At 60.9% G+C, this 56,999-nt stretch carries 53 protein-coding genes and 1 tRNA gene (1 of these 54 running past the window's edge); 34 read left to right on the forward strand and 20 right to left on the reverse strand.

Translation table 11 applies throughout. The annotated features are described in order from the left end of the window. Positions 1-92 precede the first annotated feature (92 nt). Both AC1DUB_RS10490 and AC1DUB_RS10495 read right to left on the reverse strand, forming a co-directional pair. Complete coding sequence (locus AC1DUB_RS10490) at positions 93-1,103, reverse strand: Bug family tripartite tricarboxylate transporter substrate binding protein (RefSeq protein ID WP_477729486.1); 1,011 nt, start codon at positions 1,101-1,103, stop codon at positions 93-95. Between the two features lie 26 nt (positions 1,104-1,129). Then, complete coding sequence (locus AC1DUB_RS10495; protein WP_477716987.1) at positions 1,130-2,323, reverse strand: 3-hydroxybenzoate 6-monooxygenase; 1,194 nt, start codon at positions 2,321-2,323, stop codon at positions 1,130-1,132. A gap of 138 nt (positions 2,324-2,461) precedes the next feature. Between AC1DUB_RS10495 and AC1DUB_RS10500 the strand changes: the two genes are divergently transcribed. Beyond that, positions 2,462-2,908 (forward strand): MarR family winged helix-turn-helix transcriptional regulator, encoded by a 447-nt coding sequence (locus tag AC1DUB_RS10500; protein ID WP_477716986.1) that lies wholly within the window; start codon positions 2,462-2,464, stop codon positions 2,906-2,908. A 107-nt stretch (positions 2,909-3,015) separates the two neighbouring features. Here AC1DUB_RS10500 and AC1DUB_RS10505 read toward each other — a convergent pair whose 3' ends face one another. Then, positions 3,016-3,318 (reverse strand): antibiotic biosynthesis monooxygenase family protein, encoded by a 303-nt coding sequence (locus tag AC1DUB_RS10505; protein WP_477716985.1) that lies wholly within the window; start codon positions 3,316-3,318, stop codon positions 3,016-3,018. Between the two features lie 105 nt (positions 3,319-3,423). Further along, positions 3,424-4,266, reverse strand: coding sequence for an aspartate dehydrogenase (locus AC1DUB_RS10510; RefSeq protein ID WP_477729487.1), 843 nt, complete (start codon positions 4,264-4,266; stop codon positions 3,424-3,426). Positions 4,267-4,459: 193 nt separating this feature from the next. On the opposite strand from AC1DUB_RS10510, the gene AC1DUB_RS10515 reads away from it, so the two are divergent. Continuing rightward, positions 4,460-5,440, forward strand: a complete 981-nt coding sequence (locus AC1DUB_RS10515) for a LysR family transcriptional regulator (protein WP_477729488.1) — start codon at positions 4,460-4,462, stop codon at positions 5,438-5,440. A 61-nt stretch (positions 5,441-5,501) separates the two neighbouring features. On the opposite strand, the gene AC1DUB_RS10520 is transcribed toward AC1DUB_RS10515, so the two are convergent. Next, on the reverse strand, positions 5,502-6,536 hold the full coding sequence (locus AC1DUB_RS10520; RefSeq protein WP_477729489.1) for an NADP-dependent oxidoreductase: 1,035 nt from the start codon (positions 6,534-6,536) through the stop codon (positions 5,502-5,504). A 180-nt stretch (positions 6,537-6,716) separates the two neighbouring features. Between AC1DUB_RS10520 and maiA the strand changes: the two genes are divergently transcribed. Further along, positions 6,717-7,355: a maleylacetoacetate isomerase gene (gene maiA / locus AC1DUB_RS10525; protein WP_477716982.1), complete on the forward strand. Its 639-nt coding sequence runs from the start codon at positions 6,717-6,719 to the stop codon at positions 7,353-7,355. A 190-nt stretch (positions 7,356-7,545) separates the two neighbouring features. Continuing rightward, complete coding sequence (gene pgeF / locus AC1DUB_RS10530; RefSeq protein WP_477729490.1) at positions 7,546-8,358, forward strand: peptidoglycan editing factor PgeF; 813 nt, start codon at positions 7,546-7,548, stop codon at positions 8,356-8,358. On the opposite strand, the gene AC1DUB_RS10535 is transcribed toward pgeF, so the two are convergent. Next, complete coding sequence (locus AC1DUB_RS10535) at positions 8,266-8,628, reverse strand: hypothetical protein (RefSeq protein WP_477729491.1); 363 nt, start codon at positions 8,626-8,628, stop codon at positions 8,266-8,268. The genes pgeF and AC1DUB_RS10535 overlap by 93 nt on opposite strands. 111 nt (positions 8,629-8,739) lie before the next feature. Between AC1DUB_RS10535 and AC1DUB_RS10540 the strand changes: the two genes are divergently transcribed. From AC1DUB_RS10540 to phbB, 3 genes are all read left to right on the forward strand, one after another. After that, positions 8,740-10,479 (forward strand): PHA/PHB synthase family protein, encoded by a 1,740-nt coding sequence (locus tag AC1DUB_RS10540; protein ID WP_477729492.1) that lies wholly within the window; start codon positions 8,740-8,742, stop codon positions 10,477-10,479. A 172-nt stretch (positions 10,480-10,651) separates the two neighbouring features. Beyond that, complete coding sequence (locus tag AC1DUB_RS10545; RefSeq protein WP_477729493.1) at positions 10,652-11,830, forward strand: acetyl-CoA C-acetyltransferase; 1,179 nt, start codon at positions 10,652-10,654, stop codon at positions 11,828-11,830. A gap of 166 nt (positions 11,831-11,996) precedes the next feature. Further along, positions 11,997-12,734, forward strand: a complete 738-nt coding sequence (gene phbB / locus AC1DUB_RS10550; protein WP_477729494.1) for an acetoacetyl-CoA reductase — start codon at positions 11,997-11,999, stop codon at positions 12,732-12,734. Positions 12,735-12,841: 107 nt separating this feature from the next. Here phbB and AC1DUB_RS10555 read toward each other — a convergent pair whose 3' ends face one another. After that, a complete protein-coding gene (locus AC1DUB_RS10555) occupies positions 12,842-13,324 on the reverse strand; it encodes a Bug family tripartite tricarboxylate transporter substrate binding protein (RefSeq protein ID WP_477729495.1) in 483 nt (160 codons plus the stop codon). 25 nt (positions 13,325-13,349) lie between these two features. On the opposite strand from AC1DUB_RS10555, the gene AC1DUB_RS10560 reads away from it, so the two are divergent. Next, positions 13,350-14,258: a LysR substrate-binding domain-containing protein gene (locus AC1DUB_RS10560; RefSeq protein WP_477729585.1), complete on the forward strand. Its 909-nt coding sequence runs from the start codon at positions 13,350-13,352 to the stop codon at positions 14,256-14,258. Between the two features lie 168 nt (positions 14,259-14,426). Continuing rightward, complete coding sequence (locus AC1DUB_RS10565; RefSeq protein ID WP_477729496.1) at positions 14,427-16,130, forward strand: cation:proton antiporter domain-containing protein; 1,704 nt, start codon at positions 14,427-14,429, stop codon at positions 16,128-16,130. A gap of 83 nt (positions 16,131-16,213) precedes the next feature. Here the strand turns inward: AC1DUB_RS10565 and AC1DUB_RS10570 are convergent, their stop codons facing one another. From AC1DUB_RS10570 to AC1DUB_RS10580, 3 genes are all read right to left on the reverse strand, one after another. After that, positions 16,214-16,777 (reverse strand): cupin domain-containing protein, encoded by a 564-nt coding sequence (locus AC1DUB_RS10570; protein ID WP_477729497.1) that lies wholly within the window; start codon positions 16,775-16,777, stop codon positions 16,214-16,216. Between the two features lie 73 nt (positions 16,778-16,850). Beyond that, positions 16,851-17,246, reverse strand: a complete 396-nt coding sequence (locus tag AC1DUB_RS10575) for an RNA-binding protein (protein WP_477729498.1) — start codon at positions 17,244-17,246, stop codon at positions 16,851-16,853. 146 nt (positions 17,247-17,392) lie between these two features. Further along, on the reverse strand, positions 17,393-19,258 hold the full coding sequence (locus AC1DUB_RS10580) for a M14 family metallopeptidase (protein WP_477729499.1): 1,866 nt from the start codon (positions 19,256-19,258) through the stop codon (positions 17,393-17,395). A 148-nt stretch (positions 19,259-19,406) separates the two neighbouring features. Between AC1DUB_RS10580 and dusA the strand changes: the two genes are divergently transcribed. Continuing rightward, positions 19,407-20,441 carry a tRNA dihydrouridine(20/20a) synthase DusA gene (gene dusA, locus AC1DUB_RS10585; protein WP_477729500.1) on the forward strand — a complete coding sequence of 345 codons (1,035 nt, stop codon included), beginning with the start codon at positions 19,407-19,409 and terminating at the stop codon, positions 20,439-20,441. Between the two features lie 223 nt (positions 20,442-20,664). On the opposite strand, the gene AC1DUB_RS10590 is transcribed toward dusA, so the two are convergent. After that, entirely contained in the window at positions 20,665-21,129 is a 465-nt protein-coding gene (locus tag AC1DUB_RS10590) for an Lrp/AsnC family transcriptional regulator (RefSeq protein ID WP_477716969.1), read from the reverse strand. A 232-nt stretch (positions 21,130-21,361) separates the two neighbouring features. Here AC1DUB_RS10590 and AC1DUB_RS10595 point away from each other — a divergent pair, with 232 nt between their 5' ends. From AC1DUB_RS10595 to AC1DUB_RS10610, 4 genes are all read left to right on the forward strand, one after another. Then, positions 21,362-22,465: a saccharopine dehydrogenase family protein gene (locus tag AC1DUB_RS10595; RefSeq protein ID WP_477729501.1), complete on the forward strand. Its 1,104-nt coding sequence runs from the start codon at positions 21,362-21,364 to the stop codon at positions 22,463-22,465. Positions 22,466-22,875: 410 nt separating this feature from the next. Further along, positions 22,876-24,798: a PrkA family serine protein kinase gene (locus AC1DUB_RS10600; protein ID WP_477716967.1), complete on the forward strand. Its 1,923-nt coding sequence runs from the start codon at positions 22,876-22,878 to the stop codon at positions 24,796-24,798. Between the two features lie 47 nt (positions 24,799-24,845). Beyond that, positions 24,846-26,123, forward strand: a complete 1,278-nt coding sequence (locus AC1DUB_RS10605) for a YeaH/YhbH family protein (RefSeq protein WP_477729586.1) — start codon at positions 24,846-24,848, stop codon at positions 26,121-26,123. Positions 26,124-26,152: 29 nt separating this feature from the next. Further along, positions 26,153-27,682, forward strand: coding sequence for a SpoVR family protein (locus AC1DUB_RS10610; protein ID WP_477729587.1), 1,530 nt, complete (start codon positions 26,153-26,155; stop codon positions 27,680-27,682). A gap of 56 nt (positions 27,683-27,738) precedes the next feature. On the opposite strand, the gene AC1DUB_RS10615 is transcribed toward AC1DUB_RS10610, so the two are convergent. Continuing rightward, positions 27,739-28,374, reverse strand: coding sequence for a GntR family transcriptional regulator (locus tag AC1DUB_RS10615; protein WP_477729502.1), 636 nt, complete (start codon positions 28,372-28,374; stop codon positions 27,739-27,741). A gap of 179 nt (positions 28,375-28,553) precedes the next feature. On the opposite strand from AC1DUB_RS10615, the gene scpA reads away from it, so the two are divergent. The 9 genes from scpA (at position 28,554) to cuyA (ending at position 38,714) form a co-directional block, all read left to right on the forward strand. Beyond that, entirely contained in the window at positions 28,554-30,725 is a 2,172-nt protein-coding gene (gene scpA, locus AC1DUB_RS10620; RefSeq protein ID WP_477729503.1) for a methylmalonyl-CoA mutase, read from the forward strand. After that, complete coding sequence (locus AC1DUB_RS10625; RefSeq protein WP_477729504.1) at positions 30,722-31,195, forward strand: GNAT family N-acetyltransferase; 474 nt, start codon at positions 30,722-30,724, stop codon at positions 31,193-31,195. The genes scpA and AC1DUB_RS10625 overlap by 4 nt, the downstream gene beginning before the upstream one ends. Beyond that, positions 31,192-32,220 (forward strand): methylmalonyl Co-A mutase-associated GTPase MeaB, encoded by a 1,029-nt coding sequence (gene meaB / locus AC1DUB_RS10630; RefSeq protein ID WP_477729505.1) that lies wholly within the window; start codon positions 31,192-31,194, stop codon positions 32,218-32,220. The genes AC1DUB_RS10625 and meaB overlap by 4 nt, the downstream gene beginning before the upstream one ends. A 31-nt stretch (positions 32,221-32,251) precedes the next feature. Then, positions 32,252-33,784, forward strand: a complete 1,533-nt coding sequence (locus AC1DUB_RS10635; RefSeq protein WP_477729506.1) for an acyl-CoA carboxylase subunit beta — start codon at positions 32,252-32,254, stop codon at positions 33,782-33,784. A 34-nt stretch (positions 33,785-33,818) separates the two neighbouring features. After that, positions 33,819-34,721, forward strand: a complete 903-nt coding sequence (locus AC1DUB_RS10640) for an alpha/beta fold hydrolase (protein ID WP_477729507.1) — start codon at positions 33,819-33,821, stop codon at positions 34,719-34,721. A 24-nt stretch (positions 34,722-34,745) separates the two neighbouring features. After that, a complete protein-coding gene (locus AC1DUB_RS10645) occupies positions 34,746-35,042 on the forward strand; it encodes a helix-hairpin-helix domain-containing protein (RefSeq protein WP_477716960.1) in 297 nt (98 codons plus the stop codon). A 2-nt stretch (positions 35,043-35,044) separates the two neighbouring features. Then, entirely contained in the window at positions 35,045-37,093 is a 2,049-nt protein-coding gene (locus tag AC1DUB_RS10650) for an acetyl-CoA carboxylase biotin carboxylase subunit (protein WP_477716959.1), read from the forward strand. Next, positions 37,090-37,590, forward strand: coding sequence for a VOC family protein (locus AC1DUB_RS10655; RefSeq protein WP_477729508.1), 501 nt, complete (start codon positions 37,090-37,092; stop codon positions 37,588-37,590). The genes AC1DUB_RS10650 and AC1DUB_RS10655 overlap by 4 nt, the downstream gene beginning before the upstream one ends. A gap of 86 nt (positions 37,591-37,676) precedes the next feature. Further along, positions 37,677-38,714 (forward strand): D-cysteate sulfo-lyase, encoded by a 1,038-nt coding sequence (gene cuyA / locus AC1DUB_RS10660; protein ID WP_477716957.1) that lies wholly within the window; start codon positions 37,677-37,679, stop codon positions 38,712-38,714. 71 nt (positions 38,715-38,785) lie between these two features. Here the strand turns inward: cuyA and rsxB are convergent, their stop codons facing one another. The 4 genes from rsxB to AC1DUB_RS10680 all read right to left on the reverse strand — a co-directional run bounded on the left by rsxB (position 38,786) and on the right by AC1DUB_RS10680 (position 43,472). Further along, positions 38,786-39,451, reverse strand: coding sequence for an electron transport complex subunit RsxB (gene rsxB, locus AC1DUB_RS10665; protein WP_477729509.1), 666 nt, complete (start codon positions 39,449-39,451; stop codon positions 38,786-38,788). Positions 39,452-39,523: 72 nt separating this feature from the next. Beyond that, positions 39,524-40,114 carry a hypothetical protein gene (locus AC1DUB_RS10670; RefSeq protein WP_477729510.1) on the reverse strand — a complete coding sequence of 197 codons (591 nt, stop codon included), beginning with the start codon at positions 40,112-40,114 and terminating at the stop codon, positions 39,524-39,526. 29 nt (positions 40,115-40,143) lie between these two features. Next, entirely contained in the window at positions 40,144-41,781 is a 1,638-nt protein-coding gene (locus tag AC1DUB_RS10675; protein ID WP_477729511.1) for a hypothetical protein, read from the reverse strand. 221 nt (positions 41,782-42,002) lie between these two features. After that, positions 42,003-43,472: a polyhydroxyalkanoate depolymerase gene (locus AC1DUB_RS10680; RefSeq protein ID WP_477729512.1), complete on the reverse strand. Its 1,470-nt coding sequence runs from the start codon at positions 43,470-43,472 to the stop codon at positions 42,003-42,005. 340 nt (positions 43,473-43,812) lie between these two features. On the opposite strand from AC1DUB_RS10680, the gene ygiD reads away from it, so the two are divergent. Next, positions 43,813-44,667: a 4,5-DOPA-extradiol-dioxygenase gene (gene ygiD, locus AC1DUB_RS10685; protein WP_477729513.1), complete on the forward strand. Its 855-nt coding sequence runs from the start codon at positions 43,813-43,815 to the stop codon at positions 44,665-44,667. Between the two features lie 136 nt (positions 44,668-44,803). Here the strand turns inward: ygiD and AC1DUB_RS10690 are convergent, their stop codons facing one another. Together AC1DUB_RS10690 and AC1DUB_RS10695 are read right to left on the reverse strand one after the other, a co-directional pair. Further along, positions 44,804-45,403 (reverse strand): nucleotidyltransferase family protein, encoded by a 600-nt coding sequence (locus AC1DUB_RS10690; protein ID WP_477716951.1) that lies wholly within the window; start codon positions 45,401-45,403, stop codon positions 44,804-44,806. After that, positions 45,376-46,572, reverse strand: a complete 1,197-nt coding sequence (locus tag AC1DUB_RS10695) for an amino acid aminotransferase (RefSeq protein ID WP_477716950.1) — start codon at positions 46,570-46,572, stop codon at positions 45,376-45,378. Before AC1DUB_RS10695 ends, AC1DUB_RS10690 begins: the two co-directional genes overlap by 28 nt. 199 nt (positions 46,573-46,771) lie before the next feature. Between AC1DUB_RS10695 and uvrB the strand changes: the two genes are divergently transcribed. The 10 genes from uvrB to AC1DUB_RS10745 all read left to right on the forward strand — a co-directional run bounded on the left by uvrB (position 46,772) and on the right by AC1DUB_RS10745 (position 55,584). Beyond that, positions 46,772-48,892: an excinuclease ABC subunit UvrB gene (uvrB, locus tag AC1DUB_RS10700; RefSeq protein ID WP_477716949.1), complete on the forward strand. Its 2,121-nt coding sequence runs from the start codon at positions 46,772-46,774 to the stop codon at positions 48,890-48,892. Between the two features lie 278 nt (positions 48,893-49,170). Beyond that, complete coding sequence (gene iscR, locus AC1DUB_RS10705) at positions 49,171-49,707, forward strand: Fe-S cluster assembly transcriptional regulator IscR (protein WP_477717222.1); 537 nt, start codon at positions 49,171-49,173, stop codon at positions 49,705-49,707. 99 nt (positions 49,708-49,806) lie between these two features. Next, positions 49,807-51,024 carry an IscS subfamily cysteine desulfurase gene (locus tag AC1DUB_RS10710; protein WP_477729514.1) on the forward strand — a complete coding sequence of 406 codons (1,218 nt, stop codon included), beginning with the start codon at positions 49,807-49,809 and terminating at the stop codon, positions 51,022-51,024. A gap of 46 nt (positions 51,025-51,070) precedes the next feature. Then, entirely contained in the window at positions 51,071-51,457 is a 387-nt protein-coding gene (gene iscU, locus AC1DUB_RS10715) for a Fe-S cluster assembly scaffold IscU (RefSeq protein ID WP_477716947.1), read from the forward strand. Between the two features lie 29 nt (positions 51,458-51,486). Continuing rightward, positions 51,487-51,810 (forward strand): iron-sulfur cluster assembly protein IscA, encoded by a 324-nt coding sequence (gene iscA, locus AC1DUB_RS10720; protein ID WP_011483105.1) that lies wholly within the window; start codon positions 51,487-51,489, stop codon positions 51,808-51,810. A gap of 87 nt (positions 51,811-51,897) precedes the next feature. Next, the gene (gene hscB / locus AC1DUB_RS10725; RefSeq protein WP_477729515.1) at positions 51,898-52,416 is read left to right on the forward strand and encodes a Fe-S protein assembly co-chaperone HscB; all 519 of its coding nucleotides are present in this window, start codon (positions 51,898-51,900) and stop codon (positions 52,414-52,416) included. Between the two features lie 20 nt (positions 52,417-52,436). Continuing rightward, complete coding sequence (hscA, locus tag AC1DUB_RS10730; protein ID WP_477729516.1) at positions 52,437-54,299, forward strand: Fe-S protein assembly chaperone HscA; 1,863 nt, start codon at positions 52,437-52,439, stop codon at positions 54,297-54,299. Positions 54,300-54,340: 41 nt separating this feature from the next. Then, positions 54,341-54,679: an ISC system 2Fe-2S type ferredoxin gene (gene fdx, locus AC1DUB_RS10735; protein ID WP_477716944.1), complete on the forward strand. Its 339-nt coding sequence runs from the start codon at positions 54,341-54,343 to the stop codon at positions 54,677-54,679. 78 nt (positions 54,680-54,757) lie between these two features. Continuing rightward, positions 54,758-55,462, forward strand: coding sequence for a DNA polymerase III subunit epsilon (gene dnaQ, locus AC1DUB_RS10740; RefSeq protein ID WP_477729517.1), 705 nt, complete (start codon positions 54,758-54,760; stop codon positions 55,460-55,462). A gap of 47 nt (positions 55,463-55,509) precedes the next feature. Next, positions 55,510-55,584: transfer RNA gene (locus tag AC1DUB_RS10745), tRNA-Val, on the forward strand. Positions 55,585-55,721: 137 nt separating this feature from the next. Here the strand turns inward: AC1DUB_RS10745 and AC1DUB_RS10750 are convergent. Beyond that, positions 55,722-56,231 carry a CBS domain-containing protein gene (locus tag AC1DUB_RS10750; RefSeq protein ID WP_477729518.1) on the reverse strand — a complete coding sequence of 170 codons (510 nt, stop codon included), beginning with the start codon at positions 56,229-56,231 and terminating at the stop codon, positions 55,722-55,724. 327 nt (positions 56,232-56,558) lie between these two features. After that, positions 56,559-56,999, reverse strand: partial view of a PhoH family protein gene (locus AC1DUB_RS10755; RefSeq protein ID WP_477729519.1) — the 3' end only. It continues 1,248 nt past the right edge of the window; the window shows 441 of its 1,689 coding nt (coding positions 1,249-1,689); its start codon lies off the right edge, out of view — the gene reads right to left on this strand; it ends in the stop codon at positions 56,559-56,561.

Genomic DNA, 56,999 nt, shown 5'->3' on the forward strand with positions numbered 1-56,999 from the left:
GGGCCGCGGAACCGGCTTTGCCGGGCCGCAGGCGCAGCGGCCCCCTCGGGGGGCAGAGAGCTACACGCAGTGAGCGAACGTGGGGGCATCATTTATTCGATCCTGATGCCGCGCGTCTGGATGATGTTGCCCAAAATGGCAGCCTCATCCTTGACGCGGCTCTTCAAGCCGTCGGGCGAGGTGCCCACGGCTTGCCAGCCCTGGTTGAAGAGTTTTTGCCGCGTGTCCGCGTCGCGGATGATGCGTGGCACTTCCTGCGCCAGCCGCGCCTGGGCGGCTTTGGAAAGGCTGGCCGGGCCGATCAGTGCTGTCCAGACTTCCAGGTTGACATTCTGCAAGCCGGCCTCCGAGAGCGGGGGCACGTCGGGCACCAGCGAGGAGCGCCCACCCGCCAGACCAATGGCCCTGAGCTTGCCGGAACGCACATGCGGCATGGCCACACCCGGCGGGATCAGCGCCATCTGGATTTGCCCGCCCAGCATGGCGGTCACCACCTGCGGGTTGCCCGGAAACGGCACATGCACCGGCAGCACGCCCGGCGCACGGCTCTTGAGCAGTTCCATGCCCAGATGGGCGACCGAGCCGTTACCCACCGAGCCGTAGTTCCACTGCCCGCCACCCTCGCGGGCGGCTGTGAAGAATGCGGCTCCGCCAGGCTGGCCGGCCGGCGCTACCAGCACCAGCGGCGCGGTGGTCAGCAGCGAGATGGGCGCAAAGTCTTTGGCCGGGTCGTAGGGCAGCTTGGGGTACAGCAGCTTGGCCGAGGTCAGGTTGCCGTTGATGACAACGCCCAGCGTATGGTCGTCGGTGGCCTTGGCTACCTGGTCGGCGGCAATGTTGCCGGAGGCACCGGGTTTGTTTTCAACAATGACCGGCTGGCCCAGTACTTTGGACAAGGGCTCGGCCAGCGTGCGCGCGGCCATGTCGGGCGTCGAACCACCGGGAAAACCGACCAGAATACGGACCGGCCGGGTTGGCCAGGGGCTGGCAATCTCTGCTTTTTTTGAGCTATTTTGTGCTCCAACCCAGGCGGGAATGGTGCAGGCGGCTATCAAAAGTGTGGCGCGGATTGCGGCGTTGGAGAGCGCGGCAAGCGTTTTCATGGGATTCTCCGGAAACTGTAAAACTTTCATTGGAACAGTTTTGAGGGCTCGATTCCGTCGTACATCCACTTCAGCCCGGCAAACCCGGCACTCTCCGTTCCGCTCTGGAACAACTGGTTGCGCAGCTCGCGCTGCACCCCCGCCGCATGGTAAATGTCACCATAAAAGCGGGCTGTCAGCTGCACGCGGCCGGTGCGCAGGTAGCGGGCCTGCTGGTACTTCAAAAAGGCCTTCTGGATGTCGCCGCGGGTAAAGCGCAGTGCTTCGCGCAGCACCACGGCATCTTCGATGGCCTGGCCGGCGCCCTGGGCCAGGTACTGCATCATGGGGTGCGCCGCATCGCCGAGCAGCGTCACGCGCCGGTCCGTCCAGTTCTTCACGGGTTCACGGTCGCACAACACCCACATTTTCCAGGTTTCGATCTTGCCCAGCAGTTCCTTGACCTGCGGGCATGCCTCGGCAAAACGCTCGTTCAGCTCGGCCGTGTCGCCAAAGGTGTTCCAGCCTTCGTCGTACTTGTTGCTGTGGAACACCGCCACCAGGTTGAACAGCTCGCCCCGGCGAAGCGGGTAGTGCACCAGGTGTGTTTTTTCGCCGCCCCACAGCAGCACGTCGTCACTCCACAAATGGGCGGGCACGTCTTCGCGCTTGAGCACCGCGCGGTAGGCGATGTGGCCCGACACGCGCGGCTTGCCGTCACCCACAACGACTTCCCGTATCCTGCTCCAGAGGCCGTCGGCGCCAATCAACGCGCTGCCCTGCACGGTTTCGCCATCGGCCAGGCGAACGCTGACACCCCCTTCGGATTGGTCGAACGACTCGACCTTGGCATGGGTGCGCAAGGTTACATGGGGCTGCGCCCGGCAGGCATCCAGGAACACCTGATGCAGGTCGGCGCGGTAAATGACGCCATACGGAAAACCATAGGTGGCCCGGGCCATGTCGCCCAGCGCCACGCGAACGACTTTCTCGCCGGTACGCACATCGTTCATGCCCAGACCCGCCGGGAAAAATGCCACGCGATTAACGACTTCGGTCAACCCCAGATAGTCGAACATTCGGAAGATGTTGGGACCGAGCTGGATGCCGGCGCCGATTTCACCAAAAGCGGCGGCCTGCTCCAGCACGGTGACGGGATGGCCGTCCTGCGCCAGCACCAGGGCCGCCGCCAGGCCGCCAATGCCGCCGCCCGAGATGATGAGGGGAGATGTTTGTGCCATGATTTTTACAGGATGAAAATCGGGAAGGGTTCGGGAGAGGTTCGGGAATAGCCCGGGAAATACCAGGGCGCCCATAAATGATAAGTATACATATCATTTATTGACTTGGTACTTACCCTGAGCGTTTAAACTCCGCACATGGCAAAAAGCTTTAATTTCAGTGACGCTCCGGGGCACCTCATTCGCCGGGCACAACAGCTTGCAGTGGCGATCTTCATGGAGGAGACGGCGGGTTTTGACGCGACGCCGGTGCAGTTTGCCATCCTGAACGCGCTGATGGATGACCCTGGCGAAGATCAGATCACGCTGTCAGGGCGGGTGGCGTTCGACCCAGCCACTTTCGGTTCGGTGATCGGGCGGCTGGAGGCCAAAGGCTGGGTCAAGCGTGAGGCAGATCCGGGCGACAAGCGCCGCAAACTGCTCTGGATCACGCCGGAAGGGGAGAAGGTTGCGCTGCAGATGAAACGCGCGGTGAGCCGGGCCCAGCAGCGCATTGTGGGTCCGCTGGATCCTGACGAGCGGGCGCAACTGGGCGCGCTGCTCGGCAAGATGATCGCCGGGCACGAAAAAGCTGCCAGGCAATGATGGCATCTCAATGATGGCATCCTGAAGGCAGTAAATAAGAAAAACAAAGAAAAACAAAGAAAAGCGGGGCTAAAAAACCCCGCTTTTCTTTTGGTCGAACGGTTGGCTCAGGCCGATTTGGCCAGCAGGTCGAAATGCTCCACGGTGGGCGGGCCAGCAAAAAACGGCCCGACAATGGCGCGCCAATCGGCAAAGGCTGGTGACTGGCGGAAGTCCACGGTGTGATTTTCCAGCGTCTCCCAGAAGATTTGCAGGATGTAGCGCTCGGGGCTCTCAATGCCTTTGTTGACTTTGAAACCCTGAAATCCCTTGGCCTTGGAAATCACGGTGCTGACGCCACGCTGGATGGCTTCGTCAAAAGCGGCTTGCTGGCCGGGGTGGATGCGGATGTCGGCGAGTTCGAGAATCATGAACGGTCCTGTGTTGATGTTGCGCACTATCGGGGTCAATACTGCGTAGGGGGTAACTCTACTGCCAAACCATCGAGCGCTGCGGTCAGCCTGATCTGGCAGCTGTCAAATCACGACAGCCGCGCGCCGGTTCAGCAACGCGTTGGCCAGGCTGTAGGCTGTCACCATCGAGGTCTTCGGGTTGGTCGAAGAAGCTCGGCCGTCGATGCGGATAGAGATGCGCCCGCTCGCGCCATCGGCCTCGATTTCATGGACATTACCGTCCACCTGTGGGTCTGCGATCAGTTCGACCTGGGTTTCGTCGAAACCCAGGCCCGCCAGTGCAATGGTTGCTGCGACATTGGCATTTTTCGGATAGGCCAGCGCCGCCATGCGAGCGCTGCCGCTGAAGAACACCGTGGGCCCGGTCAGCGCGTCGAGGTCGATGCAGGATTCGGCGGCCGTGTCGCGCCAAGCGGCAGGGGGCTTGCGTGAGCGGTATTGGACGAAACTGAGTTCGGCCCGCCGCGCCGCGCCGAGGATGTCTATGCCGCCGACGGCACCAGAGGCCAGCAACAGCTGGCGGCCACTGTTCTCAGCGGCCCGACAGAGCCTGTTGTGGCGCGCGGCATCCGCCAATGAGCCGGCCGAAACCAGCAGCAAGTCGCATCCCGCGCGCAGGACCTGTTCACCGTAGGCATCCACGGCCTGGTGGCCCGCGCATTCAACAACGATATCCGGCGCGCTGTGCAGCAGGTCCGCAAGCGAGTTCCATCGCGATGGGCCGGGATCCGAGCCTGGAGGAGGGGTTTTGATGGCTGTGCTGCCCATGACCAGCGCGCCTTGCACATCGACCAGGTCCGGCGACGTTTGAAGCACCCGGCACAACTCGGCGCCGATCGCCCCAAAACCGATCAATGCGACCCGCAGGGGCGGCTTGGTGGACTTGGTGATGATTTCCTGTGACATGGTGATTTTTTGTGGCGCTGTTTCCGCTGATGCCGAATTAGAAGCGGGAGGCCTGTCTCCATACAAACGGATTTTTTTGCTGGATTGATCACCTGGCGTGCCGAATGTCAAAACTGCGGTTAACGGCTGCGTCGAATCCGAACGATCGGCTATCGTTGCCATCGGGTTTAACTGCGCGCAAATTCATATTCACATGGCCAACAACAAATCGGGGTTGATCGACAGCCTTTTTACAGCGTCGCCATTGGCACGGGCCAATGTGACCTTGAGACAGCTTCGCGCCTTTGTTGCCTTGGCGCAGGCCAAGAGCTTTACGGCTGCGGCGAAACAGATTCACATCACCCAGTCCGCGCTAAGCGCGCTGGTCCGGGAGCTCGAGGAGGAAGTCGGCTCTCGTCTGTTCGACCGGACCACACGCAGCGTCGAGTTCACGGCCGCCGGGTTGGAGTTGCTGCCTGTGGCACAACGCGTCCTCCACGACCTGAACGGCGGCCTGGAGGTGCTGCGTGATCTGAACCTCAAGCGCAGGGGCCGCGTCACAGTTGCCGTGACGCCGCTGCTGGCGGCCAGCTTCGTGCCATCGCTGTGCGCGGCGCTCGGCCGACGGTTCCCCGAACTGCGTGTGGTGGTTCACGACCGGCTGGCGGCGGACAACATCCATGGCGTACGCTCGGGCGAAGCCGACCTGGCGATAGGGAACTTCGGCCCGGTGAGTGACGACATCGCGCTGACATTGATTGAAGGCAGCCGGGTTGGCGTTGTCATTCCCCGCGGGCACCGCTTCGCCGCCCGGCGTGGCGTGAACTGGGCGCAGCTCGTCGGAGAGCCCTTGATCCTGTTGAACAAGGAGAGTGCCTTCCGCCAGGTGGTCGAGCAAGCCTTGTCGCGGGCCGAGGTGATGCAGGAGCCCGCCTACGAAGTGGCCTACATGGGCACAGCCATCGGCTTGGCGCAGGAGGGGCTGGGGATCGCCATCTGCCCCTTGCATGTTGCGCGGTCGCTTGACAGCACGCTGGCGCGGTTTGTTCCAATGGTCGGCCCTGCGGTCACCGATGGTGTTTACATCGCAACCCTGAAGGGGCGCTCGCTGTCCCCGGCCGCGCAGGCGTTCGTTGACCTCATCCTGGCCGGTCGGCCATGGGCTTCACTGACGGGTGTGAAAATCGGCAAATGAGCGCAAGCGCCCTTGTCCTTTGGGGACACCCCAGACGGATGGCAGTGTCAGCAAGACCGTTTCAGTCCTGGGCCACCTGCAGCACCAGTTTGCCAAAGTTTTCCCCGTTGAAAAGCTTGAGCAGCGTCTCGGGAAAGGTGTCCAGGCCGACCACCACGTCTTCCTTGCTTTTCATGGTGCCGGCCCTCAGGTAACCCGCCAGCTCAGCCACGGCCAGGTGGTAGCGGTCGGCGTAGTCAAACACGACAATCCCTTCCATGCGCGCCCGGTTCACCAATAGCGAGAGGTAGTTGGCCGGACCCTTGACGGGCGTGGTGTTGTTGTACTGGCTGATCGCGCCGCAGATGATGATGCGCGCGCCGCGTGCGAGTTTGGCCAGCACCAGGTCGAGAATCTCGCCGCCCACGTTGTCGAAGTAGATATCAACGCCTTTGGGACAGTGCTCCTTCAGGCCGGCCCGCACGTCGCCGTTCTTGTAGTCGATGCAGGCGTCGAAGCCCAACTCGTTAACCACCCAGTCGCACTTGGCCTTGCCACCGGCAATGCCGACCACGCGGCAGCCCTTGAGCCGGGCGAGTTGGCCCACGGTTTGCCCCACGGCCCCGGCCGCGCCAGAGACCACCACAGTCTCGCCCGCCTTGGGCTGGCCGACGTCCATCAGGCCAAAGTAGCCCGTCATGCCCGGCATGCCCAGCACATTGAGCCACTGGGTCAGCCCCAGGTGCGGATCGATCTTGAACATGCCGCTGCGCTTGACCTGGTCCGCCGGAATCAGGCAGTACTCCTGCACATTCAGCCCGGCATTGACATAGTCGCCCACGGCAAATGCCGGGTTTTGGGAGGCGATGACCTTGCCCACGCCGCCGGCGCGCATGACGGCGCCAAGCTCGACCGGCGGGATATAGCTTTTGGCATCGTTCATCCAGCCGCGCATGGCCGGATCCAGCGAGAGGTAAAGGGTTTTGACCAGCACGCCGCCTGGGCCGGGTTCCGCCACCGGTTCGGTGGTGAAGTCCCAGTTGGCGCGGGTGGGCAGGCCCGCCGGGCGGCTGGCCAGGCGGATCTGGTGGTTAACTAATTCGGTGATGGCGCTCATGAGGTGTCTCCATGGAGGGCAGGTTGCAGGTGACCGCTTTTTGCGGCCGCTGCGCATGGTAGCCGCGCCAGGCCCGGCAGTGAGTCGCGCAGGTGATTCGGCGGAACCTGTACAGGTCGGCAACACTTTTACAGGCTGTGCGGATAGCTGGTACCCAGCATTTCAGTTTATGCTTTCAGGATGAAGCTTCACAACTATTTCCGCTCCTCCGCCTCCTTCCGCGTCCGGATTGCGCTGGAACTCAAGGCCCTGGACTATGAGTACATTGCCGTGCACATTGCCCGGGGTGACCATAAAAAAGAACCCTATGCAGCCCTTTCTGCCGACACTTTGGTGCCGCTGCTGGAGGTGGACGGTGAAAAGCTGTCGCAGTCGATGGCCATCATCGAATACCTGGACGAGAAGCATCCGTTGCCACCACTCCTGCCCGCCGATGCGGCAGGCCGCGCCAAGGTGCGTGCGCTGGCCCAGTCGATTGCCTGCGAAATTCATCCGCTCAACAATCTGCGCGTGCTCAAGTATCTGGTGCGGGAGCTCAAGGTGGAGGAAGAGGCCAAAAACACCTGGTACCGCCACTGGTGCCGCGAAGGGCTGGAAGCCTTCGAGCGGCAGCTGGCCCAGTTGCCGGCCTCCACTTATTGCTACGGCAACACCCCCACGCTGGCCGACTGTTGCCTGGTGCCGCAGATTTTCAACGCCAAACGCTTCAATGTGAACTTCGACGGTTTGCCGCGCACCATGGCGGCGTATGACGCCTGCATGGCGCTCCCGGCGTTCCAGAAGGCCCAGCCTTCGGCCTGCCCCGATAACGAAGCCTGAAAATGTGGCCCCCACGCTCCCCACTCCGTGTGGTTCGCGAGGCCTTGCAGGCCGCGGCTCGCGGGACGCGTCGCCTCTGTCGCCTGTCCAAACCTGCTCAAGCAGGTTCGGAGCCGCAGGCTCCAGCCCCTCGGGGGCTAATTTTCCTAGGGGCGGCCCGTCGGAAAATTGCTCTGCAGACCAGGTCGCTATGGATGCACGCTGGCTGATTCCCGACTGGCCTGCGCCCAAAGGTGTTCGGGCTGTGTTCACAACCCGTTCAGGAGGCGTGTCTGCCGCGCCCTACGACAGCATGAATCTGGGCGACCATGTGGGCGACTTGCCTGAGCGCGTGGCCACCAACCGCTCGCTTTTGCAGGGTGCAACCGGCACCCGCTCCGTATTCCTCAAGCAGGTTCATGGCAGCGAGGTGCTGGAGCTTGGCCCGGACACCGCCGATGGCCAGCAGGCCGATGCCTGCGTCACGGTGCAGTCCGGGCTGGCCTGCACCATCATGGTCGCCGATTGCTTGCCTGTGCTGCTGGCCACTGAAGACGGGGCCGTGGTAGCCGCGGCGCATGCCGGCTGGCGGGGGCTGGCGGGTAGTGGAACTCAGGGTGGGCGAGGTGTTCTGGAGACGGTTTACAGCTCTTTTACCGCGCTCGCCAGGAAAAGGCGGGCGCAGGATACTATCAAAATAGTAGCCTGGCTGGGTCCGTGCATTGGGCCCTCGGCGTTTGAGGTGGGCCCTGAAGTCAAGGCGGCATTTGAAGCTGCACAGCCTGAAGCCGGTAGCCTGTTTGCGCCGGCCGGGGCAGGCAAGTACCTGGCCGATCTGCCCGCGCTGGCCCGCCTCCGGTTGCAGGCATTGGGCGTCACGCAAATTTATGGCAATGACGGCAGTGCTCCCTGGTGCACCGTGAGCAATCCCTCAAGGTTCTTTTCCCACCGGCGGGACGCGGGCGTTGGCGGCAACGGTTTCGGCACACCGGGGCGCATGGCTGCCTGCATCTGGATGGAATGACGGGGTTGCCGTGTCCGAGATCGCACCGGCGGCGTCAACATCATCACCTGCATCGGCGCGCGTTCGCTGCGCGAACTCTTCGGCCTCGCGTTTTTTGATCGCCCTGCTGCGTGCCGGGGCACCCATTAGGTAAACCACCAATGCCGCAGGACCCGCGCCATAGAGTACAAAGGTAATAAGCGCTCCCAACACCGTTCCGTTGCTGTTGGTGGCTTCAGCAACGCTCATCATGAGCACGACGTAGATCCAGGCGATGACAATCAAATACATATAAAACTCTGAGTTCGGTCAGAAATTTCGAAGAAAACCCTACGATACTGAAAGCCTGTGTAAAAAGGCGAAAAAAGGGTCTTCAGGACTCCATCTCATCAAGGAGGCAAGATGAATTCTGACGCACAGTGGTCCCAGGCGGCCCGACAGATGCAAGAAACTTTTGGCGCGGGCTTCCAGCAGGTGCTGGGCGCATTCGGAACAGCGAGCCCCCCAGCCGGTTTGCCGCAAATCGATCTGTCCACATTCCAGCAGGCTCTCCCGTCCCTCCGCTTCGATCCTGTCAAGCTGCAAGAACTGCAGCAGCAATACGTCCAAGACGCCTCAGCGCTCTGGAACCAGGGCGTTCAGGCCGGTACCGCCGCCGCCGTCTCTGACCGGCGCTTTTCCGGTGAAGCCTGGAATGCAAACCCTGTCTCCAGGTTCTCGGCCTCCGCCTACCTGCTCAATGCCCGCACCTTGATGGGACTGGCCGAGGCGGTGGAGGGCGATGAAAAAACCAAGGCGCGCCTCCGATTTGCCGTTGAGCAGTGGATGGCGGCAACGGCACCCAGCAATTTTCTGGCCCTGAACGCCGAAGCCCAGCAAAAAGCCATTGCCAGCAAGGGCGAGAGCATTGCCCGGGGTATCCAGAACCTGTTGCACGACATGAAGCAGGGCCATCTGTCAATGACGGACGAAAGTGTTTTCGAGGTGGGCAAAAATGTTGCCACGACCGAAGGCGCGGTGGTGTTTGAAAATGAATTCTTCCAGCTGCTGGAGTACAAACCACTGACGGCGAAGGTCTATGAAAAGCCCTTTCTGCTTGTTCCGCCCTGCATCAACAAGTTTTATATTCTGGATCTGCAGCCCGACAACTCGCTGATCCGCTATGCAGTCAGCCAGGGCCACCGGACTTTCGTGGTGAGCTGGCGCAACCCCGACGAGTCCATGTCCGGCAACACATGGGATGACTACATCGAGCACGCCGCCATCAAGGCCATCGAGGTGGTGCAGGAGATCACCGGCGCCAAGACCATCAATGCGCTGGGATTTTGCGTTGGTGGCACGATTTTGGGAACGGCGCTCGCCGTGCTCGCCGCGCGCGGCGAAAAGCCGGTAACCAGCGTCACGTTGCTGACCTCGCTTCTTGACTTCACCGACACCGGAATCCTGGATATTTTCATCGACGAAAATTCCGTCAAATACCGTGAGGCGGAGATGGGAAAAGGGGGCCTGCTCAAGGGGCAGGACCTGGCGGCTACTTTCAGCTTCCTGCGGCCCAATGACCTGGTCTGGAACTACGTGGTGGGCAACTACCTGAAAGGCGAAACGCCGCCGCCGTTTGACCTGCTGTACTGGAACAGCGACTCCACAAACCTGCCGGGCCCGTTTTACGCCTGGTACCTGCGCAACACCTATTTTGAGAACAACCTGATCAAGCCAGGCAAAACCGTGGTGTGCGGCCAAAAGGTCGATTTGGGCAAGCTCGACATGCCGGTTTATATCTACGGCTCGCGCGAGGACCATATCGTGCCAATTGGCGGGGCCTATGCGTCAACGCAGCAGCTGCCGGGCAAAAAGCGTTTTGTGATGGGCGCTTCGGGCCATATTGCTGGCGTGATCAATCCACCGGCCAAGAAAAAACGCAGTTACTGGACCAACGACAAGCTGCCGCAGGGCAAGTTTCCCGCGGAGCAGGCTGAGTGGCAGAAAAATGCCACGGAACACCCCGGCAGCTGGTGGACGGACTGGTCCGACTGGCTCAAGGGCCATGCCGGCAAGCAAATTGCCGCGCCCAAGGGCTACGGCGGTCGCCAGCACAAGAAGATCGAGCCCGCGCCGGGCCGGTACGTCAAGGTGAAGGCCTGAAGATGACCGTCTCAATCTTCATCTCAAACCTCCATAAAAACATGGAAAGTATCCAATAATTTACTGGGCTCAGGTATCAAAAAAGCCCATGGCAGACGTTCAACCGACGGGTACCTCCGGGAGAATGTCACGACAAGATTTGCAACACGACTTCACACCAAGGATAGACATCATGGAAGACATTGTTATCGTTTCAGCAGGCCGCACGGCCGTTGGAAAATTTGGCGGTTCCCTGGCGAAAACACCTGCAACCGAACTTGGCGCAGCCGTGATCAAGGCGGTGCTCGAGCGTTCAGGCTTGAGTTCCGAGCAGGTGGGCGAAGTCATCCTCGGCCAGGTTTTGACGGCTGGGGTGGGCCAGAATCCGGCGCGCCAAGCCGTGATCAAGGCGGGCTTCCCGAACGGCATTCCCGGACTGACCATCAATGCCGTTTGCGGCTCCGGCCTCAAGGCCGTCATGCTGGCGGCGCAGTCCGTGGCGACAGGCGACAGCGAAATTGTGATTGCCGGCGGTCAGGAGAACATGAGTGCGGCGCCGCACGTGCTGAACGGCTCGCGTGACGGCCAGCGCATGGGCGACTGGAAAATGATTGACTCGATGATTGTGGATGGCCTCTGGGACGTCTACAACCAGTACCACATGGGCATCACCGCCGAGAATGTCGCCAAAAAATACGGCATTGGCCGCGAGGCGCAAGACGCCCTGGCGCTGGCCAGTCAGACCAAGGCCGCCGCTGCTCAGGACGCCGGTAAATTCAAGGACGAGATTATTCCGATCTCCATTCCGCAGAAAAAAGGCGACCCGCTGGTGTTTGCGGCCGACGAGTTCATCAACCGAAAAACCAGTGCTGAGGGCCTGGCCGGCCTGCGCCCCGCGTTTGACAAGGCTGGTGGCGTCACTGCCGGCAATGCCTCGGGCCTGAACGATGGTGCGGCGGCGGTGATGGTCATGACGGCCAAAAAGGCTGCCGCGCTCGGCCTCAAGCCGCTGGCACGCATTGCAAGCTACGCCACGACCGGCCTGGACCCGGCCTACATGGGCATGGGCCCGGTTCCGGCATCGACCAAGGCGCTGCAACGCGCCGGCTGGAAGGCGCAGGATCTGGACTTGCTGGAGATCAATGAGGCTTTTGCCGCGCAGGCCTGCGCGGTGAACAAGGAAATGGGCTGGGACACCAGCAAGGTCAACGTCAATGGGGGCGCAATTGCCATCGGCCACCCGATTGGTGCGTCCGGTTGCCGCATCCTGGTGACGCTGCTGCACGAGATGGCGCGACGCGATGCCAAAAAAGGTATCGCCAGCCTGTGCATTGGCGGCGGCATGGGCGTGGCGCTCACGCTGGAGCGCTGACCCTCAGGTAAAACAGCCCGATGCCCGCGCAATTACCCCGCTGAAGGCTATTGAATAGATAGCCGATCGGAATGGAGCAGGGTAGATTAGGGCAAACAAGAGCAACGCAGAGTAACTCAGAGCAAAGCAGAACAATTTCGCAAAATTGCATATCAAGGAGAACGACATGACGAAGAAAGTAGCGTATGTGACCGGCGGCATGGGTGGTATTGGAACCGCCATTTGCCAGCGGCTGGCCAAAGATGGCTTCACGGTAATCGCGGGTTGCGGACCCACGCGTGATTTCACCAAATGGCTCGACGAACAGAAGGCGTTGGGCTACACCTTCTATGCATCGGTCGGCAATGTGGGCGACTGGGATTCCACGGTGGCCGCCTTTGACAAAGTCAAGGCCGAGCATGGCCCGGTGAGTGTGCTGGTGAACAATGCCGGCATCACGCGCGACGGCCAGTTCCGCAAGATGAGCAAGGGCGACTGGGATGCGGTGATTTCGACCAACCTCGACAGCATGTTCAATGTGACCAAGCAGGTCATTGAAGGCATGATTGAGGCAGGCTTCGGCCGCATTGTCAACATTTCATCGGTCAATGGCCAGAAAGGCCAGTTTGGCCAGGTGAACTACTCCACAGCCAAGGCCGGCCTGCACGGCTTTACCATGGCGCTGGCGCAAGAAGTGGCGAGCAAAGGCGTGACGGTGAACACCGTCAGCCCGGGCTATATCGGCACAGACATGGTCAAGGCCATACGCCCTGATGTGCTGGAGAAAATTGTGGCCGGTGTCCCCGCCAAGCGCCTGGGCCAGCCGGAAGAGATTGCCTCCATCATTGCCTGGATTGCGTCTGAAGAAGGTGGTTATGCCACCGGCGCGGACTTCTCGCTCAATGGCGGTTTGCACATGGGCTGAGTGCCCGCATGCAGGATAAAAAAACCCGCCTCGGCGGGTTTTTTTATTAGGCACTTGACTTGATGACTGCAGATCGTACCGGTCACGGCCAAATTTTTAGCGGAGGTTCAATCAGGCTTGATGCGCGCCTGCCGCACGATGTCCTTCCAGATGGCCTGTTCACCGCGAATGAAGGCTGCGAATTCTGCCGGCGGCTGCCCGCCAATGGTTGCGTTGTCGCCCGCAAAGCGCTCAGCCGTTGCGGGTGATTGCAGCGCCTTGGCCGACTCCTGCTGCAGGCGCTGGACAATCTCGACGGGTGTGCCGGCCGGGGCCAGAATGCCGTACCACTGCACCGACTCGAAGTTGCGGTAGCCCATCTCGGCCACGGTGGGGACGTYCGGCAGGGCTGGCAGTCTGGCCGGCGTGCCCACGGCAATCGCGCGCAGGCGGCCACTGCGGATGTGCGGCAGAAGCGCTGGTGTTCCGGCAGAGAAAACCTGCGTCCGCCCTGCMAGCAGGTCGGTCAGCGCCGGTCCGGTGCCGCGGTAGGGAATATGTGTCATGAAGGTGCCGGTGACCAGCAGGATCGACCGGCCATGTGGATCCATTTCGACTGTTCAGCAGGAGCCCATCATCGATTTACGCCGTCTTGAATATTTTGTGGCCGTTGCCGAGGCCGGCAGCTTCAGCACGGCTGCAGCGGTGCTGGTGATGTCGCAGCCCGCGCTTAGCCAGCAGGTGGCCCTGCTCGAACAGGAAATCGGTCAACGCCTGCTCAACCGCACAGGGCGTGGCGCCGAGCCTACCGACGCGGGGCTGGCGCTGCTGACGCATGCGCGGGCGATTTTTGAGCTGGCGGAACGGGCCCGGGCTGACATGCAGGAGCGCAAGCTCATCCCCAGCGGTCGCATCACCATCGGCCTGCCGCCGCGCGTCGCCCACGCCATGACGGCGGATCTGGTGGAGCGCTTTCGCGCCGAGTTCCCTGATGCCGCCATCAGCGTGGAAGAGGGGCTCAGCATTCGCCTGCGTGAATGGCTGGTGGCCGGCCGCCTCGATGTGGCGGTGCTGTTTGACCCGCCCGCGTCGCCGCTGCTGAACATCGAAACCCTGGCGCGCGAGCCGCTGGTGCTGATGGCCTCCACCCCGTTGCCCGCCCGCATTCGCCTCGCCGATGTGGCGGCGCTGCCGCTGGTGCTGCCCAGCCGGCCAAACTCGCTGCGCCAGCTGCTGGAGAGCGAGGTCAAGCCGCGCGGCTACCTGCTCAAGGTGGTGGCCGAGGTGGACTCCATCAAAACCGTGTTGTCGCTGGTGGCGCGCGGTGTGGCCGCAACCGTGCTGCCGGCCAGCGCCATACGGGAGTGGACGCATGACACACCGCCTTTCATGGCTGCCATCCATGCGCCGGTGATTCGCAACCGCCTGTGTATTGCGGTTCCCAAGGCGCGCCCGGCTACCCGCCTGAGCCGCTCTCTCGTGAACCTGACACGGGAGCTGTGCGAACAGTATTACGGCGATGCTGCGCGCCAGCGAAAGCCGTGAACCAGGTGCTTCAGAACGCGCACTATCTCGCACTGTCGCGGACGATCACGCACTATTTTTGCTTCGGCTTGTTTTCTTCTGACTGTAGTAAATTAGGTCGGCGCCGCCTTGCGCGGCTTTTGTTCGCGCCCGCCTCTCTCCGCCTCTTGTTGAAGGAACCCCTCCCGCATGCCCCATAGCGTCTCCCTTATCAGCACCATCGCCGCCGGCCTGGGTCTGGCTTTGATCTTTGGTTTTGCGGCTGCACGGCTTCGCTTGCCCGCCATCGTTGGCTATCTGCTGGCAGGCGTGATCATCGGGCCCTTCACGCCGGGCTTTGTGGCCGATGCCGGGATTGCCAGCCAGCTTGCCGAGATTGGCGTGATGCTGCTGATGTTTGGTGTCGGTCTGCATTTCTCGCTGGATGATTTGCTGGCGGTCCGCAAGATTGCCATACCGGGTGCTGTGGTGCAGATGGCCGTGGCGACCGCGCTGGGCATGGGGCTGGCGCACTGGTGGGGCTGGAACCTGGGTGGCGCGCTGGTGTTCGGGCTTTCACTGTCGGTGGCCAGTACGGTGGTGTTGCTCCGCGCGCTTGAGAGTCGGGGGATTCTTGATTCCGTCAACGGGCGCATTGCCGTGGGCTGGCTCGTGGTGGAAGACCTGGCCATGGTGCTGGTGCTGGTCTTGTTGCCGCCGCTGGGCAGCTGGCTATCTGGTAAAGCCGATGCTTCCGCCGATGTCAACATTCTGTGGAAAACGCTGGGCATGACGCTGTTGCAGGTCGGCGGCTTTGTCGCGCTGATGCTGGTCGTGGGGCGGCGGTTTTTTCCGTGGGTGCTGTGGCAGGTGCAGCGCACGGGTTCGCGTGAGCTCTTTACCTTGTGCGTGGTGGCGGCCGCCGTCAGCATCGCGTTTGGTGCGACAGCGCTGTTTGGCGTGTCGTTTGCGCTGGGCGCATTTTTTGCCGGCATGGTGATGCGCGAGTCCGAGTTCAGTCACCGTGCCGCAGAAGAGTCGCTGCCGCTGCGTGACGCTTTTGCGGTGCTGTTCTTTGTCTCGGTCGGCATGCTGTTTGACCCCTGGGTGCTTCTTGAGCGCCCGTTGCAGGTGCTGGCGGTGGTGGGCATCATCATTGTGGGCAAATCGCTGGCGGCCGGCCTGCTCGTCATGGCGTTTCGCTACCCGCTCAATACCGCGCTCACGGTGTCTGCCAGCCTGGCGCAGATCGGCGAATTTTCTTTCATCCTGGTAGCCCTGGGTGCGTCGCTTGGACTGTTGCCGCCGGAGGGGCAAAGCCTGGTGCTGGCCGGAGCGCTGATCTCGATTGCGCTGAACCAGCTGGTCTTCAAGGCTGTTGAACCTTTTCAGCAATGGATACTGGGCAAGTCCGCACTGGCTCGCAAACTGGAAGCACGTGACGACCCAATGGCCCAGCTGCCGGCCAGCACTGAAGCGAAGTATCTCTCGCACCATGTGGTGCTGGTCGGTTATGGGCGGGTAGGGCGGCGCATCGCGGAGGCGCTTGGGGCCCACCACATCCCTTTTGTCGTGGCCGAGCAAAACCGCGAGGCAGTTGAACGGCTGCGGGAGCAGGGTTTGCCCGCGGTGTCAGGTGATGCTTCGGAGCCTGATGTGCTGATTCAGGCGCATATTGCGCAGGCCCGCATGCTGGTGATTGCCACAGCCGACACGCTGGATGTGCGGCAGATGATTGCGACGGCCCGGGCGCTTAATCCGGCGATTGAAACCGTGGTGCGCACGCACAACGAGGCCGAGGCCAAGCTGCTGGAGCAGGAGAATGCCGGCAAGGTGTTTCTGGGGGAGCATGAGTTGGCGCAGGCGATGACGCGCCATGTGCTGGAGCGCTCCGCCGCCAGTGTTGCGCATTAGCGGAGGCTTTTAAGCCCGCACACGAACGAAGCGCGGCGGATCGTACCGCTAAACGCACCAGGTCCCTGCAGACGTGGGGTTGCTCATGGAGCAGCGTGTTCAATGAAGACCGAGAGGTGAGGGTGCTCACGCCTGATCAACTGGGCCTCGTGGCCGTCGGTATGCATCATCTGGAAATCGGAAAAATCGAATCCGGGGCCAACCATGCAGGCCACGAGGGTGAATCCGTCGGGATGACCGGCCAGGGGCCGGGCGGCTTGCCAGAGGCCCGCCGCAATGACGTGCTGGGGTTGATGCGAGAGTGGCCCGGCCATCTCCTCCGAGGCGCTGACGCGACCGAGCGGGATACAGCTTGCCTGGTGGCGGGTCGCATCCCACGCCCAGAGTTCAAGCGGCGCGCCTTCGAGGTATACCCAGACCTCATCTGAAAGCACCTTGTGCCAACGGGAATGCTGCCCGGCCTCCAGCAGGAAGTAAATGGACGTGAGGGCTTGGCGCGCCGGCCGCCCATCCGCAGGCTGTACCTGCAGGTCCGAGCGGAAGACTTCGCGGTACCAGCCGCCCTCGGGATGGGGCTGCAGTTGCAGGCAGGCAACCAGTTGCCGGGCACGCTGTTCACCGGTAAGGCGAGGCTGGGTCTGAGTCATGGGGCGCAGTTTGCCTCAAGTCCGATGATCTTTCACCCCAACTCAGAGAGGCCCCACGGGATGAGGCCAGAGGCTACTCCAGGTCCTCCATGGCCAGCGAGTGGTATCTCTGGGCATAGGAGAACGGCACCTTGCGCACCACCGCCATCACGCGCTCGGTGTCCTCCCCGGAGTGCACGGGAATCATCAGTCCATAGTGGCCTTCCCGTGCCAGATCGCCGAATTTATGGACGGTCGCCCCTTCGGTACCCACAGACGGCAGATGTACATCTGAATGTCCATCGGCCGGGCTGATTTCCTTGAGGATGGTTTCCGGGCTCAGAAGCATGACGCCGTCGTTGCCTGCCTCGAGTTCACTGGCAACCTTGCGGGCGTCTGCGGCATCCGGAAACATGATGACCGCGTAGCCCGTCGGGTAAAAAACACCGCCCATATTCAGCATTTTTTTGGTCAGTTCAAAGTTTTTCATGGCCTGTCCTTTTTGCATCAACCTGATCATTAAGGCGCGAAAATCCTCTGCGCCCGGTCAGCCATGACATCCTCTTCCTGTCAGACACAGGCGTCAAGACCATCGGCCACCGGTTGGTGGACCGCAGAACGGCTCAAGAGAATGGCTCAAGGCAAGTCTTCGAATTTGATGGCCGGCTCGGCCATCACGCGCACGGTGCTTTGCAGGCTGTCCACGATCTGGTTGGCAAAATAGCTGCTCTGTGTGTCGGGCTCCAGCGCGGCAAGCACGAGGTTGCCCAGAGGCTGGTTGAGCGGCACGTAGTAGCTTCCGCGCGGCACATCGACCACACCGCGCAGCAGGCTCACTTGCGTCTTGATGACCGGTGCGCCGCCTGCGATCGTGCCGCGCACGTCCTGCCGCTCGCCCGTCGTGCGCGAGCTTTCCCGGTAGCTGTCGCCCAGCAGGGAGCCGGGCTCTGCCACACGCAACACCTGTACGCCGTGCAGGCGCAGCCGGTCCACGGCCTTGCCCGAGTCTGCGGACAGCCAGTACCCGCAGGGACGTGCGCGCACCTTGACCTTGCGCAGCGCGAGCGCCGAGTCCCAGTCCACCGTGACGGCCTTGTCGGCACCGCTCACGGGATCCAGCATGAGCAGCTCGTACTGGGCGGGCGTAGCTGCCGCTTCCACAATGGCTTCGTCCTTGCAGGCCTGGGCGCTGACTTCCTTGTCGAGGTAGGGGCGGAGCTGGTTCAGGTCGCTGGCGCGCTGGGCGGTGCTGGCGAGCACGCTGGTGATGGCCGTCACGTGGGTATGCACGCGCCGCTGTATGTGCAGCCGCCCGATGCCCACACCGCGTGTTTCGATCAGCAGGCTCACGGCATTCTTCAGGCCGTTCACATTGCGGCCCGTATCAGGCTGTGTGCCGCCCATGGAGATCTTTTTATCGGCCAGGTCGGTGGATGTGGTGTAGTACCACTCGGTGCTCAGGCCCTGGGTTTTAAGGGCTGCCAGCAGGGGGCGGCGGTACCACTCCTCGGCGGCTTTGGTCAAAAACTCGGGGATATTGGCGGTGGTGGCGTATTGCAGCAGCGCGTCGAACTTCTGCACCGTGCCAAACTTTTGCTGGAAGCGGCCCAGCACGGTGTATTCGTGTGCATCCACGACCACCATGGGGCGGTAGTCACGCGTAAGCTGGGCCAGCGCCTGGGCTTCAGGCGTGTTGAGCAGCAAATGGTCGCGATTCATGTCCAGCCCACCGGTGGTCACCCGCTGGTCACTGGCCGAGCCATCGGGATTGGCACGCGGAACCATGACGACATTGATGTGTTCCAGCACAGGCCGTAAACGGCCCTGAGCAAGCTCCCTGGCAATGATCAGCAGCGCCTCGCTGCCGGCGGGTTCGTCGCCATGCTGCTGCCCCACCAGCAATACCGTGGGCCGGCCTGCCGCCTGGAGGGCGGACGGGTCTGTGTCGCCGGCATGGGTCAGGACCAGCGCCTCAAGGGCTTCGCCGCGCTGCGACCGGCCGATGGGCAAAACGGCAGCCGTGACGCCCGGCGCACGCGATGCGGCCATCGCCTGATCGCGCAGCCAGGCCTGGATTTCCGTCTGGGTGGTGAAACTGGTGCGGCCGGCTTGCAGGCCGGGTGTGTTGTAAATCACCGAGGGTGCCGGAAAGCGGGCAGCGACAGCGGCGCTGTACGGTGCTGGCGGATCGGCGGGCGCTGTGGACGGTGTTGCAGCAGCGGCGGCAGACGGCGATAGCGGCGAGGCTGGGGCGACCGGCGATATCTGCACGGCTGCAGGGGGCGCAGCCGGCCGTGGCACGGTGGCGGCAATGGGCCGGGGACTTGCCGGTGCACCTGCGACCGGGGCTGGCGAGGAAGGCGTCCAGGGTGGCAGGGGTACCGACGTGCACGCCGCCAGCAAGGCCAGCGGCACCGCCGCCAACCTGATTCGTCCGGCCCAGGGCCGATGGTCTGGCGACCGGGTGCCGGATGCATGGGGGGGGGGCGCGGGTCTGCTCATGCTGTCAATTCCTTCGTGTTGTGTGCCAGCCGTTTCAGGGCATGTTACCCGGCTTGGGGACGCGGCCTGCCTCGTTGGCGTGCCCCGTTTTGCCCAGAGACAAGGGGGATAACTGTAGGCTTTTTACTCTGCTGGGATAATTGGACCCATGTCAACGCCTGTTCCCGGCCTAGCCGATTCTTTGCCTTCAATTACCGACAGCCGCGCGCATTCGCCGTGGCGCTTGAGCGTTGCCCCGATGATGGACTGGACGGACCGGCATTGCCGCTACTTTCACCGCCTGCTGACGGGCCACGCCTTGCTGTACACCGAGATGGTGACAACGGGCGCCCTGGTTCATGGCGACGTGCCGCAGCATCTGCGGTTTGGCGTAGAGGAGCACCCGGTGGCCCTGCAACTGGGCGGCAGTGAGCCGGCCGAACTGGCCCAGTGCGCCACGCTGGGCGAGCAGTGGGGCTATGACGAGATCAACCTGAATTGCGGCTGCCCCAGCGAGCGGGTGCAGCGCGGCTCCTTCGGCGCCTGCCTGATGGCCGAGCCGCAACTGGTGGCCGATTGCGTCAAGGCCATGGTCGATGTGGTGTCCGTTCCCGTGACGGTGAAGCACCGTATTGGCATCGACAAGGGCGAAAGCTACGGTTTCGTGCGTGATTTTGTGGGGGCGGTCAGCGAGGCGGGGTGCAGCACCTTCATCGTCCATGCGCGCAATGCCTGGCTCAAGGGCCTTTCCCCGAAGGAAAACCGCGAAGTGCCGCCGCTGCGCTATGAACTGGTGCACCGGCTCAAGGCCGAGTTTCCGCAACTCACCATCGCCATCAACGGCGGCATCACCACCAGCACCCAGGTGGCCGAGCAGCTGCAGCAACTCGACGGGGTGATGATTGGCCGCGAGGCGTATCACAACCCCTGGTGGCTCAGCGTCTGGGATGCGGCGTTCTACGGTGCGACTGATGTCGAGCGGACGCGAGAATCCGTTGAAGCGCAGATGGTGGACTACATGGCACGCGAAGCCGCCGAGCACGGCACGCCCTGGAGCGGCATCGCACGCCATATGCTGGGCCTTCGCCATGGCCTGCCCGGTGCACGCCGCTGGCGGCAGGTATGGAGCGACCACAAGCTCAAGGCTCTGCATCCGCGCGATGTGATGGCGCTGGCGCATGGAGCTGTGCAGGAGGCTGCATAAGCCGGTTACCCCTTGTTTGAGACTAAATTGACCATTAGCCCTTGGTTAATGTAGGGCAATCAGCTATTAAAAATGTAGCAGTTGGCGCTGCCTGGAGCTGGTTGCAGCTTTTGGAAGCGCCGGGGAGGGTGGTCAGGATGGCCGGGAACGCCTGGTGCGCCGGGAGCAAATTGCTGATGCGGCGTGCGCAGCCTCCCTTGCTGCTGTACTCCCCTTGATTCCCTCAGGTCTGTGAGAGCCCGACGGCGCTGCGCCGGTCTATCTTGCGGCTGAGCACGATGGACGTCTGTGTGTGGTTGACGCCCTCAATCAGGCCGATGCGGTCCAGCAGCGTGTTGAGCTGCTCATGGGTTTCACAGCGCAGGAAAACCAGGTAGTCGAACTGTCCGCTGACGGCCGACACCTCTTCAATCTCGGGCATCTGCGCCAGTGCTTTGAGGACGGAGGCTGCTGTCTTGGGCAGGATGCTCAGACTGCAGTAGGCGCGCACAGCGGCACTGTCCAGTCTTTGGCCCAGTCGCACGCCGTACCCCGCCACCACGCCGTCGCGTTCAAGCCGTGCCAGGCGCGCCACCACCGTGGTCCGCGCGAGCTTCAGTTTGCGCGCCAGGGTGGCGGCAGGCTCGCGCGCATTCGCCTGCAGGAGGCTCAGCAAGCGCCGGTCAGTGTCATCCAGATGCATGCTCATACAAATTGACTGTTAATAAAGTCGTTATGACCAATATAAAACACGTTTTTGACGGAATTGTCAATACACATTGACAGTGATGAGTCGTACGATGAAGGTGAATGAGGCCTGGATGGAGCTTCGAGATGGAGCAGCGATGAAGTGGGCTGAAGCAGGTGTTTAGTCCTCCATAGCCGCAACAGTACGAGAACAGCACGAAAACAGCACGAAAAACAGCATGAAAGGAAAGGGTATGGCCACCACTGTCAAGCCCATCACCATACTGGGTGCCGGGCAAATCGGTTTTGCCATGGCCGTGTTGCTCAAGCAGGCCGGCGATTATGAGATTCTGGTGGCCGACCAGGACAGCAACCGGCTGAAACCGCTGGCCGCCCTGGGTGTTGATGTGATGGTGGTAAATGACGAGGCCTCGCTGGCCCGCGCCCTGTCTGGGCGCTACGCCACGCTGAACGCGCTGCCCTTTCATTGCGCCCTTACCGTTGCCGGCATGTGCGCCAAGGCGCGTGTCCATTACTTCGACCTGACCGAGGACGTAGGAAGTGCCCAGGCCATTCGCGCACTGGCGGCGGATGCCGCCAGCGTGCTGATGCCCCAGTGCGGGCTGGCACCAGGCTTCATTGGCGTCGTGGGGCATGATCTTGCGCGCCGGTTTGACCGTCTGCTGGACCTGCATCTGCGCGTCGGCGCGCTGCCGCGCTATTGCCTCAACGGGTTGCGCTACAACCTGACGTGGAGCACCGAGGGACTCATTAATGAATACTGCAATCCGTGCAACGCCATCGTGGATGGCGAGCCCACGCAGGTCACGGCACTTGAAGGTTACGAGACCTTTGTACTGGACGGCGTGGAATATGAGGCCTTCAATACATCGGGCGGGCTGGGTACCCTCGCGGAGACCCTTCGCGGAAAGGCGCGCAACGTCGACTACAAATCGGCCCGCTACCCCGGGCACTGCGCCGTCATGAAGTTATTGCTGAACGACTTGCGGCTGCGTGAACGCCGGGACTTGCTCAAGGATATTCTGGAGGCAGCGATCCCGGTGACGGGGCAGGATGTCATTGTGGTGTTTGCCTCCGCTTCTGGCTACCGCAATCAGCGTCTGGTTGAGGAGTCGTATTTCGCGCGCATGGTGGGTACCGAGATTGACGGGAACTCCCTGAGCGCCATACAGTTGACGACAGCCGCCGGAATTTGCACCGCGCTCGACCTGGTGGCGAAGGGCACCTTGCCTCAAGCCGGCTTTATCGGGCAGGAGCAGATAGCGCTCGACGAGTTTTTGCAGAACCGGTTTGGCCGCGCCTGCATCGAAAATTTTGCGGAGGCAAAACCCGTATGACGACCCGCTTCAAGCTCCGCATCGAGGCTCCCGTGTGGACATGCTACGGTAAATGCAGCATGCTGGCAGTCGTGTCAGGGTGGCGCTGTCTTGCTGTTGCGCTGCTGCTGGCGAAGCATCTTCGAGCGGCTCCGCGAAACAACGTGAAACTCTTTCCGAGGTGTTTTGCCGGAGGATGGCGCCATTTGGCCATTTGGCATTACGCTGGAGGTTCGGTGTGCGCGTCAACCGTTGCGTATTTGAAAAAAAGAAGGAGTGGCGTGCAATGCTCCTTTACCGGAACTTTTATCTGACCTTAAAATCTACCTAGCACCAAGACTTGAGGTATACATTCGAGTCATAAGCGGTAATTGAAGAGATTCTTTGCCACGGGTCGAGAACCTTCATTTGCCGCATACATAGGAGGCCCTATGGATGTCGTTCGCAATTTCCTGGCGCGGTATGAGCAAACGCGGGAGGAGGAGTTGTCCATCGAGGAATACCTCGAGGCGTGCAAGCACAACCCTCTTGTCTATGCAACGGCGGCTGAGCGAATTCTCGCAGCCGTTGGTGAACCTGAGCTGCTGGACACCCGGCATGATCAGCGGCTGTCACGCCTTTTCGGCAACAAGGTCATCAAGATCTACCCGGCATTCCGGGACTTCTACGGGCTGGAAGATCCGATCGAGCAAGTGGTGTCCTACTTCCGCCATGCCGCACAGGGCCTGGAGGAGAAAAAGCAGATCCTGTATTTGCTGGGGCCTGTGGGCGGCGGCAAATCGTCGATCGCCGAGCGGCTCAAACAACTGATGGAGCAAGTGCCTTTCTATGCATTGAAAGGCTCGCCCGTCAATGAGTCACCGCTCAGCCTGTTCAACAATGCCGAAGACGCCCCGGTGCTCGAATCCCAGTACGGCATTGCGCCGCGCTATCTGCAGCGGGTGATGTCGCCATGGGCGGTCAAACGGCTTGACGAGTACGGGGGGGACATYCGCCAGTTCCGTGTGGTCAAACGTTTCCCCTCCATCCTGAAGCAATGTGCCATTTCCAAGACCGAGCCTGGCGACGAAAACAACCAGGACATTTCTTCGCTGGTGGGCAAGATCGATATCCGCAAGCTGGAAACCTACGCCCAGGACGACCCGGATGCCTACAGCTATTCCGGTGGGCTGTGCCTGGCCAACCAGGGTCTGCTTGAATTTGTCGAGATGTTCAAGGCCCCCATCAAGGTGCTGCATCCGCTGCTCACTGCGACCCAGGAGGGCAACTTCAAGGGTACCGAGGGCTTTGGCGCCATCCCGTTCGATGGCATTGTGATGGCTCACTCCAACGAAAGCGAGTGGAAGGCTTTCAAAAACAACAAGAACAACGAAGCTTTCCTCGACCGCATCTACATCGTCAAGGTGCCGTACTGCCTGCGCGTGTCGGAAGAAGTCAAGATATACGAAAAGCTGATCCGCAACTCTTCCCTGATCAACGCGATCTGCGCCCCCGGAACGCTGAAGATGATGGCGCAGTTTGCGGTGCTGACGCGTCTGAAAGAGCCGGAAAACTCGAGCTTGTTCAGCAAGCTGCAGGTGTATGACGGTGAGAACCTGAAGGACACCGATCCCAAAGCCAAGAGCTACCAGGAATACCGCGACTACGCGGGTGTGGATGAGGGCATGAGCGGCATCTCGACGCGTTTTGCCTTCAAGATCCTGTCCAAGGTGTTCAATTTCGATTCCACCGAAATCGCAGCCAATCCGGTGCACCTGATGTACGTGCTGGAGCAGCAGATCGAGCGCGAACAGTTTTCGCCCGAGACCGAGCAGCAATACCTGGCCTACATCAAGGAAACCCTGGCGGTGCGTTATGCCGAGTTCATCGGCAAGGAAATTCAAACGGCCTATCTGGAGTCGTATTCGGAATATGGCCAGAACATTTTCGACCGCTACGTCACCTATGCCGACTTCTGGATTCAGGACCAGGAATACCGGGATACCGATACCGGGGAAATCTTCGACCGTTCTGCGCTCAATGCCGAGCTTGAGAAAATTGAAAAACCGGCAGGCATCAGCAACCCGAAGGATTTTCGCAACGAAATCGTCAACTTCGTGCTGCGCGCGCGGGCCAACAATGCGGGCAAGAACCCGATGTGGACAAGCTATGAGAAGCTGCGCAGCGTGATTGAGAAGAAGATGTTCTCGAACACCGAAGACCTGCTGCCCGTGATTTCATTCAATGCCAAGGCGAGTGCGGACGAGCAGCAAAAACACGAGGACTTTGTCAACCGGATGGTCGCCAAGGGGTATACCACCCGCCAGGTCCGGTTGTTGTGTGACTGGTACCTGCGCGTTCGCAAAAGCTCCTGAAGTTCGCAGCCTGTCGCACGGGCGCGCCATTTTGTATCAGACCGGAGATCACAGTGCTCCAGCAAGTCATTGATCGGCGGTTGTCGGGGAAGAACAAATCGATCGGCAACCGCGAACGCTTCCTGCGCCGCTTTCGCGCGCAGATCCGGGAAGCCGTTCGCCGTGCCGTGGCTGGCCGCAGTATTCACGACATAGAGCAGGGCGAGGACATCACACTGCCGCGGCGCGACGTGTCCGAGCCAGTGTTTGGACATGGATCCGGCGGCATTCGCGAGACCGTCCACCCCGGTAACCGTGACTATGTGCGCGGCGACCGGATCGAGCGTCCGTCGGGCGGTGGAGCCGGCGGGCCAGGTCCGGGTGCCAGCCAGGACGCCACCGGCGAAGACGACTTCGTGTTCCGCATCACGCGCGAAGAGTTCATGCAGTACTTCTTTGACGATCTTGCGCTGCCTCATCTGGTGCGGACCCAGCTCTTGCCCGATGCACCCGAGTGGAAGTTCCGGCGTGCGGGCTTCATTTCCGAGGGAACGCCGACCAACCTGCATGTGGTGCGTTCGATGCGGGTCGCGCTGAGCCGGCGTATTGCCTTGGGCGGGGATACCCGGCGGCGGCTGCTGGAGCTGGAAGCGCAGCTGGCAGAAGCCATGCGCCAGACGCCGGCATTGCCTGGAGAGATTCATGCGCTGACAGTGCAAATTGAGGCGCTACGCCGACGGATTGGGAAGATCCCGTTTTTTGATCCGTTTGACCTGCGTTACCGTAACCGGGTCAGGGTGCCTCTGYCGACTGCCAAGGCGGCGATGTTCTGTCTGATGGATGTTTCGGGCTCGATGGACGAGGCGCGCAAGGATATTGCCAAGCGTTTTTTTATCCTGCTGTACCTGTTCCTGAAACGCCATTACGAGAGGACCGACGTCATCTTCATTCGCCACCACACGCAGGCTACCGAGGTTTCCGAAGAAGAGTTCTTCCAGTCGACTGAAACCGGTGGCACGGTGGTGTCCAGTGCCTTGACGCTGATGCACCAGATTATCCAGGCCCGCTACCCGCCTGGCGAATGGAACATCTACGGGGCCCAGGCTTCGGACGGCGACAACTGGCATCAGGACTCGGCCAGGTGCCGCGAGTTGCTGATGGGCAAGCTGCTTCCGGTGTCGCGGTACTTCGCTTATGTGCAGGTGGGCGAGGAAGACCAGAACCTGTGGGAAGAGTACACCCAGGTGCAAGATACCAGCCAGAACTTCGCCATGCGCAAGATCAGCGATGCTGCGGAGATTTACCCGGTGTTCAGGGAACTGTTCAAGAAGGGCGCCAGCACATGAGCAGAACAAAGCCGCGCGTGCGCTCCGGAATGCCGCAGGCGGAACTGCCGGCTATCGAGCGCCGGCCTGAGCGCCTGCCCAGCCCGCCGGACTGGTCTTTTGAGCTGATAGAGACCTATCACACCGAGATCGCGCGGGCAGCCCGGAAGTTCGGCCTGGACACTTACCCGGTACAACTCGAGGTGATCACGGCCGAGCAGATGATCGACGCCTATGCATCCGTCGGCATGCCGGTGAATTACCGACACTGGTCGTTTGGGAAGCAGTTCATTGCCACCGAGAAAAATTACCGTCGGGGCCAGATGGGTCTGGCCTACGAAATCGTGATCAATTCCGACCCTTGCATCGCCTACCTGATGGAAGAAAACACCATGCCGATGCAGGCGCTGGTGATGGCTCACGCCTGCTATGGCCACAACTCCTTCTTCAAGGGCAACTACCTGTTCCGCATGTGGACGGACGCCAGCTCGATCATTGACTACCTCGTGTATGCCCGTAGCTACATCGCCGAGTGCGAGGAACACCATGGGTGGGAAGCGGTTGAGGAACTGCTGGACTCCTGCCATGCCCTGATGAGCCACGGTGTGGACCGTTACCGGCGTTCACAGAAGCTCTCGCTGGCGGAGGAGGAGGCGCGGCGCAAGGACCGCGAGGCCTATTTGCAGCAGCAGCTCAATGATCTGTGGCGCACCGTGCCCAAGTCAGCGGACAAGCAGGTTGAAAAAACCAGCCGCCGCTTTCCGGTAGAGCCGGAAGAAAATATTCTTTATTTCATCGAGAAGAACGCGCCGCTGCTGGAGCCCTGGCAGCGCGAGGTGGTTCGTATCGTGCGCAAGATCGGTCAGTATTTTTACCCGCAGCGGCAGACCCAGATCATGAATGAAGGCTGGGCCACGTTCTGGCACTACACGCTGCTCAATTCCCTGTACGACGAGGGCTTGCTCACCGATGGCTTCATGATCGAGTGCCTGCGGTCGCACACCAACGTCATTTACCAGCCGCCGGTCACACACCCGGCCTACAGCGGGATCAACCCCTATGCGCTGGGCTTTGCCATGTTCAGCGACCTCAAGCGAATTTGCGTTGCGCCGACCGAGGAAGACCGTCAATGGTTCCCCGACATCGCGGGAACCGACTGGCTCAAGACGCTGGATCACGCCATGCGGCACTTCCGGGATGAAAGTTTCATCGGGCAATACCTCTCGCCTCATTTAATGCGCGAGTTCCGGCTTTTCTCCATATTGGACGATGCCGCCGAGACAGAGCTGGAAGTTGCGGCGATCCACGACGAAGCGGGTTACCGGCGGGTGCGTGAAGCGCTGTCGCGCCAGCACGACCTGAATCACCGCGAGCCCAACATACAGGTCTGGAACGTGGACGTTCGTGGCGACCGCTCCCTCACCTTGCGCCATTCGCGCAACAATGACCGTCCGCTTATTGACGAAGCCCAGGAAGTGTTGAAGCATGTGGCCCGCCTGTGGGGTTTTCGGGTGCTGCTCGAGAGTGTGGACAAGCACGGGAAGGTGCTGCAGCACTGGGAGGCGCTGCCACACGTCTGAACGACTGGGACTGTGTGGTCGGGAGCGAGAGGCCGCCCGGCAGGGCTTGCTCTTTCCTAAGCTGCCGCTTCCAGTCCATTCCTGAAATGTTCGCGCATGCGCTGCGCCGTGCCCTCGGCGTCGCGCGCCGCCAGCGCCTGCATGATGGCCCGGTGCTCCTGCAGCGATTCTTCAATGCGCCCGGTTTTGAGCAGGGAATTGTGGCGATTGAGCTTCATCACCTTGCGCAGGTCGGCGACCATCTGATCGCGCCAGCGGTTGTTGGCAATTTCGAGCAGGCGCATGTGAAACGCTTCGTTGATCTGAAAAAAGCGTTCGCGGTCGACCGCTGCTTTTTCCAGTTCCTGGTGCAGGCCCTGCAATTCCTTGAGCTGGGCCGCAGTGGCGGTTTCGGCCACGACGCCAGCGGCATCGCTTTCCAGCAGTGCCAGCAGGTGGTAGACGTCCTCGAGGTCACGCTCGGAGACCTCGGTGACGTAGGCGCCGCGCCGCACTTTCATGGTGACCAGCCCTTCGGTGGCCAGCACCTTCAGGGCTTCGCGCAGGGGCGTGCGGCTGATGCCGTATTCCTCCGCCAGTTTGAGCTCGTCAATCCAGCTGCCCGGGGCCAGTTCGCGGTTGAAAATACGCTGACGCAAAAGTTCGGCGACTTCCTCGTAGAGCGCTCGGGGGGTCAGGGACGTTGCGGCCATAGGGGTGACTGGTTGGATGCTGGCGTGACGCCTGGTGGCGTCGGATGTTGTATTTTACGTCAAACTGAATTTTGCATCAATAATTATAAATAATGTAAACTTGCTGAATTGTTAAAACGCAAGGTAAACAGGTAAAGTGGTTCGATAGAGTGCTTCGATCCTCTTGCCGCACACCCGTCATGAGCTCCAAAAAACCTTTCCCCCAGCCCGATTTCAATCCCGCCAGCCTCGAAGCATGGGCCAAATCGGCAGCCAAATCAGCGCCTGGCGGTGATGTGAGTGCGCTGAACTGGCAAACACCTGATGGCATCAGCGTCAAGCCGCTTTACACCGCCGAGGACATTGAGGGCCTGACCTACACCAACACCTTGCCGGGCTTTGAGCCCTTCATCCGTGGTCCGCAGGCCACCATGTATGCCGTGCGTCCCTGGACGATCCGCCAGTACGCCGGGTTTTCCACGGCGGAAGAATCCAATGCGTTCTACCGCAAGGCGCTCGCTGCCGGCGGGCAGGGGGTCTCGGTCGCCTTCGACCTGGCCACGCACCGCGGCTATGACAGTGACCATCCGCGGGTGACCGGCGATGTCGGCAAGGCCGGCGTGGCGATCGACAGCGTGGAGGACATGAAGATCCTGTTCGACCATATCCCGCTGGACAAGGTCAGTGTCTCGATGACGATGAACGGCGCGGTGCTGCCGGTGCTGGCCGGCTATGTGGTGGCCGCTGAAGAGCAGGGCGTCTCGCAGGACAAATTGAGCGGAACCATCCAGAACGACATCCTCAAGGAGTTCATGGTCCGCAATACCTATATCTACCCGCCTCAGCCCAGCATCCGCATCATCGGCGACATCATCGAGTACACGGCACAGAACATGCCGAAGTTCAATTCGATTTCAATCTCGGGCTACCACATGCAGGAAGCCGGCGCCAACCAGGCGCTGGAGCTGGCCTTCACGCTGGCCGACGGCAAGGAGTATGTGAAGACCGCGCTGGGCAAGGGCCTGGACGTGGATGACTTCGCCGGGCGCCTGAGCTTCTTCTGGGCCATCGGCATGAACTTCTACCTGGAAGTCGCCAAGATGCGGGCCGCGCGCCTGCTGTGGTGCCGCATCATGAAGGGCTTCAACGCCAAAAGCCCCAAATCGCTCATGCTGCGCACGCACTGCCAGACCTCCGGCTGGAGCCTGACCGAGCAGGACCCCTACAACAACGTCGTACGCACCACCATCGAGGCCATGGCCGCCGTGTTTGGCGGCACGCAGAGCCTGCACACCAATTCGTTTGACGAAGCGATTGCGCTGCCGACCGAGTTCAGTGCCCGTATCGCCCGCAATACCCAGCTCATCATCCAGGAAGAAACCCACATTCCGCACGTGATCGACCCCTGGGCCGGCAGCTACATGATGGAAAAACTCACCCAGGACATGGCTGATGCGGCCTGGGCCATCATTGAGGAAGTCGAAGCCATGGGCGGCATGACCAAGGCGGTGGACAGCGGCTGGGCCAAACTCAAGATTGAGGCGGCTGCGGCTGAGAAGCAGGCGCGCATCGACAGCGGCAAGGACGTGATCGTCGGCGTCAACAAATACAAACTCAAAACCGAAGACGCGATTGAGTCGCGCGACATCGACAACGTGGCTGTGCGCGACGGGCAGATTGAACGCCTGAAGGCCATCAAGGCCGGGCGCGACGGGGCCGCCGTGCAGGCCGCGCTGGACGCATTGACCGCTGCGGCTGAAAATAACCACGGCAACCTCCTGGACCTGAGCATCAAGGCCGTACGTCTGCGCGCCACTGTGGGCGAGGTCAGTGATGCACTGGAGAAGGTTTACGGGCGCCACCGCGCCGATACGCAAAAGGTGACCGGTGTGTATGCAGCTGCCTATGACTCGGCCGAAGGCTGGGAAACCCTCAAATCTGAAATCAACGCCTTTGCCGAGGCACAAGGCCGCCGGCCCCGCGTGATGATCTCAAAACTGGGCCAGGACGGCCACGACCGCGGCGCCAAGGTGGTGGCTACGGCCTTTGCCGACCTGGGTTTTGACGTCGATATGGGGCCGCTGTTCCAGACGCCCGAGGAATGTGCCCGCCAGGCGATTGAAAACGACGTGCACGCGGTGGGCGTCTCGACGCTGGCCGCCGGACACAAGACGCTGGTGCCGGCCATCATCGCCGAACTCAAAAAGCAGGGCGCTGACGACATCATCGTGTTTGTCGGCGGCGTGATTCCGCGGCAGGACTACGAGATGCTTTACGAGGCAGGCGTCAAGGGCATTTACGGCCCGGGTACACCGATTCCGGCCAGTGCCAAGGATGTGCTGGAGCAGATCAAGGCTGCGGTGAAGGCTTGATCCAGGTCATGCTCTCTCTTGCCCCCGTTGCTGCCTGCGATTTCGAGGAGATGCTGGCAATTCGCATGGAGACCCTGCGCGAAAGTCTTGAGCGCTTGGGGCGCTTTGATCCGGCCCGTGCGCGCGAGCGCCTGGAGGCTGGATTTGCGCCGGAATACATGCGACACATTGTGCAGGGTGACCAGCGTGTGGGCTACATCACGCTGCGTCCGGCATCCGGGCAGGTGCCGCGCACTTTGCAGCTGGATCACTTGTACATCCGGCCCATTTTCCAAAGCGGAGGCATAGGCGCATGGGCGCTGGATTGGGCCAAGGCGCAGGCTGTCCTGCAAGACTGTGACATTACATTGTCTGCACTGAAACAAAGCGCAGCCAATCGCTTTTATCTACGCCACGGATTCATTCAGGTTGGCGAAAGCGAGTTTGATCTTGATTACCGCTGGTTCCAATCACGCGGAGTGCCGGCGTGAGTACGCTTGAATCGATCATTCACGGCGCGGCGCTGGCCCAGCGCCGCGCCATCGCCAAAGCTATTACCTTGCTGGAGTCGACGCGCGCCGACCACCGCGCCCAGGCCGATGAGTTGCTCACCAGTCTGCTGCCCTACACCGGCAAGTCGTTCCGCCTTGGCATCAGCGGCGTGCCAGGCGTTGGCAAGTCCACCTTTATTGAGGTGCTGGGCCTGTATTTGATAGCGCAGGGCCACCGCGTCGCCGTACTCACCATCGATCCGTCTTCTACCGTCTCCGGCGGCTCCATCCTCGGCGACAAGACCCGCATGGAAAAACTGTCGGTCCACGAGCGCGCCTACATCCGCCCCAGTCCGTCCAGCGGCACGCTGGGCGGCGTGGCCGAGAAGACGCGCGAGGCCATGCTGGTCTGCGAAGCGGCTGGCTATGACGTGGTGATTGTTGAAACCGTGGGTGTCGGCCAAAGCGAAACCGCCGTCGCCAACATGACCGACATGTTCGTGCTGATGCAACTGCCCAATGCCGGCGATGACCTGCAGGCCATCAAGAAGGGCGTGATGGAGCTGGCCGACCTGGTGATCATCAACAAAGCCGACCTAGATGCCGACGCCGCCATGCGTGCCGAGGCGCAAATCACCTCGGCCATGCGCCTGTTTGGCCTGGTCAACAATGCCATGGGAAGCGCACAGGCCGGTGAGTTTGACAAACACTGGCATGCCCGCGTCGTCCAGCTCAGTGCGCTGCACAACAAGGGCGTCGACGCCTTCTGGGCAGCGGTGACGCAATTCAAGAACCTGCAAACCAGCGATGGCAGGCTCGCGGAGCGCCGCCGCCACCAGTCGCTGTCGTGGATGTGGGAGCGCATCGATGCCGGGCTCAAACAGGCTTTCAGGCACGACCCGGCCGTCAGCGCGATGCTGCCCGCACTGGTGGCCCAGGTGGAGAGCGGCAGCATCCCCGCCTCAACCGCAGCACGAAATCTGCTTGCAGCCCAATTGGGACGTGCGTCGGCAGCCATCAAATAAAGAGCATCTCAAAAGGTATAGAAAGTAAACCATGCAAGACATCCTCGAACAACTCGAAAAAAAACGCGCAGCAGCCCGCCTCGGCGGCGGCCAGAAGCGCATTGACGCCCAGCATGGCAAGGGCAAGCTCACCGCGCGTGAGCGCCTGGAGCTGCTGCTCGACGAAGGCACCTTTGAAGAATGGGACATGTTTGTCGAGCACCGCTGCACCGACTTCGGCATGGCCGACAACAAGGTTCCCGGCGACGGCGTGGTCACCGGCTACGGGATGATCAACGGTCGGCTGGTGTTTGTCTTCAGCCAGGACTTCACGGTATTTGGCGGCGCACTCAGCGAAGCCCATGCCGAGAAAATCTGCAAGGTGATGGACCAGGCCATGAAGGTCGGCGCGCCGGTGATTGGCCTGAACGACTCGGGCGGCGCGCGCATCCAGGAAGGCGTAGCCTCGTTGGGCGGCTATGCCGACGTGTTCCAGCGCAACGTGATGGCCAGCGGCGTGATCCCGCAGATCAGCATGATCATGGGCCCCAGTGCGGGCGGCGCGGTGTACTCGCCGGCCATGACCGACTTCATCTTCATGGTCAAGGACAGCGCCTATATGTTCGTCACCGGCCCCGAGGTGGTGAAGACCGTCACGCACGAAGAGGTGAGCGCCGAGGAACTGGGCGGTGCCATCACGCACACCACGCGCAGTGGCGTGGCCGACCTGGCCTTCGAGAACGATGTCGAAGCGCTGTTGATGCTGCGCCGCCTTTACAACTACCTGCCGCTGAACAACCGCGAGAAGGCCCCGGTGCGCCCCAGCGCCGACCCGGCCGGGCGGATGGACCTGAGCCTGGACACGCTGGTGCCCGAGAACCCCAACAAGCCCTACGACATGAAGGAGCTGATCGTCAAGACKGTGGACGATGGCGACTTCTTCGAGATCCAGCCCGAGTACGCCAAAAATATCGTCATCGGCTTTGCGCGCATGGAGGGCCAGTCGGTCGGCATCGTGGCCAACCAGCCGCTTGTGCTGGCAGGCTGCCTGGATATCAAGAGCTCGATCAAGGCCGCGCGCTTTGTGCGGTTTTGCGATGCCTTCAACATTCCGGTCATTACGTTTGTCGACGTGCCAGGTTTCATGCCCGGCACCAGCCAGGAATACGGCGGCATCATCAAGCATGGCGCCAAGCTGCTTTACGCCTATGCTGAGTGCACCGTGCCCAAGATCACGGTCATCACCCGCAAGGCCTACGGCGGTGCCTACGACGTGATGAGTTCCAAGCATTTGCGCGGCGACGTGAACTTTGCCTGGCCCAACGCCGAGATCGCCGTGATGGGCGCCAAGGGCGCGGTGGAAATCATTTTTCGCGAAGACAAGGGCGACCCGGCCAAGCTGGCGGCCAAAGAGGCGGAATACAAAGCCCGCTTTGCCAATCCGTTTGTCGCCGGCGCACGCGGCTTTATCGACGACGTGATCCTGCCGCACGAAACGCGCAAACGCATTTGCCGTTCGCTGGTCATGTTGCGTGACAAGAAGATCGAGAACCCGTGGCGCAAGCACGGGAATATTCCGCTGTGATGCAAATCGCCAAACCCATGAGCGTTCCTTTGACATGGCCAGCCTGAGCATCTGGCTTGACGCCAAACTGGCCGCAGGGTCCGTCAAGCAACATCGTCAAATTCAATCACCTGCGCTCAACACGCGGTGGCTGCAGACACCCGCCGGCACGATGCGCGTATTTGACTCTGGGGGTGACAAGCCTTGCGTTGTCATGGCCCCCGACGGCCCGAACGTGCTTGAGCATTACCAGGGCTTGTTCGCCTTGTTGGCGCCGCAGGTGCGCGTGGTGTGTTTTGACATGCCGGGCTTTGGATTTTCAGCGCCGAGTGCAGCGTATGACCACTCGCTGGAACAAGGCGCAGCGGCCATCCTCTCGGTTCTGGATCAGCTGAATATCGCCAAAGCGACGCTGGCTTTGAGCTGCGCCAATGGGTTCTACGCAATGCGGGTGGCACAGCGCGCGCCGCATCGCGTCGCCAGTCTTTTGCTGTCACAAACGCCATCGGTCGAGGCCATGCACCGCTGGACCGAGCGGGTCGTGCCACGGCCTTTGACGGTGCCCGTGCTGGGGCAGCTGGTGAGTCGGGTATTTCGGCAAAAAATGGCGGTGTCCTGGTACCGCATTGCATTGCCCAAGACGACCGACGGCGCGCCATTTCAACAAACAGCACGCCACGCCTTGCGCTGCGGCGGCTGCTTCAGTCTGGCTGGTGTGGTGCAAGGTTTGATACGCGAGTCCGTCGATGCCACCCAAGGTATCGGCACACCCTGCACCGTGCTGTGGGGCAGTCAAGACCGCTCGCATCGGCTGACCGACCCGCTGGCTATCCTGCGCGATGTCCCGCATGCCGAGGTCGTCCGGTTTGACGATTGCGGTCATTTCCCTGATCTGGAAAACCCGCAACTGTTCGTTCAGACGCTCTTGTCACAGATGGCCCGCTACAAGCACGCTTGAGATTGCCCAGCTCAACGACTCACCATGCCCAAAGCCGAAACCGCCGCCCGCGCCAAAGTCTTGACGGACATTCCGAACATCGGCGCGTCGATTGCACAAGACCTGCAATCGGTTGGCATCAACACGCCGGCGGATGTGGCACACATGGACCCGCTGGCGGTGTTTGAAGCCCTGCGCACCCCCATGGGCCATCGCCATGACCCCTGTGTACTCGATACTTTTATGGCAGCCAAGAAATTCATGAATGGTGGTCCACGCCAACCTTGGTGGGACTTCACGGCAGAGCGCAAGGCGCTGCTGGCAAAACACGATAGGAGATAAACATGTTTACGAAAATACTGATTGCTAACAGGGGAGAGATCGCCTGCCGCGTCATCCAGACCGCCCGCAAGATGGGCATCAAGACGGTTGCCGTCTATTCCGACGCTGACAAGGACGCGCGCCATGTGGAGCTCGCCGACGAAGCTGTCAACATCGGCCCGGCGCCCAGCCGCGAGAGCTATTTGCAGGCCGACAAAATCATTGCTGCCTGCAAGCAGACGGGTGCGCAGGCCATACATCCCGGCTACGGCTTTCTGAGCGAAAACGCCGAGTTTTCGAAGCGGGTGGAGGAAGAGGGCATCATCTTCATTGGGCCCAAGCACTATTCGATTGCCGCGATGGGCGACAAGATCGAATCGAAAAAACTGGCGGGTGCAGCAGGCGTGAACTGTATCCCCGGTGTGAACGATGCCATTGAAACCGCCGAAAAAGCGGTGGAGATTGCCAGGGGGATTGGTTACCCGGTGATGATCAAGGCCAGCGCAGGCGGTGGCGGCAAGGGCCTGCGGGTGGCCTTTAATGACAAGGAGGCGCTGGAGGGCTTTACCTCTTGCCGAAACGAGGCGCGCAGCAGCTTTGGCGACGACCGCGTTTTTATTGAAAAGTTTGTTGAAGAGCCGCGGCACATTGAAATCCAGTTGCTGGGCGACAGCCACGGCAATGTGGTGTACCTCAACGAGCGAGAATGCTCGATCCAGCGCCGCCACCAGAAGGTCATTGAAGAGGCGCCGTCGCCCTTCATCAGCGACGCCACGCGCCGGGCCATGGGCGAGCAGGCGGTGGCGCTGGCCAAGGCGGTGAAATACCAGAGCGCCGGCACCGTGGAGTTCGTCGTTGGCAAGGACCAGAGCTTTTACTTTCTGGAAATGAACACTCGCCTGCAGGTGGAGCATCCGGTAACGGAGTGCATCACCGGGCTGGACCTCGTGGAGCTGATGATTCGCGTGGCGGCCGGCGAGAAACTGCCGATCGAACAAAAAGACGTTCAGCGCAATGGCTGGGCCATCGAATGCCGCATCAACGCGGAAGACCCATTCCGCAGTTTCCTTCCGAGCACCGGGCGCCTGGTGCGCTTCCAGCCGCCCAAACAAACCATGTTTTCGGCCGACCCCTCGCAACTCTTTGGCGTGCGGGTCGACACCGGCGTGCAGGATGGCGGCGAAATCCCGATGTTCTATGACTCGATGATTGCCAAGCTCATCGTGCATGGCAAGGACCGCCACGATGCGATTGCCAAAATGCGCGAGGCGCTCAATGCATTTGTGATCCGCGGTATCAGCAGCAACATCCCGTTCCAGGCGGCGCTGCTGGCGCACCCGAAGTTTGTCGCGGGGGATTTCAATACCGGATTTATCGCGGAAAACTATGGCAAGGGTTTTCGTGCCGAGGATGTGCCACATGACGACCCGGACTTCCTGGTGGCGCTGGCAGCCTATGTGAATCGCCGCTTGCTGGGCCGGGCTGCGGGCATCAGCGGCCAGCTGCCGGGCCACGGCTTGACGGTGGGGGAAGAGTTTGTGGTCATCAGCCTGGGGGCGGACGGGCAGAACAGCCCGCGTCCGGCGCTGGTTCGGGATTATCAAGCGGAGTCTGGCTCCAGCGTCGTGGAAACGGGTGACAAGTGCTATGAAATATGTAGCGGTTGGCATCTGGGCGGCGCCCGCATCCGTGGCACGGCGAACGGCCAGCCCTTCGCGGCCCAGGTTGAGCGCGGCGTGGGCAAAAACCCGTTGGCCATCCGCATTGCGCACAACGGCACACGGCTGGATGCCCTGGTGCTGTCGCCTCGTGCCGCACAGCTTCATGCCCTGATGCCCTACAAGGCGCCTCCCGACATGAGCCGCTATGTGCTGTCGCCGATGCCAGGCCTGCTCGTCGAAGTGGCCGTGCAACCGGGGCAGAAGGTGCAGGCCGGGGAACGGGTCGCGGTGATTGAAGCCATGAAAATGGAAAACGTGCTGTTTGCCGTGGCTGACGGCGTGGTCGGCAAGGTGCTTGCAGCGAAGGGTGAGTCGTTGGCAGTGGACCAGCCTATTGTGGAGTTCGCATGATGAATCAGACCCCCACGCTCGGCACTGCTCAGCGCCCCTTCAATGTTTTAGGCATCCAGCAAATCGCCATAGGCGCAACCAGCAAGGAGCGTCTGCGTACCTTGTGGGTCGACATGCTGGGCCTGCAGGTCACCGGCAATTTTGTCAGCGAGCGCGAGAATGTCGATGAAGACATTTGCGCCATGGGCAGCGGCCCCTTCAAGGTCGAGGTGGATCTGATGCAGCCGCTGGACGCGGCAAAAAAACCGGCCGTGCACACCACACCGCTCAATCATGTTGGACTCTGGATTGACGACCTGCCCAAGGCAGTGGAATGGCTGACGGCGCAGGGCGTGCGTTTTGCCCCGGGGGGCATACGCAAGGGGGCCGCCGGCTTTGACATCTGCTTCCTGCACCCGAAATCAAATGACGAGTTTCCAGTTTCGGGAGAAGGCGTGCTGATCGAGATGGTGCAGGCGCCGCCGGAAGTGATCAAGGCATTCGCCGCCATGGGCTGAACGGCCCCGCACCGGCGGGCGAATCGGGCAGGCGGCACAATACAGGCTGCTTTTTTATAAAACCGATTCGTCTGGAGCATCGTTTCATGGACTTGAGCCGTTTCCCTCGCCGTCGTTACACCCAGGGGCCAACGCCGCTGGAGTTTCTGCCTCGCTTCACTGAAGCACTCCGCGCCACTTGCCCCTCCGGCAGTGGCCCCAATATCTGGATCAAGCGCGACGACATGCTGGGCCTGACGCCCGGCGGCAACAAGACGCGCAAGCTGGAGTTCCTGGCTGCCGACGCACTGGCCCAGGGGGCCGACACGTTGATCACCTGCGGCGCGCCGCAGTCCAACCATTGCCGCGCCACGCTGTGCGCCGCCATCAAGGAAGGGCTCAAATGCCGCTTCGTGATTGAAGAACGGGTGCCCAATAGCTACAAGCCAGAGGCCAGCGGGAACAACTTTCTCTTCCGCCTGCTGGGCGTCGAGGCCATTACCGTCGTGCCTGCGGGTACGAACATGATGGAGGCCATGCAAAAAGTCGCCGCCGACCTGGCCAAAGAAGGCCGCAAGGGCTACATCGTGCCGGGCGGTGGTTCCAACGCGGTTGGCGGCCTGGGCTACGTGGCCTGCGCGCAGGAACTGCAACAACAGTTTTTCGAGCAGGGTGTGCAGATCGACAAGATCGTCGTGGGCTCCGGCAGTTCGGGCACGCACGGCGGCCTGCTGGCCGGCTTCCTGGGCAACCACATCCACATTCCCCTCATCGGCATTGGCGTGAGCCGCGACCCGGCGGACCAGGATCCTCTCGTGCACAAGGAAGCCCAGGCCGTGGCTGACCTGCTGGGCCTGAACATGACCATTCCCCGCGAAGCGGTCGTGAGTTTTGGCGACTGGTGGCGGCCCAAGTATTCGGTGCCCAACCAGGCCATGGTCGAGGCCGTGCAAATGCTGGCGCGCACCGAGGCAATTTTGCTGGACCCGGTGTACACCGGCAAGATCATGGCAGGGCTGATCGGACTGGCGCGCAAGGGCTATTTCCGTCAGGATGAAAACGTGCTGTTCATCCACACCGGAGGGGCACCTTCGCTGCATGCCTACGAGGCCGAGGTCTTGGGCCTGACTGAATTGCGGGCTTGAATGGCTTGAGTAGCCGAAACAGGTGAAGGGCTTGGCCCGAGCTTGTGTCGTGGCCTGCCCGAATTTTTCGGCTATGGTTTATTTTGTCGCTGTGCCCGGGCCCGGGCCAGCGCCGCTTCAATCACCGCACGCTTGCGCTCCACGATAGCGATATCCGACTCCGGCCGTGCAGGCAGGCCCGCAGCCGGAAGCTCTGGTTTTTTCTCCGCACTTTCAGGTTTTTTGGTGACCTCAACCTCGTCTTTCCCCAGTCTTTTGCTGTGAAAGATATAGCGCGCGAGGGCGGTGTCGGCCGCTTCCTGCGACCAGGCACCCCAGCCGGTACGCGTGCCCGTGACATTTTCCAGGCTGATGCAGTCGACCGGGCACAGCGGGATGCAGAGCTCGCAGCCAGTGCAATAAGGCTCGATCACGGTGTGCATCATTTTGTTGCTGCCCACAATGGCATCGGTCGGGCAGGCCTTGATGCACAGCGTGCAGCCTATGCACCAGGCTTCGTCGATGATGGCAACCCCCCGCGGGGCTTCGGTGCCGTGGACGGGGTTCAGTGGCAGAACGGGCAGCCCGGTGATGCTTGCCAGCCGCTGGATACCCTTGGCGCCGCCGGGCGGGCACTGGTTGATCGCGGCTTCGCCGCTGGCAATAGCCTGCGCATAGGCCGCGCAGTCGGGATAGCCGCAGCGGGTGCACTGCGTTTGCGGCAATGCGGCATGGAGTCGGGCAGTCAAGTCGTTCATGAGGGTGTGCGGCGGCCGGAGATGATAAGCCCTTGTTCAGGCCGGTGTGGGGAATTGTTTGATCGGGTCGGCTTATTGCTGGGYCGGAATGGAAATCACGCGTTGGCCGTCGGGCATTGTTTTTATGTCTGCCGCCTTGGTGTTCTTTTTCGTTTTTCCGACCTGCACCGGGATGGCCAGCGCTTCGGCCATTTCCCCGGACCGAAGGTACACATGAATGTAATGCAGTCCTTCGCTTTGCGGCACCAGGCTCAGCACATAGTCCACTGACGCCGCCGTTTGCACCGCATTGCTCGCCGGCAGGTTGCTGTCCAGGCGCAGGCCGCCGCTGGGAGCCAGTTCGATGGTCAGTGGCTGTCCGGAGGCAGGGCGCTGCACCTTCAGGCGCACCTGGCTTCGACCGCCCACGGTGGGACTGTCGACGGCATAACGAATGCGAACACCCATGCTGGTCTTGGCGGTACGCGCCAGCCCGGTGGCGGTCTCTGCCGGCTTGCCGGCGACTTGCTGTTGGGCCGCTGCGGGCTGGCCAGCAGCCATACCGCCACCGGCAAGGGCAGGTGAGGACAGCATGCAGGCCAGCACGCAGACCGGGATGAGGGGGGAAAGAGGGGAAGGGGAGAGAACTGGGGAAACGGGGGAAAGAACCTGGCTATTTTTCATGGCGAACTCCTGGGCCCACGGCGTCCTGGTTACTGCACCGTCAGGCTGAAGCAGGCGCTGGTATTGCCGCCGCTGGACGTCGGGCGGAAAAGCCTGAAATCGGTGATGGCCAGCACATAGTCACCAGCCGGCAGATTCCAGTTCGCCGTTTCTGAATTGGACACGGTCCCGTTGGCCTCCAGCAGCCGGCCCGCGCTGTTGTACAGGACGAAGTCGGGATCGCTCACATTGGTGGTGCTGCTGCTTTGCGCGACAACGACGGTGCGGTTGCCCGTCGGCAGCGTCAGGCGGACGTGGCGATATTCCCCCGCCTTGTTGGCGTCAAGGTAGGGATCGACCGCATTGCCCACGCACACATTGGCGAGGACGGTATTGAGCGAACCATAGGTGAGGTAGATCGGATTGATGTTGGCAATCACCGGGCTGCCGAAGTTGGTCTCATTGTCGGCATAGGGTGTCGTGGGTAGAGCGATGCTCTGCGTGGCCAGAATGCTGGCGACGAGGGCATTGTTGGACGTGTCATTTGCAAGCGCCCGGGCAAATGAGTGGATGCTGGAGAGAGCCGCTGAAACCTTCAGCCCCGTCTTCAGGGTGCTCCAGACCTGGCTGAAGCCAATCGACGCGTGGTTGCTGAAATCCCAGAACATCTTTTCCACGCTGTGTTCCTTGAACCAGCCCGGGTTGGTGCTTTCGCCGACGGACACATTGAAACTGCCGCCGCTGGCCTGGCTGGGCCCAATCGTGTCTGAGTAAATCGGGTTGTTGAGCGCAATGCCCGACCAGCCGTTGCTCCAGCCTTCCGAGAACGCCACGCGCAGGTCAAGGGGGTCGTCGGGCCCCCCATGCAGGCCACCCACCGAGTCGTCGCGTGCGAAGGCTTCCTGCAGGTAGTGCCCGAGTTCATGCGCCACCACATGCGTGTCGTACTCGTCGGTGTCGTTGTCGGCAAATCCCAGGAAGTAGAGGTTGCGGAGCACGGTGTTGCCGCTTGTCGAACGCTGGTAAGACGACGTCCCTATTTGTCCCAACGCAACATCGCCATTTGACGCAACATTGTTGGGACTCCAGTTCACAGTCAGTTTGGGAAAGCTGACGGCCGGATCTACCGAGATGATTTTCTGGGCGGCCTGGTAAATCGTATCCAGAATCGCGAACGGGCCCGCGGCACGCTCGGCATCGATGTAGGCGTTGCCGTTCCAGCCCGAGGCGGCGTGGAGGTTCTGGGTCAAGGCGGGGCTGACGCCGGTTGCAAAGGGGGCACCGTCAATGGCCCACTGCGCACCGGCACTGGTATTGTCGATCACCGATATGTCGGCTGCATTGCCGCCAATCGCCTTCATGGTGGCTTTTGCGCGAATAAACACGGTTCGTCCAGCTGCCAGGGTAAAGGTGTAGTCGCCTGCGGCATTGGTGCTGGCCGTGGCCAGGATCGACTGGGCGCCCGCATCGACCGCCTCAACGACGACTGAACGCGCAGGCCGGCGGGCCGTGTGGTCATAGTCGAGCCGCGGAAGCGCGCCTGTGAGTGCGACGGGCACGAAATCGAAGGTGACCTTGCCGCTGACCACCGTCGGGCCGCCTGTGCCGGAACTGGAGGACCCGCCGCCACCGCCACCGCAGGCTGCCAGCAGGAAACACAGCACACAGGCACCCGCCAGTTGTCGCATTTTTGCTTATCCTCGAACGAAGTATCAACAGGCGCCACGACAAGGTTCGCCGTCACGGCGCGGCCCCTTCATGCCGGGGCCTCATGCCATTCATTGGTTACCCGGCCCGGCGGTGCATTGCTTGAACTCAATCCTGAACCCGTGCCCGCACCGGCAGCAGCTATCCAGGTTTAGGGTGAAGCGGCTTCGTAAAGTTCAAACACCAGAGCAGCTTGTTTTGATCAGCTTGTTCTGCGCACCGTCTTTGTGGCTCCACGGCCTGACGGTTTTGCCGCCGCTTTTGCGGTTGGTTTTGCAGTTGATTTTGCCTTTGAGGCGGCTACTGGGGCCACTTTGCCGGCACTGCGTTTCACCGTGCCGCCCGATGGCGCGGCTGGCTTTGCCGGTTGTACAGCCAGAGGAGGCGACGTGTTTGCGGCCTTGCGCTGGCCGTGTTGCTCAGAAATGAAGGCTTTGACCTGCGGGTAAACGATCTCGCGCCAGCGGCGGCCGCTGAAGATGCCATAGTGCCCGGCACCTTTGACTTCCAGGTGTTTCTGGCGGGCCTTCGGAATGTTGTAGCAGAGGTCGTGGGCGGCTTCGGTCTGGCCAGAGCCGGAAATGTCGTCCAGTTCACCTTCAATGGTGAAGTGGGCTGTCGTTTTGATGTCTTCGGGGCGTACGCGTTCGATCTTGCCGTCCACGCCCACGACATCCCAGGTACCGTTGACCAGCTTGAATTCCTGGAATACGGTGTTGATGGTGTCGAGGTAGTAATCGGCGTCCATGTCGAGCACCGCGTTGTACTCGTCGTAAAACTTGCGATGGGCTTCCGCGCTGGCATCGTCGCCCTTGAGCAGGTCCTTGAAATAGTCGTAGTGGCTGCTGGCGTGGCGGTCGGGGTTCATGGCTACAAACCCGGTATGCTGCAAAAAGCCGGGGTAGACCCGCCGTCCCGCACCCGGAAAGTTGCTGGGCACCCGGTAGATCACGTTGTTTTCGAACCACTCGAAGCTCTTGTTCATCGCCAGGTTGTTGACCGCGGTGGGCGACTTGCGTGCGTCAATCGGCCCGCCCATCATCGTCATGCTCAGGGGGGTCAACTCGCCGCGCGACGCCATCAGCGAAATGGCAGCCAGTACCGGCACGGTGGGCTGGCAGACGCTGATGACATGGCAGTTGCCATAAATGCCCTGGAGATGGCGAATGAATTCCTGCACATAGTTGACATAGTCGTCGAGGTGGAAAGAACCCTCGGACAGGGGGACTGTGCGGGCGTTTTTCCAGTCGGTGATGTAGACCTTGTGGTCCTTGAGCATGGTTTTGACGGTGTCGCGCAGCAAGGTGGCGTAGTGGCCCGACAGCGGCGCCACGATCAGCACCGCCGGCTCGCCCTTCAGGCCGGTCAGCGTGGCGGGGTCGTCGGTGAAGCGCTTGAAGCGTCGCAGTTCGCAAAAAGGTTTGTCGATTTCCACCCGTTCGTGGATGGTCACATCCGTGCCGTTCACATCGATGGTCTTGATGTCGAATGCCGGTTTTTCGTAGTCTTTGCCCAAGCGGTAAATCAGGCTGTAGCCGGCGGCTACACGCTGCGCAAAAGGGTTTTGCCCCATCGGCGACAAGGGGTTGCTGTAGAGCTTCGCAGCCGCTTGCGCAAAATCAACAAAAGGCTCCATCAACGTGCGCTGGGCTTCATAGACTTGGTAGAGCATGGGACAAACCTTCGTAATTTCTGGATTAATTTGGGGCGAAATCTGGGCGAAATCGGTGCATGTTGCAGTGCAATATAACAGGCGTTGACCCCTTCAGGCCTAAGGAGTACTACCCATTTGGGGCCGTTTTTAACAGGGATTCGGCCAAAGCGCCACTTGTGTAGGGCTGCTGACTTCACTTGGTGGTGCGGCTTCGGCCTCCGGTCCTCCGATTCCCCAAAAAGAACTGGCCGCCTTGTCCCGCTGGCAACAAGTCCCTGTTTGCAAGGCTTAATATCTGAATATCTTTGCGAACCGGTAATGTCCCCGGTGCTGCAACACCCCGCTACAGGAAAACACCATGCTTCCCATCCCTGACGCCGCCACGCTGGACCGGCTCGCATCCCTGAAGAAATCAGAAAGAATGCCGGTGCTGTTTCTGGGTCATGGCAGTCCCATGAACGTGCTTGGTGACAACGAATACCGGCGCAGCTGGCAGGCTCTGGGCGCCGAATTCGGCTCCAGGTGGCCTCGTCCGCAATTGATTTTGTGCATTTCCGCGCACTGGCTGACCGAAGGCTGGTGGCTGACGGCCATGGCGCAGCCCAAGACCATCCATGACTTTGGCGGTTTTCCGCAGGAGCTCTTTGACCAGCAATACCCTGCACCGGGCGACCCCGCGGCGGCGCAGGCCATCAGCCTGCTGGTGCGGCAGCGCGCCTCGGCACCGCTGGGGCTGGACGTGGGTGAGTGGGGACTGGACCACGGAAGTTGGTCGGTACTCAAGCCCATGTTTCCCGATGCGGGCATCCCGGTCATTCAGCTCAGCATGGATTACAGCCGGGCGCCCGAGGACCACTATGCGCTGGCGCAGCAGCTTAAGCCACTGCGCGACCGGGGCGTGCTGATCGTGGGCAGCGGCAACATCGTCCATAACCTGCGCCAGATGCAGCGGGGTGCCACTGGCAGCCAAGCCTACGATTGGGCCCTGGAATTTGACCAGACGATTGGCGGCTACCTGCAGCAGGGTAACCTCGCCGCCCTGCAGGGTTTCCAGAAGCTCGGGCAGGTGGCCAAAATGGCCCACCCGACCCACGAGCACTATCTGCCGCTGTTATACGCGGCGGGAGCCGTCGAGGCCCGGGAGCCGATGCGTTTTTTCAACACGAGTTTTCAGGCCGGCTCGATCTCGATGCGCTCGGCCATTTGGGGGTAATTAGTGCAAAGGGCCTTCATGCCCAGTGCTCAGGCTGTCCTGAATTTGCTATTAATTCGACAGCATGATGTGTATCTATTCAGGGGGTTGCAGCCGTTTTTTCGTCAAGAAAATCTCAAGGCGGCCAGCAAGCTGTCTAGTGGCGGATTTCGAGCCAACTCCAGCGTGCCTGATAGTCCAGCGCCTTTTGCTCGAACAGCGGGCGATGGTTGCACAGCGGGTTGGGGCTCAAAAGCCCTTGGTACAGTCCGTCCAGGCCGTTTGGCGCATAAAGCTCGAGGCCTGAAGGGCCCGGCTTCAAGCCCACGCAGGTGCAGCGCACCAGAAAACGGTCTATGCCCTCGCGCGAGCTGCGCAGGGCCGGGTAGGGGAAACCGAAATACGCTTCGTACCAGGTATGGACGCGGGCCTGGTTTTTAGCCTCGATCAGCACGCCAAGGTCGGAAAAGCAGGCCTGAACCTGTTGGTTGACCCGGGTTTCGGCCGACTCCGACAGGTCGGTGGCGTCGAAATAGAACAGGTCATAGTCTTTGATGCCGATCCCGGGTTCGCGGCCTGAACGCAGGTTCCAGGCGGTCTGGAACAGACAGCCCGCCACCAGCCAGGCATCGGGCAGGTTCAGGCGGGGAAGGCGATCCAGGATCGCGCGGTTGTGCGGGTTCTCAAGCACGTCCCGGGCGAACTGTTCGCCGTCGGCCGGCACGGCGCTTAGATGACCTTGGCGATGGACGCGCAAACGTAGTCGATGTTCTTGCTGTTGAGCGCGGCCACGCACATGCGGCCGGTGTCGGTGCCGTACACGCCAAACTCGTTGCGCAGGCGCACCATTTGGTCTTTGGACAGGCCGGAGTAGCTGAACATGCCGATCTGGGTGGTGATAAAGCTCATGTCCTGCTTGACGCCAGCGGCCTTCAGGCCGTCGACCAGTTTTTGGCGCATGGCCTTGATGCGAACCCGCATCTCGCCGAGTTCCTTTTCCCACAGCGCACGCAATTCGGGGTTGTTCAGCACCGCAGCGACCACCGCGCCGCCATGGATGGGCGGGTTGGAGTAATTGGTGCGGATCACGATCTTGAGCTGGCTCAGCACGCGGGCGGCTTCTTCCTTGCTCTTGCACAGCACGCTCAGGGCGCCGACGCGCTCACCATAGAGGCTGAAGCTCTTGGAGAAGGACGTGGAGACGAAGAAATCCAGGCCGGAAGCCACGAATTTTCCGATGACGGCGCCGTCTTCGGCAATACCGTAGCCAAAGCCCTGGTAGGCCATGTCAAGAAAGGTCACAAGGTCTTTGGCCTTGACCGTGGCAATCACCTGGTCCCACTGGGCGGGTGTGATGTCGTAGCCGGTCGGGTTGTGGCAGCAGGCGTGCAGCACGACGATGGTGCCGGGTGCGGCGGCGTTCAGGCTGGCCAGCATGCCTTCAAAGTTCACGCCGCGTTTGGCCGCATCGTAGTAGGCGTAGGTGTCGACCGTGAAGCCTGCATTGGTGAACAGGGCGCGGTGGTTTTCCCAGCTGGGGTCGCTGATCAGCACCTTGGCATCGGGGTTGAGGTGCTTGAGGAAGTCTGCGCCGATCTTCAGGCCGCCGGTGCCGCCGATGCCCTGGACCGTGGCAATACGGCCGGAAGTGACAGGCTCGCTGTCGGCGCCAAATACCAGGCCCTTGACGGCCGCGTCATAAGCGGCAATACCGTCAATCGGCAGGTAACCCCGGGCCGTTGGCGTGGCCATCATGGTTTTTTCAGCGGCTTGCACGCATTGCAGCAGCGGCAGCTTGCCGTTGTCGTCGAAATAAACACCTACTCCGAGGTTGACTTTGGCCGGGTTGGTGTCTGCGTTGAACTGCTCGTTCAGGCCCAGAATCGGGTCACGCGGGGCCATTTCGACAGCGGTAAACAAAGACATGAAAAAATCCTCAGGAAGTAATGAAAGAAAGAATCAGCGGAAGAGAGCGGAAGAAGCAATCAATGCAGGCAGGCCGGTTTTACGGGGTTTACTGCGGAGCGGGCATTTCGGGGGTTTTGAGCTTGTTATTTCAGATTTCGTCCGAATGTCGTATTCTGTTTAGTTGCCCTTGATTTTAACGGGCCCAGATTGAGGTTCTATGCCAGAAGTCACTGAAGTCATTACGGATTTGCCTGATTTATCCCCTGCCGGAGAATTTGTCAGCTTTCCTGATTCGCCCTTTGAGTTGTTCATGCCTTACCCGCCGGCGGGCGACCAGCCGACCGCGATTGCCCAGCTGGTGGAGGGTATCAACGATGGCGAGGTGTTTCAGACCCTGCTGGGCGTGACGGGTTCCGGCAAGACGTTCACGATGGCCAATGTCATTGCACGCCTGGGGCGCCCCGCGATCGTGTTTGCGCCGAACAAGACCCTGGCGGCACAGCTTTACAGCGAGTTCCGGGAGTTTTTCCCGAAGAACGCGGTGGAATATTTTGTCAGTTATTACGATTACTACCAGCCCGAAGCCTACGTGCCGCAGCGCGATCTCTTTATTGAAAAAGACTCGGCCATCAACGAGCACATCGAGCAGATGCGCCTTTCAGCCACCAAGAGCGTGCTGGAGCGCCGCGACACCATCATCGTCGGCACGGTGAGCGCCATTTATGGGATTGGGGCGCCTGAGGACTACACCCAGATGCGCTTCATTGCGCGTATTGGCGACAAGATGGGGCAGCGCGACGTCATTGCCCGCCTGATCCGCATGCAGTACACCCGCAACGAGCAGGATTTCGCGCGCGGCACTTTCCGGGTGCGCGGCGATGTGATCGACATTTTTCCGGCCGAGCATTCCGAGCTGGCCATCCGCATCGAGCTGTTTGACGACGAGATTGAATCCCTGCAGCTGTTTGATCCGCTCACCGGGCGTATCCGGCAGAAAATTCCGCGTTTTGTGGTGTATCCCAAGAGCCACTACGTGACGCCGCGCGACAAGGTCATGACGGCGGTGGAAACCATCAAGCTGGAGCTGTCCGAACGGGTGGGCCAGTTTATTGCGGACGGCAAGCTGGTCGAGGCCCAGCGGATCGAGCAGCGCACCCGGTTTGACCTCGAAATGCTCAGCGAGATCGGGCACTGCAAGGGGATTGAAAACTACACCCGCCACCTGAGCGGCGCCGCGCCGGGCTCGCCGCCGTCGACGCTGTGTGACTACCTGCCCAAGGATGCGCTGATGTTTCTTGACGAGAGCCACGTCATGATCGGGCAGCTCAACGCCATGTACAACGGCGACCGGGCGCGCAAGACCACGCTGGTGGAGTATGGTTTTCGGTTGCCCAGTGCGCTGGACAACCGGCCGCTCAAGTTTGAAGAGTTCGAGTCCAAGATGCGGCAGGCTATATTTGTATCGGCCACGCCCGCGGCCTACGAGCAGGCGCATGCCGGCAACGTGGTCGAGCAGGTGGTGCGGCCCACGGGCCTGGTGGATCCCGAGGTTGAAGTGCGGCCGGCAACCCACCAGGTTGATGACGTTCTGCAGGAAATCCGCATCCGGGTCGAGCGGAACGAACGGGTGCTGATCACCACGCTGACCAAGCGCATGGCCGAGCAGCTCACCGATTACCTGGGCGACAACGGGGTGAAAGTGCGCTATCTGCACAGCGATGTGGATACGGTGGAGCGGGTGGAGATCCTGCGCGACCTGCGGCTGGGCGCGTTTGACGTGCTGGTCGGCATCAACCTGCTGCGCGAGGGGCTGGATATTCCCGAGGTTTCGCTTGTTGCCATCCTGGATGCCGACAAGGAGGGCTTTTTACGGGCTGAACGCAGCCTGATTCAAACCATTGGCCGGGCCGCCCGAAACCTGAACGGCCGCGCCATTTTGTATGCCGACCGCATCACGGACTCCATGAAAAAGGCCATGGATGAGACGGAAAGACGCCGCAACAAGCAGATTGCCTTCAACCTCGAGCACGGCATCACCCCGCGCAGCGTGGTCAAGCGCATCAAAGACCTGATTGACGGCGTGTACAGCGAAAAATCCGGCAAGGAAGCGGAAAAGCTCGAGATGCAAAAAGCGCTGGTGGAGGACATGAGCGAGAAAGACATCGCGCGGGAAATCAAACGCCTGGAAAAGCAGATGATCGAGCACGCCAAAAACCTGGAGTTCGAGAAAGCCGCCAGGATCCGCGACCAGTTGCACATACTGAAAGAGCAGGCTTTTGGCGCGCCGGGCGTGGACAATGTCGCGGTTATTGCCGCTGCAGGCTCAGGCCAGCGGTAGTTTTTCTGCGCCGTCGCGTCAGCACTTGCGTGATTATTTTGCACCTAAATGGTGCAAAAATGCCGCCTACTACGGGTTACTACCCGTCCCAGGGGGCATACCCATGCAGAAATCGCGCCTATGTTATACTTGACGAAAACAGTCAAGAACAACCTGGCAACAAAAAGAGCCCCTGCGACATCCCGTTGACTGACCTGGGCTGCTGGAGGACGAGTTCTCTGAGGGTCACAAGCTTTCAGGGTGAAAACGACAGTCAAGCCAACTTAAAGGAGCTTGTTATGCGCCTCACAACCAAAGGCCGTTTTGCGGTCACTGCGATGATTGATTTGGGACTGCGCCAGAATAGTGGCCCGGTTACCTTGGCTGCCATCAGCCAGCGTCAACAGATTTCCCTGTCCTATCTTGAGCAACTCTTTGGCAAATTGCGCCGGCATGAGCTGGTGGAGTCCACCCGGGGTCCTGGTGGTGGCTATACCTTGGGCCGCAAGGCCTCGGAGATCACCGTTGCCGACATTATTGTGTCGGTGGACGAGCCGATCGACGCGACGCAGTGCGGTGGCAAGGAGAATTGCCTGGGTGACGGCGGGCGCTGCATGACGCATGAGCTGTGGGCCTCCCTGAACAGCCGCATGGTGGAGTTCCTTGATTCCGTGACTTTGCAAAAACTGGTGGAAGACCAGTTGGCCAAAGGCGTGGTGGTCGAGAATACTCCTCAGGTGAAAAAGGCCGTTTTTGCTGCACCGGTGGTCAAACCCATCCGTGTCAATGCGCCCAACTCCGTATTCGCCTTGGGAAACGCATTTTCCAAATCCTGAGGGCCATAACGCGGTATTTTGCCGGTGTCGACCTGCGGATGAATTGAGGTCGTTGTTTTGAGCTGCCAGCCAACCTTGTGAATTAAAAAAGCTAGCTAAATGGATACCCCACACTTTCCTATTTATATGGACTACAGCGCTACCAATCCGTGCGATCCGCGGGTGGTGGATGCCATGATTCCCTGGTTGCGCGAGCATTTCGGCAATCCGGCTTCCCGCAGCCATGCCTGGGGTTGGGAAGCAGAAGCTGCCGTTGAAAAAGCGCGCGAGCAGGTTGCCTCCCTGATTGGCGCCGATCCGCGCGAGATCGTGTGGACCAGTGGTGCGACCGAGTCCAACAATCTGGCGCTTAAAGGTGCCGCCCATTTCTACAAGACCAAGGGCAAGCACCTCATCACGGTCAAGACCGAGCACAAGGCTGTGCTTGACACCTGCCGTGAGCTGGAGCGTCAAGGTTTTGAAGTCACCTATTTGGATGTGCAGGCCGATGGCCTGCTTGACCTGGAGGCCCTCAAGGCCGCCATGCGGCCCGACACCATTGTGGTCAGCGTCATGTACGTCAACAACGAAATTGGCGTGATCCAGGACATCCCTGCGATTGGCGCCCTGTGCCGCGAACGGGGAATTATTTTCCATGTGGATGCTGCGCAGGCGACCGGCCGCGTGGACATCGACCTGGCGACCCTGCCGGTGGACCTGATGAGCCTGACCTCGCACAAGACCTATGGCCCCAAAGGCATTGGGGCGCTGTATGTGCGCCGCAAGCCCCGCGTGCGCCTGGAGGCCCAGATGCACGGTGGAGGCCACGAGCGCGGAATGCGCTCCGGCACCTTGCCTACGCATCAGTGCGTGGGCATGGGCGAGGCTTACCGCATTGCCAAAGCAGAGATGCACGAAGAGAACAAGCGCATCGCCGCCCTGCACGAGCGCATGCTCAACGGCCTCAAGGATGTGGAGGAAGTGTTCCTCAATGGACATGCTGAAAAGCGCGTGCCGCACAACCTGAACATGAGTTTCAACTATGTTGAAGGCGAATCGCTGATCATGGGCATCAAGGGTCTGGCTGTATCGAGTGGCTCGGCCTGTACCTCGGCCAGCCTGGAGCCCAGCTATGTGTTGCGTGCCCTGGGTCGCAGCGACGAGCTGGCGCACAGCAGCCTGCGCATGACGATTGGCCGCTGGAGCACCGAGGAAGAGATCGATTACGCGGTCGCCACCATCAAGGAAAACGTGGCCAAGTTGCGTGAACTGTCCCCCCTGTGGGAGATGTTCAAGGATGGGGTTGACCTGTCCACCATCCAGTGGGCAGCCCACTGAATCGGCCCGCCAAATCAGCAGATCAGACAGCTAAAGAGGTAAACAAATGGCATACAGCGAAAAAGTGGTAGACCACTATGAACATCCCCGCAATGTCGGCTCTTTTGAAAAGGGTGACGAAACGGTAGGTACCGGCATGGTGGGCGCCCCCGCTTGCGGCGACGTCATGAAACTGCAGATCAAGGTCAACCCGGTCACGGGCGTGATTGAAGATGCGCGTTTCAAAACATATGGCTGCGGCTCGGCGATTGCTTCCAGCTCACTCGTGACCGAGTGGGTCAAGGGCAAAACGCTGGACGAAGCGGCAAGTATCAAGAACAGCGCCATTGCCGAAGAACTGGCTTTGCCACCGGTCAAGATCCACTGCTCCATTCTGGCGGAAGACGCCATCAAGGCTGCCGTGAACGACTACAAGCAAAAGCACACGCACTGATAGTCCTGCCTAATTTTTGAGTCATTGAAATGTCCGTTACTCTCACCGATGCTGCTGCCCGCCACGTGACCCGCTATATGGCCAAACGCGGGAAGGGTGTGGGCGTGCGTTTGGGCGTCAAGACCACAGGCTGTTCGGGCCTGGCGTACAAGCTTGAATATGCCGACGAGATCGCGCCTGAAGATGTGGTGTTCGAAGACAACGGCGTCAAGGTGCTGGTGGATCCCAAAAGCATGGCCTACATCGACGGTACCCAGCTCGACTTTGTGCGTGAGGGTCTGAACGAAGGCTTCAAGTTCATCAATCCCAACGAGCGTGATCGCTGTGGGTGTGGTGAAAGCTTTCGGGTTTGACGGGCGCACTTGCGCTAGCCCAGACATCCAGTACAGCCGTTTTCGCAGAGCCGCCTTCACTGACTGTGCTGGCGGCTTTTTCTTGACATGAACCTCCAATCCACCGATTTCGAATTGTTTGGCGTGCCCGTGCGCTTTGCGCAGGACCGTGCCGCGCTTGATGCCCGCTGGAAAGAGCTGCAGCGCGAGGCCCATCCCGACAAGTTCGCAGCCCAGGGCGCGGCAGCCCAGCGTGTGGCCATGCAATGGTCGGTACGCATTAATGAGGCCTACCAGCGACTCAAGGACCCCTTGAAGCGCGCCAGCTACCTGTGCGAGTTGCATGGGGCTCCGATCCACGCCGAGAAAAACACGGCCATGCCGCATGATTTTCTGGTGCAGCAAATGCAGTTGCGAGAAGCGCTGGATGAAGCTCAAACCATTGAAGACCTGGAGGATATTGCCTCCGAATCCTTATTGACTGCGGAAAAGCAGCTATCAAAAATAGAGCACGCTCTTGACATCAACAAGGACTTTGCCGCTGCGGCGCAGCAGGTCAGAAGCCTTATGTTTATTGAGCGTTTTGCCAGCGAGGTGGATGCACGCATCGACCAGCTGGGACAATGACGAATCATCCGAAGAACGACATGGCACTCCTGCAGATATCCGAACCCGGCCAGACGCCAGATCCGCACCAGCGACGCATTGCCGTCGGCATCGACTTGGGCACGACGCATTCCCTGGTTGCCAGCGTGCGCAATGGCGTCTCTGAGTGCCTGCCTGACAACGAAGGCCGCGTGATTTTGCCCAGCGTGGTGCGCTATCTGGACGCCAATCGGCGCCAGATCGGTTTTGAGGCGCTGGCGGCACAGGTGGAAGACCCCGGCAATACCATTTCGTCAGTCAAGCGCCTGATGGGGCGGGGCATTGACGACATTGGCAGCCGCGCGCAGTTGCCCTATCAGCTCAACGACAAGCCGGGCATGGTCACGCTGCAGACTGTTGCGGGAGAAAAGAGCCCGGTCGAGATCAGCGCTGAAATTCTGGCCACCCTGCGTTATCGCGCCGAAGACACCTTCAATGATGATATTTACGGTGCCGTGATCACGGTACCCGCGTATTTCGACGAGGCCCAGCGCCAGGCGACCAAGGATGCGGCGCAATTGGCCGGCCTGAACGTGCTGCGTCTGATCAATGAGCCCACGGCGGCTGCAATCGCTTATGGCCTGGACAATGCCAGCGAAGGCGTCTATGCCGTCTACGACATGGGCGGGGGGACGTTTGATATTTCCATCCTGCGCCTCACGCAGGGCGTGTTTGAGGTGGTGTCTACCGGTGGCGACTCTGCGCTCGGAGGCGACGACTACGACCGCGCGCTGGTGGACTGGGTGCTGGCCAAGGCCGGCCTGGCGGCCGATGTCCTCACGCCCTCGGACAAGGCGGCCCTGCAACGGGCAGCGCGCGCCTGCAAGGAGGCCTTGTCTGCCGCAGATTCGGCCCCGTTTTCCGTGCAGCTGGCCAAGGTGCTGGTCAATGTGGAGATGAAGGCGGAAGATTTTGAGGCTGCAACCGCTCATCTGACCCAGCGCACACTGTCGGCCGTGCGCAAGGCCTTGCGCGATGCCAAACTGGCCAAGGATGAGATTCACGGCGTTGTGCTGGTGGGCGGCTCCACGCGCATGCCTCAGGTGCGCAAGGCGGTGGCCAGTTTCTTCGGCCGTGAGCCGTTGACCAACCTCAATCCCGACGAGGTGGTGGCCCTCGGCGCTGCCATTTCTGCCAACCAGCTGGCTGGCAACCATGGCGGGAGTGACTTGCTGCTTCTCGATGTGATTCCGCTCTCGCTGGGTATTGAGACCATGGGCGGACTGGTCGAGCGCATTGTGCCGCGCAACCAGACCATCCCGACGGCCATGGCGCAAGACTTCACCACCTACCAGGACGGCCAGACGGCGCTCGCCCTGCATGTGGTGCAGGGCGAGCGTGATCTGGTGGCCGATTGCCGCAGCCTTGCCCGCTTCGAGTTGCGCGGCATACCGCCCATGGCCGCTGGCGCTGCGCGCATCCGGGTGACTTTCACCGTGGATGCGGACGGCCTGCTCAGCGTCAATGCCAAAGAGCAGGGCAGCGGGGTGGAGGCACGTATTGACGTGAAGCCCTCCTACGGCCTGTCTGATGACGAGATTGCCCGCATGCTGCAGGAGAGTTTTTCCACCGCCCAGCAGGACATGAAGGCACGTGCCCTGGCCGAGGCGCAGGTCGACGCCGACCGCATGATTCTTGCCACGCAGAGCGCGTTGGCGGCGGACGCGGACCTGCTGAGCCCCAATGAACGGGCGCAGATTGACAGCCTGGTCGTCGGACTCACCGATGCGCGTACCCATGGCGACACCGCCACCATTGAAGCCGCCACCCAGGCGCTGGCCAAAGGCACCGAGTCCTTCGCGGCGCAACGTATGAACCGCGGCATTCGACAAGCCCTGGCGGGGAAAAACATCGAGGCGGTCTGAGCGAGCGTCTGCACCAAGCCCCAACAAGTCAGATTGACACCATGCCCATCATCAAAATACTGCCCCATTCCGAATACTGCCCGCAGGGCGCTGAAATCTCGGCGCCAGCAGGCACGTCCATCTGCGAGGCCTTGCTCGACAACAAGATCAATATTGAGCACGCCTGCGACATGAGTTGCGCCTGCACCACCTGCCATGTGATCGTGCGCCAAGGCTTCAACTCCCTGAACGGGCTCGACGAAAGCGAAGAAGACTTGCTCGACCGCGCTTGGGGACTGGAGCCCAATTCCCGCCTGAGCTGCCAGGCGTTTCTGGCGCAGACCGATGTGACGGTTGAAATACCGAAATATTCCATCAATCACGCCAAGGAAAACCACTGACAGTGCGGCTGGCCTGAAGCGGAAAACCGGCTCATCCGGATCCGCAGGCGGCTGCGGCAGGGAGCGATAATCCAGGTCATGCGCCAAATCGTTCTAGACACAGAAACTACGGGTCTTTCCGCTGAAAACGGCGACCGCATCATTGAAATTGGCTGCGTGGAGCTGGTGGGTCGCAAGCTCACAGGCAACAACAGGCATTTTTACCTGAACCCCGAGCGCGACAGCCATGAGGATGCGCTCAAGGTGCACGGCATCAGCAATGAGTTTTTGAAGGACAAGCCCAAGTTCGCTGCCGTGGCAGAAGAGCTGCTGGAGTACCTGYGGGGCGCCGAGATCATCATCCACAACGCGCCCTTCGATGTGAGCTTCCTCAACAAGGAACTGGAGCTCATCGGCAGGGACCCGATCCGGCACTGCGTGGCCAAGGTGACGGACAGCCTGATGATGGCCAAGGAGCTGTTCCCGGGCAAGCGCAACTCGCTCGACGCACTGTGCGACCGGCTGGACGTTGACAACTCGGGCCGAACGCTGCACGGGGCGTTACTCGATGCCGAACTGCTGGCCGACGTGTACATCAATCTCACGCGGGGGCAAAACTCCTTGATGATGGACGTGGGCGGTCCGGCGCAGGACGGCGACATGGCCCCGTTGATTGACCTGAGCGGTTTTGATTTGCCACTGCTGTTGGCCAATGACCAGGAAATTGCCGCGCATGAAGTATTGCTGGCCGATATTGACAAGGCCAGCAAGGGGAAAACAGTTTGGCGTGCCGCCACGGTCTAGGCCGAAAAATCACTCAAAAACAGCCTATAATCGAAGGCTGACCAATAGGGCGGTTAGCTCAGGGGTAGAGCACTGCATTCACACTGCAGGGGTCGCAGGTTCGAAGCCTGCACCGCCCACCAGAATTTTGAATTCAAATGACTTGCGGGATTCCGCAGGTCTTTTTTTTTGCCCGTGTGATGGTGCCATCATTTGGTCGATGGTCGCCTTACAGCCCCGGGATTCCCCCGTCCGAAGGCCTGCCAATGGTGTTAATGGATCAGCCGGGCTGCCTGCGCTTTTTTCCTGATGCAGAGCTGCCACCTGCCGCACCGCTCGCTTGCGGCTGGTTTGAACGGTCCGGCTCCGCAGGCATGGAGATATTTCCCAAGGACGCGGCGACATCTGCATCCTCATCGGGGTCCTTGGCTGCAATATCGCCCAGGGAAATAATTCCGACCAGCCGATCCTGACCATCAACCACCGGCAACCGGCGAATCTGGCTCTCAGCCATCTCGCTGAGAACTTCGTCCACGTCCTCGTCCTCGCGTGCTGTGCGCACGTTCGTGCTCATCACATCCGCCAGGACTGTGGTCTTTGCGTCGAGTTCCTGCGCCACGCCGCGCACGACAATATCGCGGTCGGTCACCATGCCGACCAGCTTTTCGCCGTCGCAGACAGGAATGACGCCCACATTGAGTTCATCCATGGCTCGCGCGGCGGATGTCACGGTATCGGCGGGCATCAAGGTCCGCACACCGCGAGTCATAAGCTCGGAAACTGTTGTCATCTCAAACTCCTTGAGTTGCGCCGACACAGCGCCAGCGTGTGATTCAAGCCTAATAGGACTATCAGTCGAGCCTGTCGGCAAGCTCGCAAACCGGCGTAGGACTGGCGCTAAGAAGGCAAGGGGCCTGTCTTTAGGCGAGGAGCCTGAGGGTTCCAATGCGGCATCGCGGCATCGTGTTGTACGACGGGAACTGGCGTTCCGGGGAATTCAGGATTAACCGGGATCGTATTTTCAGGACTGAATTTCGGGCGTAAAAAAGGCCAGGTCATGCAACCTGGCCTTTTTACTTTTTACGTTTCCCGATTCGCTGTCGCGTTGCTCCGGCGGCTACAGCACCTCACTGGCAAAGTCGGCCAGCCGTGAGCGTTCCCCCCGCGCCAGCGTGATGTGCCCGCCATGCGGCCAGCCCTTGAAGCGATCGACCGCGAAGGTCATTCCCGAGGAGCCTTCGGTGAGGTAGGGGGTGTCGATCTGCGCCAGGTTGCCCATGCAGATGATCTTGGTACCGGGGCCGGCTCGGGTGATGAGGGTCTTCATCTGCTTGGGCGTCAGGTTTTGCGCCTCGTCGATGATGACGTACTTGTTGAGGAAGGTGCGGCCGCGCATGAAGTTCATGCTCTTGACCTTGATGCGCGAACGGATCAGCTCATTGGTGGCTGCGCGTCCCCACTCGCCGGAACCACTGTCGGTTTTGCCCAGTACTTCCAGGTTGTCGTCAAGCGCGCCCATCCATGGACCCATTTTTTCCTCTTCGGTGCCCGGCAAAAA

Source organism: Polaromonas sp. P4_F9 (assembly GCF_056401235.1).

Coding starts and splice junctions, on each gene's coding strand:
- AC1DUB_RS10490 (WP_477729486.1), bottom strand. CDS start 1,103: ATGAAAACGCTTGCCGCGCTCTCCAACGCCGCAATCCGCGCCACACTT.
- AC1DUB_RS10495 (WP_477716987.1), bottom strand. CDS start 2,323: ATGGCACAAACATCTCCCCTCATCATCTCGGGCGGCGGCATTGGCGGC.
- AC1DUB_RS10500 (WP_477716986.1), top strand. CDS start 2,462: ATGGCAAAAAGCTTTAATTTCAGTGACGCTCCGGGGCACCTCATTCGC.
- AC1DUB_RS10505 (WP_477716985.1), bottom strand. CDS start 3,318: ATGATTCTCGAACTCGCCGACATCCGCATCCACCCCGGCCAGCAAGCC.
- AC1DUB_RS10510 (WP_477729487.1), bottom strand. CDS start 4,266: ATGTCACAGGAAATCATCACCAAGTCCACCAAGCCGCCCCTGCGGGTC.
- AC1DUB_RS10515 (WP_477729488.1), top strand. CDS start 4,460: ATGGCCAACAACAAATCGGGGTTGATCGACAGCCTTTTTACAGCGTCG.
- AC1DUB_RS10520 (WP_477729489.1), bottom strand. CDS start 6,536: ATGAGCGCCATCACCGAATTAGTTAACCACCAGATCCGCCTGGCCAGC.
- maiA (WP_477716982.1), top strand. CDS start 6,717: ATGAAGCTTCACAACTATTTCCGCTCCTCCGCCTCCTTCCGCGTCCGG.
- pgeF (WP_477729490.1), top strand. CDS start 7,546: ATGGATGCACGCTGGCTGATTCCCGACTGGCCTGCGCCCAAAGGTGTT.
- AC1DUB_RS10535 (WP_477729491.1), bottom strand. CDS start 8,628: ATGTATTTGATTGTCATCGCCTGGATCTACGTCGTGCTCATGATGAGC.
- AC1DUB_RS10540 (WP_477729492.1), top strand. CDS start 8,740: ATGAATTCTGACGCACAGTGGTCCCAGGCGGCCCGACAGATGCAAGAA.
- AC1DUB_RS10545 (WP_477729493.1), top strand. CDS start 10,652: ATGGAAGACATTGTTATCGTTTCAGCAGGCCGCACGGCCGTTGGAAAA.
- phbB (WP_477729494.1), top strand. CDS start 11,997: ATGACGAAGAAAGTAGCGTATGTGACCGGCGGCATGGGTGGTATTGGA.
- AC1DUB_RS10565 (WP_477729496.1), top strand. CDS start 14,427: ATGCCCCATAGCGTCTCCCTTATCAGCACCATCGCCGCCGGCCTGGGT.
- AC1DUB_RS10570 (WP_477729497.1), bottom strand. CDS start 16,777: ATGACTCAGACCCAGCCTCGCCTTACCGGTGAACAGCGTGCCCGGCAA.
- AC1DUB_RS10575 (WP_477729498.1), bottom strand. CDS start 17,246: ATGAAAAACTTTGAACTGACCAAAAAAATGCTGAATATGGGCGGTGTT.
- AC1DUB_RS10580 (WP_477729499.1), bottom strand. CDS start 19,258: ATGAGCAGACCCGCGCCCCCCCCCCATGCATCCGGCACCCGGTCGCCA.
- dusA (WP_477729500.1), top strand. CDS start 19,407: ATGTCAACGCCTGTTCCCGGCCTAGCCGATTCTTTGCCTTCAATTACC.
- AC1DUB_RS10590 (WP_477716969.1), bottom strand. CDS start 21,129: ATGAGCATGCATCTGGATGACACTGACCGGCGCTTGCTGAGCCTCCTG.
- AC1DUB_RS10595 (WP_477729501.1), top strand. CDS start 21,362: ATGGCCACCACTGTCAAGCCCATCACCATACTGGGTGCCGGGCAAATC.
- AC1DUB_RS10610 (WP_477729587.1), top strand. CDS start 26,153: ATGCCGCAGGCGGAACTGCCGGCTATCGAGCGCCGGCCTGAGCGCCTG.
- AC1DUB_RS10615 (WP_477729502.1), bottom strand. CDS start 28,374: ATGGCCGCAACGTCCCTGACCCCCCGAGCGCTCTACGAGGAAGTCGCC.
- scpA (WP_477729503.1), top strand. CDS start 28,554: ATGAGCTCCAAAAAACCTTTCCCCCAGCCCGATTTCAATCCCGCCAGC.
- AC1DUB_RS10640 (WP_477729507.1), top strand. CDS start 33,819: ATGGCCAGCCTGAGCATCTGGCTTGACGCCAAACTGGCCGCAGGGTCC.
- AC1DUB_RS10645 (WP_477716960.1), top strand. CDS start 34,746: ATGCCCAAAGCCGAAACCGCCGCCCGCGCCAAAGTCTTGACGGACATT.
- AC1DUB_RS10650 (WP_477716959.1), top strand. CDS start 35,045: ATGTTTACGAAAATACTGATTGCTAACAGGGGAGAGATCGCCTGCCGC.
- AC1DUB_RS10655 (WP_477729508.1), top strand. CDS start 37,090: ATGATGAATCAGACCCCCACGCTCGGCACTGCTCAGCGCCCCTTCAAT.
- cuyA (WP_477716957.1), top strand. CDS start 37,677: ATGGACTTGAGCCGTTTCCCTCGCCGTCGTTACACCCAGGGGCCAACG.
- rsxB (WP_477729509.1), bottom strand. CDS start 39,451: ATGAACGACTTGACTGCCCGACTCCATGCCGCATTGCCGCAAACGCAG.
- AC1DUB_RS10675 (WP_477729511.1), bottom strand. CDS start 41,781: ATGCGACAACTGGCGGGTGCCTGTGTGCTGTGTTTCCTGCTGGCAGCC.
- AC1DUB_RS10680 (WP_477729512.1), bottom strand. CDS start 43,472: ATGCTCTACCAAGTCTATGAAGCCCAGCGCACGTTGATGGAGCCTTTT.
- ygiD (WP_477729513.1), top strand. CDS start 43,813: ATGCTTCCCATCCCTGACGCCGCCACGCTGGACCGGCTCGCATCCCTG.
- AC1DUB_RS10695 (WP_477716950.1), bottom strand. CDS start 46,572: ATGTCTTTGTTTACCGCTGTCGAAATGGCCCCGCGTGACCCGATTCTG.
- uvrB (WP_477716949.1), top strand. CDS start 46,772: ATGCCAGAAGTCACTGAAGTCATTACGGATTTGCCTGATTTATCCCCT.
- iscR (WP_477717222.1), top strand. CDS start 49,171: ATGCGCCTCACAACCAAAGGCCGTTTTGCGGTCACTGCGATGATTGAT.
- AC1DUB_RS10710 (WP_477729514.1), top strand. CDS start 49,807: ATGGATACCCCACACTTTCCTATTTATATGGACTACAGCGCTACCAAT.
- iscU (WP_477716947.1), top strand. CDS start 51,071: ATGGCATACAGCGAAAAAGTGGTAGACCACTATGAACATCCCCGCAAT.
- iscA (WP_011483105.1), top strand. CDS start 51,487: ATGTCCGTTACTCTCACCGATGCTGCTGCCCGCCACGTGACCCGCTAT.
- hscB (WP_477729515.1), top strand. CDS start 51,898: ATGAACCTCCAATCCACCGATTTCGAATTGTTTGGCGTGCCCGTGCGC.
- hscA (WP_477729516.1), top strand. CDS start 52,437: ATGGCACTCCTGCAGATATCCGAACCCGGCCAGACGCCAGATCCGCAC.
- fdx (WP_477716944.1), top strand. CDS start 54,341: ATGCCCATCATCAAAATACTGCCCCATTCCGAATACTGCCCGCAGGGC.
- AC1DUB_RS10750 (WP_477729518.1), bottom strand. CDS start 56,231: ATGACAACAGTTTCCGAGCTTATGACTCGCGGTGTGCGGACCTTGATG.